54 protein-coding genes (1 of these 54 running past the window's edge) are annotated in these 57671 nt (G+C 37.4%); 41 read left to right on the top strand and 13 right to left on the bottom strand.

The window, feature by feature from the left end; all coding sequences use genetic code 11:
• Positions 1-270: 270 nt before the first annotated feature.
• The 13 genes from EDD61_RS09485 to EDD61_RS09545 all read left to right on the top strand — a co-directional run bounded on the left by EDD61_RS09485 (position 271) and on the right by EDD61_RS09545 (position 13640).
• Positions 271-762 (top strand): hypothetical protein, encoded by a 492-nt coding sequence (locus EDD61_RS09485; RefSeq protein ID WP_008688853.1) that lies wholly within the window; start codon positions 271-273, stop codon positions 760-762.
• A gap of 126 nt (positions 763-888) precedes the next feature.
• On the top strand, positions 889-1956 hold the full coding sequence (locus EDD61_RS09490) for a M15 family metallopeptidase (RefSeq protein WP_008688851.1): 1068 nt from the start codon (positions 889-891) through the stop codon (positions 1954-1956).
• A gap of 305 nt (positions 1957-2261) precedes the next feature.
• Positions 2262-3074 carry a hypothetical protein gene (locus tag EDD61_RS09495; RefSeq protein ID WP_132225152.1) on the top strand — a complete coding sequence of 271 codons (813 nt, stop codon included), beginning with the start codon at positions 2262-2264 and terminating at the stop codon, positions 3072-3074.
• Positions 3075-3355: 281 nt separating this feature from the next.
• The gene (locus EDD61_RS09500; protein ID WP_132225154.1) at positions 3356-4324 is read left to right on the top strand and encodes a GerMN domain-containing protein; all 969 of its coding nucleotides are present in this window, start codon (positions 3356-3358) and stop codon (positions 4322-4324) included.
• Between the two features lie 157 nt (positions 4325-4481).
• On the top strand, positions 4482-4967 hold the full coding sequence (locus tag EDD61_RS09505; RefSeq protein ID WP_008688843.1) for a metallophosphoesterase family protein: 486 nt from the start codon (positions 4482-4484) through the stop codon (positions 4965-4967).
• A gap of 57 nt (positions 4968-5024) precedes the next feature.
• Positions 5025-6215 (top strand): coenzyme F420-0:L-glutamate ligase, encoded by a 1191-nt coding sequence (locus EDD61_RS09510; protein WP_008688842.1) that lies wholly within the window; start codon positions 5025-5027, stop codon positions 6213-6215.
• A gap of 167 nt (positions 6216-6382) precedes the next feature.
• Positions 6383-7120, top strand: a complete 738-nt coding sequence (locus EDD61_RS09515; protein WP_008688839.1) for a sigma-E processing peptidase SpoIIGA — start codon at positions 6383-6385, stop codon at positions 7118-7120.
• Positions 7120-7836: an RNA polymerase sporulation sigma factor SigK gene (gene sigK / locus EDD61_RS09520; protein ID WP_371826368.1), complete on the top strand. Its 717-nt coding sequence runs from the start codon at positions 7120-7122 to the stop codon at positions 7834-7836. The genes EDD61_RS09515 and sigK overlap by 1 nt, the downstream gene beginning before the upstream one ends.
• Before the next feature lie 267 nt (positions 7837-8103).
• Positions 8104-8853, top strand: coding sequence for an N-acetylmannosamine-6-phosphate 2-epimerase (locus tag EDD61_RS09525; RefSeq protein ID WP_008688836.1), 750 nt, complete (start codon positions 8104-8106; stop codon positions 8851-8853).
• 16 nt (positions 8854-8869) lie between these two features.
• Positions 8870-11140 (top strand): pyruvate formate lyase family protein, encoded by a 2271-nt coding sequence (locus EDD61_RS09530; RefSeq protein WP_132225158.1) that lies wholly within the window; start codon positions 8870-8872, stop codon positions 11138-11140.
• Positions 11133-12029, top strand: a complete 897-nt coding sequence (locus tag EDD61_RS09535; protein WP_008688831.1) for a glycyl-radical enzyme activating protein — start codon at positions 11133-11135, stop codon at positions 12027-12029. The genes EDD61_RS09530 and EDD61_RS09535 overlap by 8 nt, the downstream gene beginning before the upstream one ends.
• Before the next feature lie 544 nt (positions 12030-12573).
• The gene (locus tag EDD61_RS09540; protein WP_008688829.1) at positions 12574-13353 is read left to right on the top strand and encodes a SigB/SigF/SigG family RNA polymerase sigma factor; all 780 of its coding nucleotides are present in this window, start codon (positions 12574-12576) and stop codon (positions 13351-13353) included.
• A gap of 44 nt (positions 13354-13397) precedes the next feature.
• A complete protein-coding gene (locus EDD61_RS09545) occupies positions 13398-13640 on the top strand; it encodes a PRC-barrel domain-containing protein (RefSeq protein WP_008688827.1) in 243 nt (80 codons plus the stop codon).
• Positions 13641-13714: 74 nt separating this feature from the next.
• Here the strand turns inward: EDD61_RS09545 and bcp are convergent, their stop codons facing one another.
• Entirely contained in the window at positions 13715-14188 is a 474-nt protein-coding gene (gene bcp, locus EDD61_RS09550; RefSeq protein WP_008688826.1) for a thioredoxin-dependent thiol peroxidase, read from the bottom strand.
• 133 nt (positions 14189-14321) lie between these two features.
• Here bcp and EDD61_RS09555 point away from each other — a divergent pair, with 133 nt between their 5' ends.
• Together EDD61_RS09555 and EDD61_RS09560 are read left to right on the top strand one after the other, a co-directional pair.
• Entirely contained in the window at positions 14322-15194 is an 873-nt protein-coding gene (locus EDD61_RS09555) for a Cof-type HAD-IIB family hydrolase (protein WP_230326884.1), read from the top strand.
• 37 nt (positions 15195-15231) lie between these two features.
• Complete coding sequence (locus EDD61_RS09560; protein WP_008688821.1) at positions 15232-16251, top strand: LacI family DNA-binding transcriptional regulator; 1020 nt, start codon at positions 15232-15234, stop codon at positions 16249-16251.
• 108 nt (positions 16252-16359) lie between these two features.
• Here EDD61_RS09560 and EDD61_RS09565 read toward each other — a convergent pair whose 3' ends face one another.
• Entirely contained in the window at positions 16360-17202 is an 843-nt protein-coding gene (locus EDD61_RS09565; RefSeq protein ID WP_008979029.1) for a choline/ethanolamine kinase family protein, read from the bottom strand.
• A 72-nt stretch (positions 17203-17274) separates the two neighbouring features.
• Here EDD61_RS09565 and rdgB point away from each other — a divergent pair, with 72 nt between their 5' ends.
• From rdgB to EDD61_RS09580, 3 genes are read left to right on the top strand one after another with little or no spacing between them, the layout of a single operon-like run.
• Positions 17275-19533, top strand: coding sequence for an RdgB/HAM1 family non-canonical purine NTP pyrophosphatase (gene rdgB, locus EDD61_RS14110; protein ID WP_132225160.1), 2259 nt, complete (start codon positions 17275-17277; stop codon positions 19531-19533).
• Between the two features lies 1 nt (position 19534).
• Complete coding sequence (locus EDD61_RS09575; protein ID WP_132225162.1) at positions 19535-20044, top strand: tRNA (cytidine(34)-2'-O)-methyltransferase; 510 nt, start codon at positions 19535-19537, stop codon at positions 20042-20044.
• Positions 20045-20064: 20 nt separating this feature from the next.
• The gene (locus tag EDD61_RS09580) at positions 20065-20622 is read left to right on the top strand and encodes a hypothetical protein (RefSeq protein WP_226896921.1); all 558 of its coding nucleotides are present in this window, start codon (positions 20065-20067) and stop codon (positions 20620-20622) included.
• A 25-nt stretch (positions 20623-20647) separates the two neighbouring features.
• Here the strand turns inward: EDD61_RS09580 and EDD61_RS09585 are convergent, their stop codons facing one another.
• Complete coding sequence (locus tag EDD61_RS09585; RefSeq protein WP_008688812.1) at positions 20648-20893, bottom strand: DUF3892 domain-containing protein; 246 nt, start codon at positions 20891-20893, stop codon at positions 20648-20650.
• Between the two features lie 381 nt (positions 20894-21274).
• Between EDD61_RS09585 and EDD61_RS09590 the strand changes: the two genes are divergently transcribed.
• The 4 genes from EDD61_RS09590 (at position 21275) to EDD61_RS09605 (ending at position 24791) form a co-directional block, all read left to right on the top strand.
• The gene (locus EDD61_RS09590; RefSeq protein WP_008688810.1) at positions 21275-22531 is read left to right on the top strand and encodes a hemolysin family protein; all 1257 of its coding nucleotides are present in this window, start codon (positions 21275-21277) and stop codon (positions 22529-22531) included.
• 13 nt (positions 22532-22544) lie between these two features.
• Entirely contained in the window at positions 22545-23015 is a 471-nt protein-coding gene (locus EDD61_RS09595) for a RidA family protein (RefSeq protein WP_008688809.1), read from the top strand.
• Positions 23016-23217: 202 nt separating this feature from the next.
• Positions 23218-23634 (top strand): competence protein ComK, encoded by a 417-nt coding sequence (locus tag EDD61_RS09600; protein ID WP_008688807.1) that lies wholly within the window; start codon positions 23218-23220, stop codon positions 23632-23634.
• 68 nt (positions 23635-23702) lie between these two features.
• Complete coding sequence (locus EDD61_RS09605) at positions 23703-24791, top strand: DNA recombination protein RmuC (protein ID WP_132225164.1); 1089 nt, start codon at positions 23703-23705, stop codon at positions 24789-24791.
• Positions 24792-24919: 128 nt separating this feature from the next.
• Here the strand turns inward: EDD61_RS09605 and EDD61_RS09610 are convergent, their stop codons facing one another.
• Entirely contained in the window at positions 24920-26593 is a 1674-nt protein-coding gene (locus EDD61_RS09610) for an asparagine synthetase B family protein (protein WP_132225166.1), read from the bottom strand.
• Positions 26594-26803: 210 nt separating this feature from the next.
• Between EDD61_RS09610 and EDD61_RS09615 the strand changes: the two genes are divergently transcribed.
• Entirely contained in the window at positions 26804-27667 is an 864-nt protein-coding gene (locus EDD61_RS09615) for a YitT family protein (RefSeq protein ID WP_008688802.1), read from the top strand.
• A gap of 331 nt (positions 27668-27998) precedes the next feature.
• Positions 27999-30488: a transporter substrate-binding domain-containing diguanylate cyclase gene (locus EDD61_RS09620; RefSeq protein WP_132225168.1), complete on the top strand. Its 2490-nt coding sequence runs from the start codon at positions 27999-28001 to the stop codon at positions 30486-30488.
• A gap of 277 nt (positions 30489-30765) precedes the next feature.
• Here EDD61_RS09620 and EDD61_RS09625 read toward each other — a convergent pair whose 3' ends face one another.
• The gene (locus tag EDD61_RS09625) at positions 30766-31431 is read right to left on the bottom strand and encodes a phosphatase PAP2 family protein (RefSeq protein WP_132225170.1); all 666 of its coding nucleotides are present in this window, start codon (positions 31429-31431) and stop codon (positions 30766-30768) included.
• Between the two features lie 159 nt (positions 31432-31590).
• Between EDD61_RS09625 and EDD61_RS09630 the strand changes: the two genes are divergently transcribed.
• Positions 31591-32511, top strand: coding sequence for an alpha/beta hydrolase (locus tag EDD61_RS09630; protein ID WP_132225172.1), 921 nt, complete (start codon positions 31591-31593; stop codon positions 32509-32511).
• A 68-nt stretch (positions 32512-32579) separates the two neighbouring features.
• On the opposite strand, the gene EDD61_RS09635 is transcribed toward EDD61_RS09630, so the two are convergent.
• Positions 32580-33467 carry a LysR family transcriptional regulator gene (locus tag EDD61_RS09635; protein ID WP_132225174.1) on the bottom strand — a complete coding sequence of 296 codons (888 nt, stop codon included), beginning with the start codon at positions 33465-33467 and terminating at the stop codon, positions 32580-32582.
• A gap of 108 nt (positions 33468-33575) precedes the next feature.
• Here EDD61_RS09635 and EDD61_RS09640 point away from each other — a divergent pair, with 108 nt between their 5' ends.
• Positions 33576-34847: an L-cysteine desulfidase family protein gene (locus EDD61_RS09640; protein WP_132225176.1), complete on the top strand. Its 1272-nt coding sequence runs from the start codon at positions 33576-33578 to the stop codon at positions 34845-34847.
• A 168-nt stretch (positions 34848-35015) separates the two neighbouring features.
• Here EDD61_RS09640 and EDD61_RS09645 read toward each other — a convergent pair whose 3' ends face one another.
• The 4 genes from EDD61_RS09645 to EDD61_RS09660 all read right to left on the bottom strand — a co-directional run bounded on the left by EDD61_RS09645 (position 35016) and on the right by EDD61_RS09660 (position 39318).
• Entirely contained in the window at positions 35016-36074 is a 1059-nt protein-coding gene (locus EDD61_RS09645; RefSeq protein WP_132225178.1) for a lysylphosphatidylglycerol synthase transmembrane domain-containing protein, read from the bottom strand.
• An 88-nt stretch (positions 36075-36162) separates the two neighbouring features.
• On the bottom strand, positions 36163-37428 hold the full coding sequence (locus tag EDD61_RS09650; RefSeq protein WP_132225180.1) for a DUF6179 domain-containing protein: 1266 nt from the start codon (positions 37426-37428) through the stop codon (positions 36163-36165).
• Positions 37425-37814 (bottom strand): DUF6323 family protein, encoded by a 390-nt coding sequence (locus tag EDD61_RS09655; protein WP_008688793.1) that lies wholly within the window; start codon positions 37812-37814, stop codon positions 37425-37427. The genes EDD61_RS09650 and EDD61_RS09655 overlap by 4 nt, the downstream gene beginning before the upstream one ends.
• Positions 37815-38112: 298 nt before the next feature.
• Positions 38113-39318, bottom strand: coding sequence for an acetyl-CoA C-acetyltransferase (locus EDD61_RS09660; protein ID WP_026006713.1), 1206 nt, complete (start codon positions 39316-39318; stop codon positions 38113-38115).
• Positions 39319-39893: 575 nt separating this feature from the next.
• On the opposite strand from EDD61_RS09660, the gene EDD61_RS09665 reads away from it, so the two are divergent.
• The 7 genes from EDD61_RS09665 (at position 39894) to EDD61_RS09695 (ending at position 47752) form a co-directional block, all read left to right on the top strand.
• Complete coding sequence (locus EDD61_RS09665) at positions 39894-41033, top strand: acyl-CoA dehydrogenase (RefSeq protein ID WP_008688791.1); 1140 nt, start codon at positions 39894-39896, stop codon at positions 41031-41033.
• Between the two features lie 21 nt (positions 41034-41054).
• The gene (locus EDD61_RS09670; protein WP_008688790.1) at positions 41055-41843 is read left to right on the top strand and encodes an electron transfer flavoprotein subunit beta/FixA family protein; all 789 of its coding nucleotides are present in this window, start codon (positions 41055-41057) and stop codon (positions 41841-41843) included.
• A 12-nt stretch (positions 41844-41855) separates the two neighbouring features.
• A complete protein-coding gene (locus tag EDD61_RS09675) occupies positions 41856-42884 on the top strand; it encodes an electron transfer flavoprotein subunit alpha/FixB family protein (protein ID WP_132225182.1) in 1029 nt (342 codons plus the stop codon).
• Between the two features lie 87 nt (positions 42885-42971).
• A complete protein-coding gene (locus EDD61_RS09680) occupies positions 42972-43811 on the top strand; it encodes a 3-hydroxyacyl-CoA dehydrogenase family protein (RefSeq protein ID WP_008688788.1) in 840 nt (279 codons plus the stop codon).
• 91 nt (positions 43812-43902) lie between these two features.
• The gene (locus EDD61_RS09685) at positions 43903-44682 is read left to right on the top strand and encodes an enoyl-CoA hydratase-related protein (RefSeq protein ID WP_008688787.1); all 780 of its coding nucleotides are present in this window, start codon (positions 43903-43905) and stop codon (positions 44680-44682) included.
• Positions 44683-44764: 82 nt separating this feature from the next.
• The gene (locus EDD61_RS09690) at positions 44765-46321 is read left to right on the top strand and encodes an acyl CoA:acetate/3-ketoacid CoA transferase (protein WP_008688786.1); all 1557 of its coding nucleotides are present in this window, start codon (positions 44765-44767) and stop codon (positions 46319-46321) included.
• Between the two features lie 408 nt (positions 46322-46729).
• The gene (locus EDD61_RS09695) at positions 46730-47752 is read left to right on the top strand and encodes a threonine aldolase family protein (RefSeq protein ID WP_008688784.1); all 1023 of its coding nucleotides are present in this window, start codon (positions 46730-46732) and stop codon (positions 47750-47752) included.
• Between the two features lie 211 nt (positions 47753-47963).
• Here EDD61_RS09695 and EDD61_RS09700 read toward each other — a convergent pair whose 3' ends face one another.
• Positions 47964-49055, bottom strand: coding sequence for a metallophosphoesterase (locus tag EDD61_RS09700; RefSeq protein WP_132225184.1), 1092 nt, complete (start codon positions 49053-49055; stop codon positions 47964-47966).
• A gap of 442 nt (positions 49056-49497) precedes the next feature.
• On the opposite strand from EDD61_RS09700, the gene EDD61_RS09705 reads away from it, so the two are divergent.
• The 3 genes from EDD61_RS09705 to EDD61_RS09715 all read left to right on the top strand — a co-directional run bounded on the left by EDD61_RS09705 (position 49498) and on the right by EDD61_RS09715 (position 52705).
• A complete protein-coding gene (locus tag EDD61_RS09705) occupies positions 49498-50736 on the top strand; it encodes a helix-turn-helix domain-containing protein (RefSeq protein ID WP_008979044.1) in 1239 nt (412 codons plus the stop codon).
• A gap of 95 nt (positions 50737-50831) precedes the next feature.
• A complete protein-coding gene (locus EDD61_RS09710; protein ID WP_132225186.1) occupies positions 50832-52055 on the top strand; it encodes an MFS transporter in 1224 nt (407 codons plus the stop codon).
• 23 nt (positions 52056-52078) lie between these two features.
• Entirely contained in the window at positions 52079-52705 is a 627-nt protein-coding gene (locus EDD61_RS09715) for a class I SAM-dependent methyltransferase (protein ID WP_117547365.1), read from the top strand.
• Positions 52706-52748: 43 nt separating this feature from the next.
• Here EDD61_RS09715 and EDD61_RS09720 read toward each other — a convergent pair whose 3' ends face one another.
• A complete protein-coding gene (locus EDD61_RS09720; protein ID WP_008688778.1) occupies positions 52749-53501 on the bottom strand; it encodes an alpha/beta hydrolase in 753 nt (250 codons plus the stop codon).
• Positions 53502-53590: 89 nt separating this feature from the next.
• Between EDD61_RS09720 and EDD61_RS09725 the strand changes: the two genes are divergently transcribed.
• The 4 genes from EDD61_RS09725 to EDD61_RS09740 all read left to right on the top strand — a co-directional run bounded on the left by EDD61_RS09725 (position 53591) and on the right by EDD61_RS09740 (position 55410).
• Positions 53591-54253: a lysoplasmalogenase family protein gene (locus tag EDD61_RS09725; protein WP_132225188.1), complete on the top strand. Its 663-nt coding sequence runs from the start codon at positions 53591-53593 to the stop codon at positions 54251-54253.
• Between the two features lie 55 nt (positions 54254-54308).
• Positions 54309-54569, top strand: coding sequence for a thioredoxin family protein (locus tag EDD61_RS09730; protein WP_008688776.1), 261 nt, complete (start codon positions 54309-54311; stop codon positions 54567-54569).
• A gap of 82 nt (positions 54570-54651) precedes the next feature.
• Positions 54652-55083 carry a hypothetical protein gene (locus EDD61_RS09735; protein ID WP_008688774.1) on the top strand — a complete coding sequence of 144 codons (432 nt, stop codon included), beginning with the start codon at positions 54652-54654 and terminating at the stop codon, positions 55081-55083.
• 15 nt (positions 55084-55098) lie between these two features.
• Positions 55099-55410 carry a hypothetical protein gene (locus EDD61_RS09740; protein WP_132225190.1) on the top strand — a complete coding sequence of 104 codons (312 nt, stop codon included), beginning with the start codon at positions 55099-55101 and terminating at the stop codon, positions 55408-55410.
• Between the two features lie 49 nt (positions 55411-55459).
• Here EDD61_RS09740 and EDD61_RS09745 read toward each other — a convergent pair whose 3' ends face one another.
• Positions 55460-56650, bottom strand: coding sequence for an ATP-grasp domain-containing protein (locus EDD61_RS09745; protein ID WP_132225192.1), 1191 nt, complete (start codon positions 56648-56650; stop codon positions 55460-55462).
• 541 nt (positions 56651-57191) lie between these two features.
• On the opposite strand from EDD61_RS09745, the gene EDD61_RS09755 reads away from it, so the two are divergent.
• A protein-coding gene (locus EDD61_RS09755; RefSeq protein WP_008688767.1) for an argininosuccinate synthase crosses the window boundary here: on the top strand, positions 57192-57671 show its 5' portion. It continues 747 nt past the right edge of the window; 480 of the gene's 1227 nt are visible here — the first part of the coding sequence; it begins with the start codon at positions 57192-57194; the stop codon falls past the right edge of the window.

A 57671-nucleotide genomic window follows, 5' to 3' on the forward strand; every position in this document is an offset into this window, starting at 1 on the left:
GAGAGACACGCTTTGAAATTAAAACGAACCGCCGTATACGGAACCGTACGTACGGTGGTGTGAGAGGGTGATTTATTTCACCCTACTCGATTGCCAATAAGGTAACAGGCATGGTATAAGAGCAAGTTACATAAAAAGACGCTGCACATGTTTGCTAGAATAATAAAAATGTAAAATGGTTTAATTTTTTATAATGGACTATGAAATATCTTTCGCTTTTCATGATTTACCCTTGTCATATCGTATACATTGGTGAAGGGAAGTGATGTTATGGCTGAAAGAATTATCACATACCCATTGCATGTCAATGCGATGCAATACCGTTATATATGTCATGAGGTACAACGAACACGACAGGTTTATTTGTATTTTCGCAACATGATCTTAAAAAATTATGAAAAAGTCAAACAGCATCAATGCCAGCAGCTGTTAACAAAGGATGAAATAGCTATACAACTACATACGTATTTACAGAAATATGCTCCTATGATCACATGGTTAGAAGAACAATCCATGGTAAAAGACTTATGGCAGTTTCGACTTGCATATACTACTGCTGAAAAGACTCCATCTACGTATTATCGCTGTGAAAATATCACGAATACTTTATATTGGCGTCATCTAAATTTGCGTGCGCTCATTTATGATGTAGCCTACTGGCAATTAGAACCTATTCTTTTCCATTGGGAAATCATTGGCAGCTGTTTGTGGTATCATAATGGACGTGTTTTCTTAAAACTTCATTTCCAAACATTGTTGTAAATGATTATAATATGGAAACGTCTACTATGGGGAATGATGAAAAGCTATTTGCAGACATGATTTCGTAAGGAATTTACATGTGTTTCATTGCAAAGTCATGGTATAATAGAAAACGAGGTGTAGCCTATGAAAGTAAAAAGAACTATATTTGTCCTTTCTCTTATCGTTTTATTTGTTTTTTGTCTGTGGAAGATGAATGAACATTATGATGAATTGGCAAGATATCCATATGAATTAACAGATGAGCAACGTAACTTAGTGTTGGAACATTTTGATACAGAGGAAATTAATTACTTAGTAACGCAAAAAATTGAACCAAAAGAATTTCTTCCTTACATAACAACAGAAGGCTTTGAATTAACAAATACGTTATGGTATGATACAGCTTACCATACACGGAAAGAAAGTAAGTCATACGTCGTTTCTTTTATTAACAAATATCGCCAGCAAATGGAATATGGAACGTTAAAGGATATGTTAAGCAATTATTCTTATAATGTGCTGACTCGTTTCTTTGATGAAGGGGATGGTTTTGAGGATGATGCAAAATTGATTGCGGATCCTAAAGATATCTTAACAACAATAGGCGATAAAGAAACATTATATATCTATGAACCTAATGATTTGGTTTCGATTAATGATTTACCTCATGATTCTATCACGAATAGCAATGATGTTACAATTCGCAAAGAAGTTGTAAAACCACTTCATGAATTAGCCAAAGCCGCTAAAGAAATTAATCAAAAAACCTTTGGGGATATGGAAATCGTTGCCGGATATTTATCGTATGAAGATCAATTTCCTTTATATGATAAGGCTTTGACAAAATACAAGGACGAGGTGTTTTCTTATTGGGATTATCCAGGTCGTAATGAATACCAATTAGGATATACGATTCAATTAAAGCCAAAAGAAAAAGCGAAGACGAATAAAAAAGATAAAGACAAAAATACTTCTTCAAAAGATACAAAGACAACGAAAGCACCGAGTGAAGAAGAACAAGAACAGGCGATTTGGTTAAAGGATAATGCTTATAAATATGGTTTTATCGTTCGTTATCCTAAACAGGCTGATGATGTGACCAAGAAGAAATACCAGCCATATACATTACGTTATGTAGGAAAAGATTTAGCAAAGTATATGCATGATAATAATAAGGTGTTAGAAGAAGTAAATGCTGATGATGTTTCTTAAAAGATATCATTACGACATCTTTTAAATTTCTCATAAGTCATCAAGGGCAAAAGGCAAAATTGTATCTATGAAAAAATCAATCATATATAAGAGGCTATAATAGATAAGATTAAGCCTTTAGGATAAGAATACACCAGATGGAAGTGCACCTTCGTTCATTGGATATTGAATGAAGGTGCGCTTTTTATGAGATTTATGTATGCTAAGTACACGAATATGCATAGTTATTCCTTAGCTGGCCTTTCTTCAATTGAATGTTGGATAAGAATTTGATATAGTAAAGTTGTAAAAGGTAGGTAAATATCATGATGAAAAAAAAGGGGAATTTAATCAAGCTGTTTCCTATGATAGGTATGGTGATTATTGTTGCAGGTATGATTGTTAGTTTTCTAAAGATTGATAAGATACAATTGGAAATTAAAAGCGGAGATTTCGTTATTGTTTCTTATGAACTTGATAATGAGAAAAAGGAAATGAAAGCTATCGAAAATAAAAAAGAGGAACTTGCGGAAATTTTAAAAACACATAATATACAAGCAGAAATTTTCACAATAGCTATACCTGATTTTACTGCTTATAAAACATATGGGAAGAATAATGTTTCACCATATTCAATACAGATAGCGGATGATTCATTTTTTAATTATTATGGTATTAATAATCCTAAGGAATCTGTTTTATATCGTTATGATGATGAGGAATCTGGAAATCTCAATTTGGAATTTCTTAAAGACAAAGATAAGGCTGAATTTGAATCATTTCCAATAGAAGGTAAAGCCATTTTAGATAGAAACAAACTTCCTAAATTTGTTCCACAAAAATCTACGATACCGAGTGGTGATTATATAACGATGCGTACGTTTGACATGCTAAAAAAGAAAGTAAACGTCATTCAAGACACACATATCAAAGATTATTATGTTTATATTAAATCTGCCAATACTGATCAAATAGCACAGTTACTAGATAAAGAGGAAAGGGTAGTTGTCAGTGATCAAATGTCGGAGTCTTCCATATTCAGTAATTGGTATAAATTTATGATTCTGGGAACCGTGTGTTTACTTGTACTGGCTGTTCTTGAAATTGTTATAATTGTCAAAAGAAAGAAAGTATCCTAAGTAGTATGATTTCATGATAAAGAAGAATTAGACTTTAATTATATTACAAATATTGGGAGAATTTCGCAATGCGTAGTTCATGTTGCTGCTCAATAAACTTTTATATTATACGTTGTTTTCAAATTAGGGAATAAGTTCATTAAAAGAGCAAGAAACTATGGGTGATCGATCTATCTTTAGACGATTTACTACATAGTTTCTTATTGGATTCTTTTTATGAAAGTTCTATAAGCAGTTCTTATATAAAAAGGCAATACATAGAATATAGCAGAGGTGATCAAATGCCGAAGTATAAGAAACCGCTGGCTTTTTTATTTGGAGCAATAGCGATGATCAGTTACCTGTCAATCCGCTATTTTCCAAGAACGGAAGATGCACAAACGGTGTTATCTGTACAAGATGAAAGTACACATATGCAAGTGTATCTAAAAGATCATGATCATAGTCTGGTACCTTTAAGCATTCCTGTAAGTGAAGAGATGAATGAAGAAGACAAATTACAGCTGATGGTATCCTATATGAGCGGTAAGCAAAATATCAAAGGTTTTTTACCTTTATTTACTAAAGAGTGTACGGTGAAAAAGGTGATGATTGCTAATGGCAAGGCCGTTATGGATTTTGATGATAGTTTAAAAAACTATCAGAAAGAAGATGAACTACGTGTACTGGAATCGCTAACGTGGGGAGCCACCCAGTTTCATGATGTAGAACAACTGGAAATACGATTGAATGGCGTAAAATTATCTAGTATGCCAAATGCGCAGACACCGATTCCCAATGTATTGAATCGCGGTATCGGTATTAATCATTTTGAAACAGCCACCAGTGCGTTGCATACTTCGGATAGTGTTACGGTATATTGCGCAAAGAAAATTGAAGGCCAGCAATTTTTGATACCGCGCAGTAAACGTGTGATGCATGCAAGTGACAGCATTAAAGAAGGGGTTTTACAAGTTATCAGCGATGTGAGTGCAAGCAGCGAATTATCACAACCACTATATCAGGACGATATTAAAATAAATAATTTTCAATTTTCTAATGGTACTTTGATCGTGGATATCAATAAAAATTTACTTTCTTCAGATAAAAGTGTAAAGGAAGATTTGTATGATTCTTTGATTTTATCATTAAGCGCTTTAAGTGGAGTCGATAAAGTACAGGTAAAAGTAGATGGTGTCAGTGTGATGCCACAACAGCAGGAAAGTGCTGTTTCGGTATATGATCTATCTTATAATGAAATAGCTTTTTAATAAATATTAGGATAATCGCTAAAAGCCAGTCTTTTCCCATCAGGACTGGTTTTCATTTGGATATAGGTAAGGAATCAATTGTTATGTATTGACAACAAACATAAGAAAATATAGCATGAATATCATGTTTATGCTATACTAATAACAGGTGGTTAAGATGAAAATTATCGTAGTAAGCGACAGTCATGGAAAACAGGGAATTCTGGAACAGATCGTTGAAAAACATCCGGATGCGGATGCCTACCTACATTGTGGTGATATTGAGGATTATGCGGAAAACTATCCGTCTTATATCGTCGTACAGGGGAATAACGATATTTATTATGATTATCCAGATGAACGTGTAATAACGGCTGGCAGTCATCGTATCTATATGACACATGGTCATCATTTTTCTTATATCAAACGATTGGAACAAATGGCAGATACGGCAAAAGCAAAAGACTGTGATATCGTTTGCTACGGACACACGCATGTTGCTGCAGATGATGTCGTTCATGGGATACGTCTGATCAATCCCGGTTCTTTATGGAGAAGCCGTGATGGCAGAGGGCCATCCTATGCAATATTGACACTGCAAGAGGAACAGGTTGATGTGGAATTCATTTTTCTCCCACAGAAGAAAAGCAAGTTTTTCTGGTAAGGACCGTACATAGATACGGTTTTTGTGCGGAATGCAAAGGAAAGGTATTAGGGTATTATGGAAAGAAAAGTTGGAACTATTTCAAGAGGTGTCCGCTGTCCTATCATCCGTGAGGGTGACGATCTTGCAGGCATCGTAGTAAACAGTGTGGTTGAGGCTGCACAGGCAGAAGGCTTCGCCCTTCGTGATCGTGATGTTGTGGCAATTACAGAATCAATCGTTGCCAGAGCACAAGGAAACTATGCATCAGTAGATGCCATTGCACAGGATGTCAAACAAAAACTGGGCGGTGAAACCATTGGGGTAATCTTCCCGATTCTTTCACGTAACCGTTTTGCTATTTGTTTGAAAGGTATTGCAAAAGGCGCTAAAAAAGTTGTCCTGATGTTAAGCTATCCAAGTGATGAGGTAGGTAATGAATTAGTAAGCCTGGATCAGCTGGATGAAGCTGGTATTAACCCTTATAGTGATGTATTGTCACTTGAGAAATATCGTTCACTGTTTGGAGAAAATCCACATCCTTTTACAGGCATTGATTATGTGGAATATTATGGTAATCTAATTCGTGAATGTGGTGCAGAGGTTGAAATCATCTTCTCTAATAACGCGAAAACAATTCTAAAGTATACCAAAAACGTATTAACATGTGATATCCATACGCGCGCTCGTACGAAACGCATCTTAAAGGCAAATGGTGCTGAACGTGTATGTGGGTTGGATGATATTATGACTTCCTCTATAGATGGTAGTGGATATAATACTTCCTATGGTCTTTTAGGCTCTAATAAATCAACAGAGGATATGGTTAAATTATTTCCACGTGAATGCCAGGATCTAGTAGAAGATATCCAAAGTCAGCTGTTAAAGTTAACAGATAAACATATCGAAGTTATGGTTTATGGTGATGGAGCATTTAAAGATCCTGTTGGTAAGATCTGGGAATTGGCTGATCCATGTGTTTCACCTGCATACACGGCAGGTCTTGAAGGAACACCAAATGAGTTGAAGCTGAAATATCTGGCGGATAATGATTTTGCGAACTTGAAAGGTGAAGCTTTACAGAAGGCAATCGAGGCGAAAATTAAAGAAAAAGATGATGACTTAAAAGGCGATATGGCATCACAGGGTACAACGCCTAGAAGATTGACCGATTTGATTGGCTCTTTATGTGATTTGACGAGTGGATCTGGTGATAAAGGAACGCCAATCGTATTAGTACAAGGATATTTTGATAATTTTACAAACTAAAAACGATGTTCTAATACTGTATATCAGGCATCTCTATTGTTAAAACAAGAGAGATGCTTTTTTTAATGAGACATGTGTCACATTAAAGAAAACGGTTTTTACAGATAAAGCATTTCTCGACAACATGTGTACGCATGGATGACTATAATATGCATGAGGTGAGGATGATGGAAAGCTATGTTGAGGTATCTTGGCTGAACGGTGTTTTGTTATTGTATCTATCGGCGCTTTTTGCTAGTTATGCTATGTTTCAGCCATTAAAAGATCTGCATCTTCTTTTTTATGCGGCTGTAATATCTATGCTGAGTGTCAGCTTGTGGCAAGATGGTAGTCTTTTCATCGTCATACTTGTTGAGCTTCTTTTTTTTCTAACCCTTTTTCGGTATGCTAGAAAAACATATATAGTTGCTTTCTGTTTCCGTGTGCTTTGTATGCTGACAAGTTATGTCATTTATCAAGGCAGCTTTCATAATGGTTTTTGGTTTGTGCCCATTCAGGCATCAATCATACCCTGCTGGCTATTGTATTTGTTATTTCTATTTTTCTGTAAAAGTCGTTGGCGGATACGCTTTAGTGAAAAAAATTGCTTATATCCCTTGACGCTTTATGTAGGTAACAAACATTTTAAGGTTATTGGGTATTTGGATAGTGGAAATCTGCTTAGTCATGAGGGGATACCGGTTGTCTTTCTACAACGTCGTTATCTGTCATATTTTGTGGATGAACGCATACAATTAGTAGTAATGAAGACAGTTCAGGAAGAAAGCAGTTTACCGTGCTATACATGTGAATTGAAGTTGCACGGTTGTCATAAAAGAAAGGTACTCGTACATCTGCAAGAAGATTTGAAACTGCCTATGCACAGTGAGTTGCTGTTAAATATGAAAGTGATGACGATGGGGTGATGAGAATGAAGAAATTTTGGACATTTTTAAAGTGGCTGTTTGGCAGTCGCGATGATTTACAAGTTTGGTATATCCAAGGCAGTGATGTTTTACCAAAGCCATTAGAGAAAGATGAAGAATTAGCAGCGCTGATTGCTTTGGAAAATGGTGATGAAGAAGCACGCAATAAGTTAATTGAACATAATTTACGCTTGGTCGTCTATATTGCGAAACGTTATGAAACCAATCCGATTTTTATGGAAGATCTCATCAGTATCGGCTCTATTGGTTTGATTAAGGCGGTCAATACATTTAAACGTGATAAAAATATTAAGCTGGTAACATATGCTTCCCGTTGTATTGAGAATGAAATTCTGATGTTTTTACGTAAGAAAAGTCGTCGTAAAGTGGAAGTAAGTTTTGATGAACCTTTAAATATTGATTATGATGGAAATGAATTGTTATTGTCTGATATATTAGGAACAGATGATGATATCGTTACGAAAGAGTTTGAGAAGCAAGAAAATAAGCGTGAATTATTGGCGGCCATGGCAACCTTAAAAGACAGAGAACGTCAAATCTTGCAAATGCGGTATGGTATTGAGCACGAAGAGTTAACACAGAAAGATATCGCGAAACGCTTGGGAATCTCTCAGTCTTATATCTCACGCTTGGAAAAACGGATCATTCAAAAATTAAAGGTACAGATGAAAAAGAATCATAGTATGCAAGAATAGGGTAAGTAAAAGTAATCTGTAACCATACATGATCTAAATGGTTGCTATTTCCTTAATACTGTCAAAATTTATCATATTATGTTAGGGCTTTCCGCATAGGAAGCTCTTTTTTAACTTAATCGAAGAATCATATCAGGTCACTAGTAAAATAAGAAAGTTTGAATGATTCAAAATGATTCAAAAAGAATAAATATGAATAAATATGATTGACAAGCTACAACGTGAAGAATATAATGAAAGCAAAGAAAAGGATGCAGGAGGATTGTTATGAAAACTACAGATGAAAGAAAAAAAGCGTTGCTGGAAAGCTTTAAAAACGGATTAATCGTATCTTGTCAGGTACAAAAGGATGATCCTATTTATACTGAGGATATCGTTGTAAAGATGGCAGAAGCTGCCAAATGGGCCGGTGCGGTCGGAATACGTGCAAATTCACCGGAACAAATCAAGGCCATCAAGGAAAAAGTTGATTTGCCAATGATTGGTTTATGGAAGATTTGGCATGAGGATACAGATGTTTTTATAACGCCAACTTTGGAAGCAGCAAAAGCGGTTTGGGAAGCTGGTGCTGAAATTATTGCTTTGGATTGTACAAAACAAATCACCCATGAAAAAACGATTGCTTGGGATTTGCTGGATATCGTGAAAAAGGAAATTCCCGAAGCTATTATCTTTGCGGATGTATCAAGTTATGAAGAGGCAGCACATGCGATTGCGCATGGTGCGGATATTGTTGCACCGACGTTATATGGCTATACCAAAGAAACTGCTCATATTGAAGGTGCTGATTACCGATTGTTTGCGAAGATGTGTCGTGATTTTAAGGATGATGTTTATATGATGATGGAAGGTCATCTGTATACACCGGAAGATGCGATGAAGTGCATATATTTAGGAGCGCATGCCGTTGTTGTAGGAAGTGCAATCACACGTCCGCATTTGACTGCTAAGCGTTTCGTAGATTTGTTAGGTGGCTATCAGGATAATTGGAGAGAGGCTGAAAAAGCAAAACATTAAGATAGGAAGTGTGAACATGAAACACAAGATCAATATAGATGGGGCACAGAATGTGGAAGTATCCAAACCGATTCCCTGTGAAAAGAGTATCGAAGAACAACTGAATATCATGGAAGCCTATACCAAAGCACATAAGGATAGCGTAGGACTTGATAAGGCAGAAAGAGAAATTCGTTGTCTGTCTACCATTTTTCCGGTGTTGTTTCGCTCTCTTGAAGATGATGATTTAATTGCCGGCCGCTTAGATTTTCTGCCTATTGGGTTTGGCAGTGTAACAAGTATAGGCGGTGTTGGTCATTATTGCGTATTTCATAAGCTAAGAGCATTTAAAGAACAATTAACGAATACGGAAGATAAGAAACGCGTAGATGCTTTATACGACTATTGGCAAGAGCATGATGTCAAAGCTATTTATTGTCAGGATGTGTTGACAGATGATACAACAGGACGTTTTATTGACTGCCATTATCCTTTTATGGCAACGGCTCGTTTAAGCGGCATGATGTTGAATTATAAACGCTTAATGCGTGAGGGGATCGAAGGATTAAAGAAAGATATTCGCCAACAAGGAGATAATACGTTTTTGCGTGCCAGTTATGAAGCGATGGAATTATTGCAGAAAGTAATCGACAAACAAATTGCATTGGTACAGGATGCCAAACAAAACGCAAGCAAACAACGCTTGCTGGATTTGCAACTAATGGAAGCCGATTTACGTTTTATTCGTGAGCAACCACCAACAACGTTTCATCAAAGTCTCCAGCTGTTTTGGATCTATGCATTATGTGCCGGTGTTATAAATTATGGACGTATGGATGATGTGCTGGGTCCTTATTTACAAAACGATCTGGATGCAGGAAGACTTGATGAGGATGAGGCATATCGCTATCTGAAATCTTTATGGAAGATGATTGAAAATCGTCGTACGACGGTAAATGGACGTATCATCGTCGGTGGTGTAGGACGTGAGCATCCTAAAGAAGCAGATACCCTTGCCCGTATTGCATTACGCGTTTGCCGTGATACACGATATGTAGAACCACAGTTTACATTACGCTTTTCTAAAGATACGCCAGTGGATATCATGGATATGGCATACGATTGTATCGGCAGTGGAGCTACGTATCCTACTTTGTATAATGATGATGTGAATGTGCCGGCTGTCATGCATGCCATGCGCGTGGAAGAAGCAATTGCCCAGCAGTATGTACCTTTTGGCTGTGGTGAATATGTCATTCAAGGGAAAAGTGTGGGAACACCGAATACCTTGCTGAATCTGTTAAAACTATTGAATATAACTTTGAATAAAGGCATTGATCCTAACGATCAAAAATATAAAGCCGGACCTGTACACGTACCGCCTTGTGAAGAATTTAAAAGCTTTGATGATTTATACAATACCTATAAAGAAGTGTTGGATTATTATTTTGATTTAAGTGTCGATGCCCAACTGCACTCCTATGAAGTCATGAATCAAGAAGTGTCCTTCCTCTTTACATCAATTTTAATGGATGATTGTATTCATCGTAAGAAAGCGTTATTGGATGGTGGTGTAGAAATTTTAGGTGGTACAAATGAAACCTATGGCAATATCAATACCAGTGATGCCTTATATGCCATTAAAAAGTTGGTGTATGAGGAAGGAAAGTATACACTTGCTCAATTCCATGAGGCGCAGATGGCAGATTTTGATGGTTATGAGCATATTCGTAAGGAACTATTGCGGCAAGATAAATACGGCAATGATGCAAAAGAATGTGATGCATTAGCAAATGATTTATATGAATATGTTGCAAAAGGCATTCGACAAAGAGGCATCCAAAAGGGACTGGGCTATTATTTAATCGTTATATCCAATAATCAAACGAATACCGATTGGGGACATCAAACATGGGCAAGTTTAGATGGACGTAAAGCCGGAGTGTTTATGAATCCGGCAAATAATCCGCAAGGTGGGGCTGCCAAGAATGGACCAACGGCTTGTTTAAATTCGTTAGCAAAATTTCAGGCAAAGTATCATGGAGGCAGTGTGCAGAATATCAAATTTACCCCACGGATGTTTCGAGAAGATCGTGAAAAGATCAAAATGTTGTTTCAGACATATTTTGATAAAGGTGGCTGTCAGCTGATGGTAACGGTTGTGGATCATGGTATCTTAGAGGATGCCCAAAAACATCCTGAGAAATACCCTGATTTGATCGTCCGTGTAGCAGGCTATAGTGCCGTATTTGTGAATTTGACGAAAGATATTCAGGATGAATTATTAAGCAGGTGCTTATATGATTAGCGTTACCCATATTGAACGATTCGCTATTCATGATGGCCCTGGTATTCGTACAACGGTATTTTTAAAAGGCTGTACACTTTGTTGCCCATGGTGTGCAAATCCGGAAACACAAAGCAGTCAACCGGTACTTTTGCATGATATGCGTAAATGTGTAAGCTGCCATACATGTGAACAAAGCTGTCCACAAAAAGCTATTCATTTCCAAAAAGGAAGGTTTCACCACGATGCCCAAAGATGTAATGGTTGTCAAAGCTGTGTAGAAATGTGTTTACAAGATGCTTTGCAGCTGCGTGGAGAAGATATGGAAAGCGAGGCAATTCTTCATGAAGTCATGAAGGATAAGGATTATTATGATATGAGTCATGGCGGTGTGACGTTTAGTGGTGGTGAACCATTTGTACAAGTAACATCATTATGCGAAATATTACAAGAAGCGAAAGCATTAGGTCTGCATACAGCTGTGGAAACAACAGGAAATTATCCGTTGGCTGATTTGCAACGAGCAGAGCCATTTATTGACTTATTCCTGTATGACTTTAAACATCTGGACGACGCAAAACTTCTGCAGTTCACGCATGGTAATGGACAACTGATAAAAACCAATTTGGCCTATCTGTTACATCAAGATGTTCATAAGGTCATCGTTCGTATGCCGATCATCACCGGCTTTAATGATGAGGCATCTTTGGTTTATCAGGAACTTGACTATTTACATGCATTGGGTGTGCAGAGCGTGCATTTATTGCCCTATCATTCACTGGGAAAAAGCAAAGCTGAACAAATGGGAAAGCCATATGTTTTTCCTACCGAAATCATGGCGAATGAAGTATTAGAGCCTTATCGTGCCTATGCATTGGCAAAAGGTATGTATGCCCAAATAGGTGGATAAAAAAGTGCTACTTAGCATGATGAAATGAGCTTCAATATTCAGTAAAAGTAAAGAAACGAAAGCAAAGATTAATTTCTGTATTGTACAGAGGTTAATCTTTTTTATTATTCTATACGTATACTACTCAATATCTTCTTTTACGGTTTGCTTGAATTCATTTACTATCTTACATTCATCTTTATGACTATAAAATATCTCATTTTTTTATGATAAATTTCCATATTAGCGTGAAGTAGTACAGGATCTTTGGCTGATGAAAAGCACATAAAGCAACGACTACTTCACCCCAAACCCCTTTTTCATAAGCGATGCTGCTTTGTTACTAGCTGGTTATGATGACATACGTAGTGCTGTTGCATTTCTAACAATCTGTGCAGCATGTATAACGCATTTTTGCATAAACCTCACGGACCTCATGTTATCCCTTTTTTTGATTGTCAAGTCTTTTCTGTTTCCAATTACTTACAGTAGGATTCTGGCATAAGCAAATCTTGGCAAGGGAACACTTCTTGTATAGTCATTTAAGCAGGAAGGTGGAAGTTACATGAGTCGTTATAAAGTAGTAATCAGTGGTATTCATACGGCTGATTTAAAAGTATTAAGCAACGAGGAGATGAAAGAATTATTTAAAAAGTATCAAAGTGGGGATGAACAGGCAAAAGAGGATTTGATACAGGGGAATTTAAAGTTGGTGTTGTCCATCGTTCAGCGTTTTTCAAATCGTTGCGAGAATATGGATGACTTATTTCAGGTTGGCTGTATTGGACTGGTGAAATCCATTGATAACTTTGATTTAAAACATGAAGTACGTTTTTCCACTTATGCAGTCCCTATGATCATGGGAGAGATCAAACGCTATCTGCGTGACAATCAAGTAATTCGGGTATCACGGCATTTAAAGGATTTGGCCTATAAAGTTTTTCGCTTAAAAGAAGAGTATATCCATGAACATCAAAAAGAGCCAACGATTCATTGGCTGGCTGAACAACTACAGGTCAAAGAAAAGGATGTTGTTGACGCATTAGATTCTACGCAAAGTGTCGTATCGATATTTGAACCTGTTTATAATTCGGATGGTGATGAGCTGTATCTATTGGATCAGATTAAGGATGACAAGGACGAAATTGAGCGTTTATCGAATTATATGACATTAAAAAAAAGCATGCGAAACTTGAAGGGTAAAGAAAAGGATATTATTCAGAAACGCTATTATCAGGATAAGACACAAACAGAAATCGCCAATGAATTGGGTATTTCGCAGGCACAGGTATCGCGTCTAGAAAAAAATGCGATTGCCTTACTTAAAAAAGAATTTGAAATCTAGGCACCAAAATCGTTATTTCTCATATACTGATGGTAGGTGAGAAAATGCGCTTTAGTGATATATGCAATAAACAGGTCATTAACATAGCAGATGGTTCTTTAGTTGGACTTGTTGTAGATCTTGGCTTTGACCCTTGTACCTATGAGATTCATTCGTTGTTTGTTCAGCCTTTGCAGCCATTTGTTAAAAAGATGCTGCCGTGGTTTTTTAAATGTGAACAGATTCAGATCATGGTGAAAGAAATAGAAAACATAGAAGGTGATGTGATTCTTGTTCGCTTTTCATAAAAAAGAGGATATAACCATAAATCGAAGATGTGGTTATGACCTCTTTTTTTGTTTGTTAGTCTTATTTTTGTTGGTTATTGCTCATTTGATAATTGCGCTAGATACTCTAGGATATCCTGTGCATTTGTTGCAGGATTTGCTTTTTCAAAGGTTTTGATGATCGTGCCTTCTTCATCAATTACATAGGTACTGCGCGTAATGCCCATATAGGTTTTACCATATAGTTTTTTCTCTTTCCAGACATCATATGCTTCAATGACTTTATGTTCCTCATCGGATAATAAAATGAAAGGCAAATCGTATTTCTCTTTAAAACGTAAATGCGAGCGTGAAGAATCCTTACTGATTCCGATAACAATAATATCGTTTCTTTTATAAACATCATAAGCAGCTTTAAAGGCGCAGGCTTGCTTGCTGCATCCAGGGGTATTATCTTTTGGATAAAAGTATAATACAATTTTTTTTCCTTTAAAGGAATGAAGACTGATCAAATTGCCTTGTTCATCCGGCAGGGTAAAATCAATGGCCGTAGTTCCAATTTCTAACATCATCATACATCCTTTCTCATCTCATAGTTTTATTATACGCGATAAATAAGAAGTGGAGCAATTAATTTGCATGAAAGATTGGCGAAACCAGGATATTAATGATACACTATATCCAGTAAGAAAGTAGGTAGAAATGATGAAATTAATTGCCTGTGATTTAGATGGCACCTTATTAGATGGCAACCATGGCTTATCGGATAAAAGTAAAGCAGTATTGCCCAAATTAGCAGAACAAGGCATTCAATTTATGGTGGCAACCGGAAGAATGGCACAAAGTGTTATTCCTATGTTTGAACACGTATTGCCAGATTGTGAGTATTTGCTGCTGAATGGGGCTTTGATTACGGATGCAAAGGGGAAAGCACTCTATGAAGTAACGATGAAAAAGGAGCATATCCGCTTGGTAGATGCCATTTTTCAAAAGTATGATATTTGCTATCATATGTTTACCGGTATAGGAACGATCACCTCTGATGAAAAACGTTGTGTAAAAGCTTTTTTAGAGCATTTACAACAGCAGGGATTGGATGAGGGGATTGCTATGAAAATGAAGGATGAATCAGGGTTTTGTCGCTATGCCAGAGAAGTAAAGGATATTTCTGCATTTTTGAGCGAAGAGATACCTGTATATAAGATGGAAGCTTTTGGCGGTTTATTGCAGAATTTAGAAAAAGCACGCAGTGAATTACAGGCATGTGAGGCGTTGCATGTGACCAATTCGATAGAAGATAATATTGAAGTGACGCAAAAAACAGCCCAAAAAGGCATTGCACTTGCGGCTTTTTGTAAGGAAAAAGGCATTGCGAAAGAGGATGTTTTGGTCATTGGGGATTCCTTGAATGATCTTAGTATGATTGAAGAATTTCCCAACAGTATTGCGATGAAGAACGGACATAGCTACATCCAAAAGGCAGCTGCTTATATCAGCCGTTATACAAATGAGGAAGATGGCGTTGCTGATATTTTGGAGCAGCTGTTGGAAACCTTGTCAATTCAAGAAAAGTAAGGTAAAATACCAATAGAAATGAAGTGAGGAAAAGATGATGAAAAAAGCTACTCTTGCGGATGTGGCAGCTCTTGCTGAAGTATCAAAAGCTACTGTATCCCGTTATTTAAAAGATGAAAACGTCAAAGAGGATATTGCGCTTCGCATTGCTAAAGCCATCGAAGAAACGGGCTATGTCGCAAAAGCTATGAAGAAAGCAGTCGAAGAAGAAGTAAAAATAGAAAAGAAAAAACGCGTCCTAAAAAAACAGAGCACTGTTAACAGAGGCTATCGTATCGCCTTATTGTGTGATCAGGTGATGTTGCCTAGAACACGTGAGATACTTGATGCGATCTGTAAGGAGCTATATACACAGGGATGTCTGCTGCAGGTATATTTCACACAGAATCGGGAAGATCTGGAAGAAACGTATTTAACTTCCTGTATCGTCAATAATATGGATGCGATTCTTGTAATGAGCTGTTCCAGTGTTGAATTTATTCAAAAACAGATGCGAACAACGGCGATTCCAATCATTTATTTGTGTGCGAAAGGGGAAGGAATTACTAGTGTTACTATCCCTGAAACACAGGCTGCTGAAGTGTTAGGCAAGTATCTGATGCAGAAGCAGCATTTGATGATTCGCTACCTGGGTAGTAATGTACAGTTGGCCAACTTACATATGGAAGGTATAAAAGAGGCTTATCGTGAAGTGAAGCAACCACACGATTTTGCGGTTAAGATCAGTGATGGCAGCTATTTGGATACTTATGCCAGAATTAAGGAATTATTTGCCGAACAACTCGATTTATTGATTTTGCAGGATGATGCTTTGGCGATTCCTTTTGCTAAGTATGTGCAAGAATATCATATTAGCGTTCCTCAGAATGTTTCTGTGGTTAGCTTTGGCGGTCAGGACCTTACGCGTATCATGAGTCCAGTCATGACCAGTGTGGTATATGATTATCACGTATTTGCACAGGATGTTTTTGCGGCAGTACAAGCGCTGATTGAAAAAAAAGCGATACCTCAACAAAAGAATATGTTTTACCTTCAAGAAGGAGACAGTGTGCGATAACTTTTTATAAACAGCATGAATGCTTATCGTAAGACTAAATGTTCTATAGCAATAGAAAAAGCCATCTATATACGTTTACAGTAAAGTAAACAGTAGAATGGCTTTTTTTTATTGATAAGCTTTCCATTTGTTAATAACGTTATTATAGCCTTGTGCTTTAGCTTTTGCTATGTGCATATAAACAGGATCTTGACGACTTTCAAACATCATTAAGGCCCAATGACACCATAACACATCTTCAAATGCTTCAAAGCATAACAAATCCTTACGCAGCTGATCGTCCATGGTATCAAAATAAACAGCATAAAAGCGTTCGCGCAACGTTTCATCTTGGATGTTATTTTCACTTAAAAAGGACATGACATCAAATAAAGGGTCGTTATCAGCGGCATATTCATAATCGATGAGATAAGTTTTAGCGGGCGTAAAAAGAATGTTGCCACTTACCCAATCATTATGACATAACACCTGCGTACGTTTCATGTGCTGCAGCTCTTTAATGAGATCATTTAACATAGGAAATGCAAAGGGCTGGTGTTTAACGTGACGAGCATATTGTACATAACGTCCAATGGGGTCAAAGGAAACACCAATGGTGGTGTGCAATCCATGAAATCGTTTCATTAGGGCGGCCACACGTTCTATCTTATCCTCATATATGCATTCTTCATAGGTTACCACATCTTTTAAATAACGGGTAACTTTATAGCCACTGACTTCATCATAATATATGGTATCTACATCAATGTCACTATCTTTTAATGCTTGTAAAGCAAGTGTTTCATGATGGCGGTCAACAATGTTTGCGGCATCGGCAAAAGGGATACGTAAAACATATTCTTCACCATCCAATGTTAACAGGTAGTTTTTATTTGTTAAGCCTTTCTGCATGTCTTTGAGTTGTAAATCAGGGTCAAAAAACAATGCGTCGAGGAAATTATTATCTTTCACAGGAATCACCTGTATAATCATAGCATATTTACGTGAAATTTGTTAAAATAAGTAGACGAAGAAGGTGGATATGTGAAAAAAACATTGCTTACAACCTGTAATGCAAAATATATACATAAAAATTTGGCATTGCGATGGCTGTATGTGGCATGTGAACATCGCGAGGATGTGCTTTTAAAAGAATATGTCATCAAGGATGATCCGTTACACATTGTACAAGATATTTTATCTATGCAGGTGGAAGTCGTCTGTTTCAGCTGTTATATTTGGAATATCGAAATCATCAAAGCTGTCATACGATTATTAAAGGAAACAAAGCCTGACTTGCATATTCTTGTTGGCGGTCCAGAAGTGAGTTATGAGTCTTATGATTTGCTTGAGCAAGGCGTAGATGCCATCAGCATCGGAGAAGGTGAAAAAAGCGTCTGGGAATATATAGCAATGCTGGAAGAAGAAAGTCCTCATGAGGTAGAGGGAATTTATACAAAGGCATTTCCCAATAAAAACTATCAACGCGTTGCATTGTCGTGGTTGGAAACATTAGCGAATCCATATTTTTTAGCTATGGATAGCCAGCAGATGGCAAATCGTTATTTCTATTTGGAAACGAGTCGTGGTTGCCCCTATGGCTGTAGCTATTGTTTAAGCTCTGCGGATCGTTGTGTCCGTATGTTTTCAATCGACTATGTTATGGAGATTCTTAAACAAATCGCCAATAGTGATGTCAAGCAGGTTAAGCTTTTAGATCGTACCTTTAATGCCGATCCTAAACGAGCTTTGCGTATTGCACGTTATATCAATCAAAATTGTAAGAATCAGATTTTTCAATTTGAAGTGGTTGCAGAAACATTAAGTGAAGAGTTATTGGAATTTTTCACCAAAGAAGCAGATGTAACAAGATTTCGCTTTGAAATCGGTGTCCAATCGTTTCATGCGAAAACTTTACAGAGCGTAGGACGTATCCAAAACAATGAACGTTTGCATCAAGTCATTAAACGAATGCGTGAAGCCGGCTGTATTCTGCATGTGGACTTGATTGCCGGCTTGCCTTATGAAGATTTGCCAACCTTTCGACAAAGTTTTAATATGTTGTTTGCCTTACAGGCAAGCGAGGTACAGTTGGGCATCTTAAAGTTGTTAAAGGGTACCAAGTTAAAAAAGGAAAGTTCTTCTTATGGATTACAGGCCCAAACAACAGCACCTTATGATGTTGTGGCTACTTCATGGCTGAGTACAAAAGAATTGAAACAGTTGCATGCCTGTGGCGAAGCTGTAGAAAAGTTTTGGAATAGCGGCATCGCCAAAGATAGTATACAAGCAATCTTAGAGCTAGGCTGGTATCAAAATCCTTTTGATTTATTCATGGCATTAGGTGAACAATATCAAAAACTATCGCATCCTTATCAGCCACATGAACTGTTTTCCTGTTTTTATCCAATTTTACAACAGTCCAAACAAGCGGTTGATGCTGTCTTGCTACGATCTTATTATAAACGCTTTAAACAGAAACCACATCGCTTTACAGATTGTTGGATCACGCAAGAAGAAAAGAAAAACCTCTTATCCTTTGCCTTTTGTAAAGGTATCGCAAATCAAAAGGAATTATTTTGTTATGGCTTAGTTGATGTTGGTTATGATCATGGACAGTTTGGCTATCAACTGATCTTGTACAATGCGCGACAAACCTTGCCAAGACGTTGGTTTATGAATAAAGAACTTACTTATATAAAGGAGCTGAAAGATATGAAAGAAATGATGATTGCGACAAGCAACGCTCATAAAGTCGAAGAATTTAAGGCGATGTTAGAGCCATTGGGGTATCACATCAAAAGTTTGTTGGATCTTAACGAGCCTATTGATATTGAAGAAACCGGGACGACCTTTCAGGAAAATGCTTTGATAAAAGCAAAAGCCATCTATGAGCAATACCACATTGCTGTAATTGCCGATGACAGTGGTCTGGCTGTGAATGCCATGCATGGAGAACCAGGTGTTTACAGTGCCCGTTTCATGGGAAGGGATACTTCTTATGATGTTAAGAATCAATATATTATTGATCAATGTAAACATGTTGCAGATAAAGGCTGTCAATTTGTCTGTGCGATTGCCTATGTTGATGAAGATGGGAAAGAGCAAGTATTTACCGGGATCGTTGAAGGTTTGGTGGCTGATCATATGGAAGGGGCAAAAGGTTTTGGCTACGATCCGATTTTTTATTATCCACCATATCAGACAACATTGGCGAATGTATCTGAAGAAAAAAAGAATGCCGTTTCTCATCGCGGCCGTGCTTTAGCACAATTGCTTGCTTATCTGGAAGGAGATAATTAATATGCTGCACTTAGTTTTATATGAACCGGAAATTCCGCAGAACACTGGGAATATGATGCGCACCTGTATGGCTACCAATACCAAACTTCACCTGATACAGCCCCTTGGCTTTTCTTTGGATGAAGCCCATTTACGCAGAGCAGGCATGGATTATATGAAGGAATTGGATTATCGCTTATATGAAAATTGGGACGACTTCACGAAACAGAATCCTAGTAATAACTATTATTATATGACCCGTTATGGCAAACAGGCGCCTAGCCAGATTGATTTTACACAATGTGAAGGCGATATTTATTTAGTATTAGGTAAGGAGAGTACAGGAATTCCAAAAGCGATTTTAGCCAAACAATTGGATCATTGTATGCGACTGCCTATGGTGGCCAATGCGCGAAGCCTTAATTTAAGCAACTGTGCCGCCATTATCATATATGAAGTGTTGCGTCAGCTGGATTATCCAGGATTAAGCCCGGTGGAGGTTATTAAGGGAGAGGACTGGCTGAGTCAGTAATGGAATGGCTGGATCATTTTGTGGATACAAGAAAAAAACGATATCATCTGTTTTTTCTTATACTCCTTTGTTTGCTGTTGCTTTTAGTATTACCTTATGTGTATATCAGTGTGCGGTTGTTATCTTTGCAATCGTATGATGCACTTTATGCTATGTTGGATGATCCCATGCTATCTTATACGTATCTTTCCAGGCTAGTCCTAGAATTAATATCGCTTGCCAATATGTCCATTCTGCGCATTCTAGGATGCATGTTATCCTGTGTGCAACCGTTAGAAATACTAGTACTTCTCATGCTGATAATAGGTTTTCCCATTTTAGAACGAAAAAAAATAACCGGCATCACTTTGTTGGTACTAATCATGGAAATCTGCGTCATGTTTGGGTGTGTCATGTTGGGACTTCGGGCATCTTCACTTGCGCAAGCTATTCTTTATATACGAATGTTGGGAGCTTTTCTCCTTGTAGGTAGTATTTTGATAACAGGGGTTTTGTTTTATCATTTATATCGACGCATCCTTTATTATCGTCATGCGTTAAGTTATCTTTGCATTGAAGAAAAAGAACATACGGCATAAATCGTTAGCCATATGTTCTTTTTGCTTAGAATTCTTTTAGATTACGTAGGTTGGTCGATTTGTCTCCATCGTTGACGCCACGGATATGACGTGCACCATCACGGCCGGTAAAAGGCAGGGCATTTTCAATCATACCTTGTTCAACAGCCTCTAATGCCTGTTCGTAATCGTAAACATTGCCATTTTCGTCTTTAAACTCACTTAAGGTTCCATCAGAGTTACGACGGGCAGCTACGAAACGTGTTCTTTCACTGTTTTTTGATTTTTTCATTTTTACTTACCTCCTGTCATTATTGTGAGCCTCACATGTCGAATTATACTGGAAATAACCTTGAGAAAAACTGGAAACGATAGCGTTTTGACTATGGTTTTCCCTATATAAGTTCTTCACCTTTCAAAAAGGCAAACATGTTTCTAGATTAGCGGTACCATAAAAAGATAAAATGTGGTTATCGCAAAGAAAATAAAAGAGAAAGATAGGCGAATTCCTAAGGAAAACAGGCATTGTGATTGAATTTTTTTAAATTTACGCTATAATAGTTACCATAGTAAGAGGATGTTCCATGCCTCTTACCTCTTATACTTAAGAGCAAATGCGAATCGACATTACAATAGGGAGTGGTTATACTTGGACGGATCGCGAATATGCCTCATGATTGCATTAGTGGCTTTGATTGCTTTATCAGCTATTTTCTCATCTACGGAAACTGCATATTCCAGTGTGAATATGATACGTTTGAAACAGATGGCGAAAAGCGGCAATAAAAAAGCCAAAACAGCTTATACTATTTCTAAGAACTTTACAGCGGTGATCACTACAATCTTAATTGGAAACAATGTAGTGAACATTTTAGCTACTTCATTGGCTACAGCATTATTGACCGATATCTTTGGCACCAGCGGTGTTGCTTTGGCAACGGCTGTGATGACTATTCTGATTTTAGTGTTTGGCGAAATTGCCCCTAAAATCGTAGCAAAGGCAAAGGCAGAATCCTTTGTGCTCTTGGTTGCGAAACCATTATCGGTAATGGTGACGATCTTTCGCCCGATTTCTTTTGTGGTTGAATCTTTGGAAGGACATTGGGAAAAGAAGATGGACATTGAGAATGTTACAGCTACGGAAGATGAACTGCTGGAAATCGTTTCAACGATTGAGCAGGAAGGAGTTCTGGAACAGGAAGAGCGTGAATTGATCGAAAGTGTCATCGAATTTGATGATAAAAATGTTCGTGATATCATGGTGCCGAAAGATCAGGTTGTCTTCTTGTATGATAATGCAACTTATGAGCAGTTAAAAGCGGTGCTGAAGGATCATAAATTATCACGATTACCGGTGATTTCTTATGAGACCTTAGAGGTCGTGGGAATCTTACGCGTTCGTGATGTTTTAGATGCCTTATTAGAAGAGCGGGAAATCGTCATAAAAGATATGATGCAGGAACCAATCTTTGTCACTCAACGTAAAAAACTGCCGGATGTATTAGAAAATATTCAAAAGTCACGAGAGCATATGGCAATCGTTGAAGAATCACAAACATCCCATGTATATGTTGGTATTGTAACGTTGGAAGATGTCTTGGAAGAATTGGTTGGAGAAATCTACGATGAATATGACCCTTTGCCAAATCATGTAGTGGAAATTGGACATCACACATTCGTGATTGATGGGAAAGTAAATTTGATCGATTTCTTCGATAAATATGTCGATGATCAGGATGCCCCAATCACCAAGGCCAGAAGTTTTGCGGCTTGGATATATGAATTAAATGCGCATCGCAAGGTACGCAAAGGTCGTGAACTTGAATTTGAAAATCTTGAGATCAAGGTACTGGATACCAAGGATGGCATGGCTGCCAGACTTGAGTTACAGATAAAGTCATTAAATGATGACGATGAATTGCTAGACTAGGAGGTTACATAGCATGAATATCTTTTTAAAAGCATTTAAGCCAGAAACGGCTCCAAAAGCATTAGGACCTTATTCTCCAGCGGTAAAGTTGGGTGATTTCGTTTATTTATCAGGACAAATTCCTTTGAATCCAGAAACCGGTGAAGTCGAAGGTACTACTATTGAAGAACAGACACATCAGGTTATGAAGAATATTAAGGCTGTTTTAAATGATATGGGACTTGATTATAAACATATCGTGAAAACAACGATTTTTGTCAGTGATCTAAATGATTTTGATAAGCTGAATGAAGTGTATGGTTCATACTTAGAAGAACCATATCCAGCAAGAAGCTGTGTACAAGTAGCACGTCTGCCTAAGGATGTAAAATTAGAAATTGAATGTATCGTAATTGATACTTTGGTTTATGAACAGCAGTTGGCAGCGCAGCAAAGCGGATGCTCAAGCTGTGGCGGTGGCTGTGATGGAGGCTGCTGCGACTAGTTGCTAGATGTCGTATCATATAGGTATTGTAAACATTAGGAAATCTTGATTTTTGAAGGATCAAGATTTCTTTTTTTACATATCAAAATTTAACCATATTCGATAATTTTTAAAGATGTTTTTGATAAACTATCAAAGAATTTATAATTTCCCAATTCCTTTTGAAAGCTATGTTATGTTATAAGTTAAAAGGAGGGAAAACATGCTGTTAGCAATGTATCAAAAGAAAGAAATGACAGTGTTATTAAAGGAACATGGGAAGTACTGTATTGTGAAAAAACCTGTGTTATCTTTGCTAGAGGAAGCTTGTCTGTTTTATGGCAGTACGCTGCAAGGACGTACAATAGCCGCGAAAAAAATTTTACAGATTCACCAAAAGGTTCCCATTTTAGTGTCAGAGAAAAAGGAAACCCTCTGGTTTCCGACTGTTTCCGCTACGCGGGATGACTGTATCTGGATTCATGCCAATGAGGTAGTATCTTATCATGCAAAAGGGAAAAGGACACAGGTGATTTTTCGCAGTAAGGATGAAATAGAACTAGCGATTGCCTATCGGACAATACAAAGACAAATGCGACGATGTGAGCAATTGCGAATGTATCTTCGTGCTCATGAGTGAACACATCTTCCATGCGCAAATACGAAGATATCTGTTATAATAATAGACGTAAAAAAAGGATGATGAATATGGAAATCTTATTTGGTATCTTATTAGGTGCTTTTTTGATCTTATGTATCGCTTTTTTTCTCTTTCGCCAATCACCGAAAGAAACTTTGCGTGTTAAAGAAGTGCTAATGGAAAATGAAAAGCATCAGCAAGAAGCACTGTTTCAGATGCAACAATCGATGCAGCAACAAATGCAACGTCTTCAGTTATCCATGCAAAGAGAGCTTGCCCAATGGAAGGAGGCAACTAGCGAACATTTGTATGTTATGGAAAAGCATGTGAATACGACGGTGCAACATGGCTATGAGAATACAAGTAAAGTATTTTCGCAGGTGATGGAACAGATGGGGAAGCTGGATGAAGGGCAGCGAAATTTAAAAGAGCTATCGTTATCAATCAACGATATTCAACGTGTTTTAACGGATAAAAAGACACGTGGTATTTTTGGTGAAATAGAACTATATTCATTGCTTGAAACAGCAATGGGAGTGAATACATCACGCTATGCAAAACAGTATAAATTAAGCAATGGAGCAATTGCAGATGCTGTTTTGTTTGGCAAAGAACCACTGCACATGATTTGTATTGATTCAAAATTTCCTTTAGAAAACTACAATCGTATCATGTCAGCACAGACGAAGGAAGAACAGCAGAAGTATCATACTATATTTGTCAATGATGTGAAAAAACACATTAAAGCAATTGCACAAAAATATATTTTGCCACAAGAAACGGCGGATTTTGCGTATTTGTTTCTTCCTGCTGAAGCTGTTTTTGCGTATTTATATGCACAATGTGATGAGGTTGTGAACTATTCTTATCAGGAAAAGGTGTATATGGTATCTCCTACCACACTGATGGCATACATCACGGCAATCAAAGCAATTTATTTAGGTGTCGAACGCAATGAGAATCTGGCACAAATGCAAAAAGAACTACAGAAATTAGAGATGGAGTTTGAACGTTTTGCAAAGCGTTATCAGAATGTGCAAAGTGATTTTGATAAGTGTTATCAGGATATGCGCTTGTTGTCTATCACAGCAAATAAGTTGCATATGCGTTTTCAAGAAATACAGGCAGTAGAGTTAACAAAAAAGGATACAGCGTAAATACACTTTTATCTATATCATGATAAAGAAGATTGAAAGCTATTTATGAAGCATAGCATTTCAATCTCCTTTTTTTCTGCGTTATGATGAAGCACAACTCATAATATCACAATTACAATCATGCATGTTTACTTTTCAATCTTAATGTTGTAATCACGGATCCAGCAATCAATCTGATAAAGATAGGCAAGTAATTGTGGACCACTCATTAATTGTCCATACCATGGCAGTTGAAAAGAAGCCCCTTTCGTAGCTATCAATTCTTTTAGATGCGCATCGTCTAAAAGCTCATGTAAAGCAGAAGTAGAGTCTTTATAACGTTCCATCAGCATCTTTGCGACAATATCAGCATATTGCGGATTATGTGTTTTCGGGAAAGGATTCTTTTTGCGCCAACATACTTCTTCAGGTAATTCATTTGCAAAGGCTTTTCGCAAGATGCCTTTTTCCTGCCCATGATAGAATTTCATCTGCCAAGGGATATTATATACGTATTCAAGCAAGGCGACATTTGCAAAAGGAGCACGAATCGTTAAGTTGGCACGATCACCTTCGCATACTTGACGTGTGACAAGAGTCTGCATGAACCATTTTAAACAAAGTTGTGTGTGGCGACGAGCACGTCGATCATCTTCACTGTCAGTATCCAGGTATCGGATATCACGAATACTATCTTCATATTGTTGTTGTATATAAGCCTCATAACCCAATTGTTTTATATCATCCTTTAACAGTTCTATGCGCTGTGGGGTAGAACGTAACCAAGGAAAGGTTGGCAAATCTTTTAATTCATCACGATAAAACCAAGGATAACCGCCAAAAATTTCATCACTGCATTCTCCGCTTAGAATGACAGCTTCCTTTTGGGCAACCTGCTGACACAGCCAAAGCAATGAAGCATCCACATCCGCCATGCCGGGATGATTTCTGGCTAACATACTTTCTTCTAGGGTATCTGCTAATGTTTGTTGTTTGAGCATCAGCCAATGATGTGTACAAGGATAGCGTTCTAGCATTTGATTGATAAAGGCGTTGTCCATGGAAACCTGATACATGTTGCTTTTAAAATTTTTTGCATTTCCTTCATAATCCAAAGAATACGTATGCCATTCTTTCTCTTTTGCACAAACAGCTGTAATAATACTACTATCTAAACCACCAGATAAAAAAGATGCCTTACAATGATGCATTTGTTGTTGTATAGAATGACATAAGAGATCATGCACTTTTAACGTAGTCGTTTCCATATCATCATGATGCTCGATGGTGGGTAGCTTATAGTATGTCTTAACTTTGATATCCCCATTATGGATGCGTAAAAATGAACCCATGGGCAATGAAGCAACATTGGCAAATAATGTTTTATCCATTGATAAGCTCGGACCAAAGGAAAATAGCTCTAAAATACCGTGACTATTCAAGATACGCGGTTGTTGACTGGCTTCTAGCAAAGCATCTATACGATTGGATAGCCAGATGGTATCGTTTGTCTTACTATAAAATAACGGAGATAATCCTAAGGGGTCTTTTGCGGCAAAAACATCTTTGCCACTACTGATAACAAAGGAATAGGCTCCTTCTAATTCCAACATGGCATCTTCGCCCCAACGTTGATAAGCAAAAAAGACAATATCTTCCAGACGCTCCTGCAGAGGATAGGCTTCCTTTAATAATTGATAGATACTTTGCGCATTATATATTTCTCCTTGAACGATTACTTCATAAGCTTTATTTTGATATAAGATGAGTTTAGCCGCATCACTATGCGTATGTTGCTGTATCTTCATGACATAAGATTTCATGATATCCTTCCTTTCATCTTAGTGTATGTCATTTTCTCAAAAAGTAGTATGAAATGTTTGTAATTGCATGAAAGCATAACAAAAAAGATAACGCAAATGTAAGAATTTTCGATGATGGGAAGAGTAAAAATTATCATTTCGACAAAGTCTTGCATCCATGTAAAAAGATAGTATAATAAGCGTGGTAAAGAGTAGGGAGCAGGAGTTTATATGAGTATACAAACAAAATATAAAGATTTGGTCACGATTGGCTGTGTGATCATCGGTTCATTACTTTGTGCTGTTAATATTAATACATTCATCAGCGCAGGAGGATTATTTCCAGGTGGCTTTACCGGCTTGACTGTTTTGATACAGCGAAGTTTTGAAAAATATGCAGGCATCAGCGTATCATATTCCCTTGTCAATTTCACCTTGAATGCTATACCCGCCTATATTGGCTATAAAACCGTTGGGAAAAAGTTCACGTTTTATTCATGTGTCATGATCATCCTTACCGGTGTATTCGTTGAAATTTTACCAACGACGAATATCACGGAGGATATTTTGCTTATTACGATATTTGGTGGAATTTTACAGGGAGTAGCATTAGGAATTGCGCTTCGTGGTAATGCCAGCAGTGGGGGAACGGATTTTATTGCAATGTGGATATCACAAAAGACGCATCAGCCAGCATGGAATTATATCCTGGGTATGAATGCTGTGATGCTGATTGTTGCAGGGTATTTATTTGGATGGGATAAAGCATTATATTCCATCATATTCCAATTCTGCTCAACGCAGATTATAAATACGGTACACAAGCGTTATAAAAAAATGACCGTTTTTATCGTAACCAGTGATCCGGATATCGTTATTGAGGAAATTCAGAACACCACGCATCATGGCGTGACACGTTTTGAAGGAATCGGTACATACTATGGACAACCGCGTACGATGTTATATACTGTCGTTGATAGTATGGAGGTAAAGGGTTTGGTAAATCGTATCCGTGAAATTGATCGTACCAGTTTTGTCAATGTAACAAAAACGGAATACGTCGAAGGAAAATTCTATCAGACACCAATTGAATAAAAACAAAGAATTTCAAAATTATGGTCTTTATGCCAACTTGGAATTCTTTTTTCGTTATTTATATAAGCACTTTGTAGTATTTCGATTTCCAAACGCGATATCTTCGCTTCATGTGTTAACTTACTCGTGACATGTAGAAAAGCAGCAGAGGAAATCGTTATCTGTTTCATAGTGTAAAAAGTTCCTTAAAACAAGTAAGAAAGCCTAAAAGAAAGAGCCTATTTCATGAATTGTGATGTAAATGTGATTTAAAATATAAAAAGACTTCTGTTATTAATAAATATGTATTATAATATAAGAACATGAAGACACTAGATAAAGTGAGGTTGCTATGAAGAAAAAACATTACATTGTCAGTATGATGGCTGTTATCTTTTTATACCTTCTGGGAATTGGCAATTTTCATGGTGCCTTACAAGCAAATAATCAAAAAACGCAACATGCGAGTACTAAGATAATTAAAATAGGCTTTCCTATTCAAGAAGGCTTAAGTATGAAAGATGAAAAAGGAAATTATACAGGCTATATGTATGATTACTTAAAAGAACTTTCTCAATATACCGGATGGGAATATGAATTTATTGAAAGTAAAAGCGATGATGTAGACACACAAATATCAGAATTGCTAGATAAATTAAACAAGGGTGAAATTGATATGCTTGGCAGTATGCGTCGTAGTGATGAACTTGCAAAGCTGTATGATTATCCGACCGAAAGTTATGGCTACGCTTATAATGTATTAGCTGTGAATAAAGATAATGACTGGCTAGATTCCTATACGCTAGCAAATGGCAAAGAGATTACCATTGCTTTACAGAAAAAGGCAGAAATTAGAAATGGCCAATTAAAAGAATATGTAAAAACCAATGGCCTAAAAGTGAACTATAAGTATTATAACAACGGTACTGCGCAGATGGAAGCTGTAAAGAAAGGGGAAGCAGATGCTTTATTAAGTGTGGATATCGCCTTAGCCAGTGATTTTCGGGTTATTGCACGTTTTTCACCGGACCCTATGTATTTTGCAGTAGCCAAGGGGAAAACAAAGATTGTCCATGATTTAAATAAAGGAATGGAAGAGCTAAATGAAATAAACCCAACGTTAAAGCAAACACTCTATACGAAATATTTTGAAGAAAAACTGGATCATGTTATTCTGACGCAGCAGGAAAAGGATTACATTAGAAAGGCAAAAACGTTTCATGTGATGATTATGAGCAATCAAGCTCCTGTTCAATATGTTAAAGGTAATAAGGCAACGGGAACGGCGATTGATATACTAGAAGACATCAAGGAAGAAACCGGGTTGCAGTTCTCATATGAGTTTGTAGACAACTATCATGAATATGAAGAACGTATGTTGCATCATGAAATTGATATCTTGGCCTCAATCAATTATGATTATTCCTTAAACTATATAAACACGATGAGCGTGACGAACGCGTATTTAAAGGCACCATTGCAGATTGTTTTACAAAAGAATACAGATTTAAATGCTTTAGACAATAAAAAATTGGCGATACGCAAAGAATTATCTTCAATCTTAAAAAGCCGCATTGATCCACACAATGTTATCTATGCGAACTCTACACAAGACTGTTTAAAAGCTGTTCATGATGGGGAAGCAGATTATATGATTGATTCTTCTTATGCCATCAGCTACTATATGAATCAGCTGGGATATCGATCTATGATCAGTGTTGCCGATGTAAAAGGAGATATGTTAAATTATAGCTTTGGTGTAGTGGATGGAAATGATCATATGCTAGTCGGTATTTTGAATAAATGCATACGCAATTTGAAAGAAGAAGATATTAATACCTATATATATCAGCATTCACTAGATAAAGCGACCTTTACTTTGCGGGATTATATTCAGCAGCATATTATTGAAAGCATGGTGATAACGCTGTTGATCATCATTTGTATTGTTGCTGTTTTCAGTTATTTTTATCATCGCCAATTGAAAATGAAACGCCAGATTGAAGTAGAAAACAATCGCTATCGGATGCTAAGCAAGATCACACAAGAGATAATTTTTGAATATGACTATGAAAAAGATATTTTAAAGCTAGGGGATAAGCATAATTTCTTAGCTGAAACAAATGAAATTGAGAATTACGCAAAAGATATTTCATCAGACAAGAAAAAGGATGAATCTTCTTTATTCCAATGCATTATGGAAATGAAAGACACGGATCGTGAAGTTTTGATACAGTTAGCTAACAAGGAAGTGCGTTGGTTTCATGTCGTAATGAAGGTGGTTTATGACATGGATAGACCGGTGTATGCCATCGGTCGTGCTGTTGATATTCAAGAAGAAAAAACAGAACGTGAAAATCTGGAAAAAAAGAGTATGATGGATGCGCTGACTTCTGTTTATAATACAGCAGCTTTTAAAAAGAAAATACAATTGGAATTAGTGCGTGATAAAGGCATGTATGCGTTTGGTGTTTTAGATATTGATTATTTTAAAGAGGTCAATGATGAATTTGGTCATTTCATAGGAGATCAAGTGTTGATCCATTGCGCAGATGTCATGCAGAAAGCATTTGGGGAAAAGGCATTGATAGGAAGATTAGGTGGCGATGAATTTGCTGTTTTCCTGATGGCACCACAAGATGAAAATGCGGTAGCGAGTGGTTGTGCAAGATTACAAAAAGCTCTGCAGACGACAATCGAAGGACTGCCCAATATCACCTTGAGTATGGGCTTTGTTATGACGAAGGATGTTTGTGATTATAACATTCTGTATCAAAAAGCAGATAAGGTTTTATATGAGGTGAAAGCAGCCGGAAGAAATGCATATTTCATAAAATCATAAATTAGATTGCTGAGTTTATGCTATGGAAGAAGATTAAAAAGAAAAGATTTCATTGATGGTGAAATCTTTTTTATCATGTGACACATGGGATAGAATTAGGTGGTGAAAAGACCACTGTAGGGACGTTAATAAAACCTTGAAGAAAAGAGATCGAGTATCGTTACTAGACCAGTAGCAATGAAAGCATAGTTTTGTATGAATTCAACCGTCGTATACGTTTTTACGTACGATGATGTAAGAGGTCGAAAACTTGATCGTTTTCGATTGTTGTTCTTATCTATGAGAATAGGATGCGTAAGGGGGTTTTCATAAAGTATTTTTGCCAATTTGTATGATAGGTGACATAGTATAATAAACTGCTTAAGGCGAAGCCTAAGATAACATCAATAAAACTATGTTGTTTTAATACCATGGTAGAAATACAAATGAATACGCTTATTATAAGGCAAGCACTTTTCACAAGAAAAGGATGCTGAAACAGATGGCTGCGACAGACGACAAAACAGATTGCTATCGTGCTTGCGACATGGATGGAAGGACAAACATTGGTCGGTGTATCTATTTGTTGTAGTAATCGTGCGATGTCTGCTAACCAATTTGTATGTGTGATATTTACACGTAAATCTAATCCATTGGGTAAAATCATATAAATAAACAGACAAATGCTCATACCGGTAAACATCATAAAACAAAGCTCAAGAAATTCTTTTCGTGAATGAAAAAGAAAATAACCAAGCGATATTGCTAATAAAGGAAACCAGGTAAAATAAGGAATGACGAAGCTTTCATGAAAAGGAATCATATCATCGATAAAACAGTGAATATAATATTTCGGAACGACAAAAGTTTCTAAGAGTTCAAAGATTATCAGATATGGAATAAAATAAAAAAGGGCATAGGAATAAGGATGATCATGTAGCCAACTTTTGATGGATCGCATCATGAAATACCTCCTTCGTAATGTGTTTATTATATAAAAATTTATCTAAGATTACAATACACTAAAATAGATCATAGGTCATTTGTTTTTACGATTTTGTTTTTCAATTTGTCAATTCATGTTAAAATATTTCATAGAGAATATAAGAAAGGAATGTATGAAATGCTTTGGTTGTGGATCGGATGTGGCATAATGATGATATTGTTGGTAGCTGCCTATTGTTTAGGTAGATATTTTTTCCAACGGGCATTTGATGCAAAGAGTGATAAATCTGATATTATCCAAAATGCTTCACATAGGAAAAAGAAACCAGAAGATCTATGGTTTGAGCAAGAAGTTTCACATATTGATGTACAAATCAAAAGTCATGATGATTTAACGTTACAAGGAACAATCATCAGAAATCACAAAACAAAATGGGTCGTTTTGGTGCATGGATATATGGGGTGCAAAAAAGATCTTATACCGGCAGCGAAACGCTTTTATGATATGGGATGTTCCGTGTTATTGATTGATTTGCGTGGGCATGGGAAAAGTGAAGGAACTGTCATTGGTTTTGGAGCATTGGATCATTTAGATATTCACGCATGGTGCAAATACTTAACACAGCAATATCACGCTACCGATATTGCTTTATATGGTGTAAGTATGGGAGCTGCCAGTGTCATGATGTGTGCTGATGAAACCAATGGATGTGTTAAAGTCATCATCGAAGATTGTGGTTTTACTTCTTTACGCGAACAGTTAACCCATCAATTAAGAAAAATGTTGCCTCACGTACCGCCTTGTATACCGCTTTTTTGTTTATCTTTATGTTTAAGAGCAAAAGCCGGTTATACATTAAAACAGGCATGTCCTATGGATCATGTGGCACAGGCAAAGGTTCCTATGCTGTTTCTGCATGGCGAACGTGATAATTTTATTCCCATTACGATGATGGAACAATTAGCAAAAAGTTGTCCTACTTTGCATCATGTTGTACGTTTACCAAAGGGAAGACATGCCAATAGTTCTTTATTAGAACCACATCTTTATTGGGAAGAGGTAGTATCATTTTTAAATAAGATTCAATTTCTTCCATAGCATAAAAGCTTTTTATGAGGGCTTACTTGTCTTTAACTTGCATCATCCAAGTAACTCATAAAAAGCTTTTAATTTTTAATTACTTCTTCTATTGTTTGAATCATTGCCTGCATCTGTGATGTTAGCCACTTATTACGATGATAAAACACCTGTTGCCATACCTGAAGATGATAATCGTGTGGCGTCAGTATTTTTAAAACACCTTTCTGTAATTCCTCTTCTACACTAAAGCGGGGAAGAAAGGAGATTGCGAGGCCTTGTTTTACCATATCTACAAGAAAGGCAGTATTGCCGATTTCTAAAAATGGTTTTACGGTTAGTCCCATTCGGGCAGCCTGTTGCTGCAAAGCATAGCGATAACTGGCATCTTGTTCCGTAAGCATTAATTTTTCTGATAAGATATCAGCTAAGGTTATTGTTTTCTTTTGACATAAGGGATGATCGTAACGGGCAACAAATAAAACATCAGATGGATATTCTAAAACTTTGATCCATGCCCCATCTTGCAGCTGTTGATCCATTAAATATACCAAATCAACCTGATTATGATTCATATAATCCAGTAATTGATCGATCGAAGCTGTTTCAATACGTAAGGAAACACCGGGATAGTGTTCATGAAACAATTTACAGATGACAGGAAATATAGAAGAGCAAATACTCTCTATCATTCCTATACGTAATGTTCCGGTGAGCTGTGTTTGCGTTTTCATGGCGTTGCAGGCAGCATCTTTTGCTTGCAAGATTTCATTGGCATGGAGCAGAAATAATTCTCCTTGGGCTGTTAAAGATACGTGACGAGGAAAACGTTCAAATAAATGGGTTTGCAATTCTTCTTCCAGTTGTTGTATCTGAATTGTTATCGCTGCTTGTGTGTAGCCTAGAGCTTGCGCTGCTTTTGAAAAGCTTTCTAATTGTGCGGCTGTTACAAAGGTCTTAAGATGCTTGAATTCCATATGTCCTCCATAAAAAATATTTAATTGAAGTATAAAATATATAAATTATTACTATATGTAAAGACATGATATACTAAGTATATAGGAAAGTCAACAAGGAGTAGGGATATGCGAAAAGAAGACAGTATGTATCAAAAATATATTAATATTCTAAAAACAGAATTGGTACCGGCCATGGGATGTACAGAGCCAATAGCAATCGCTTATGCGGCAGCACTTGCCCAAAAAACTTTACAGGAAGATGTGAAACATGTTGAAATATATGCAAGTGGCAATATCATCAAAAATGTTAAAAGTGTAACAGTACCAAATACCAATGGACGAAAGGGCATCTTAGCGGCAGCAGCCATCGGTATTTGCGCCGGAGATCCAGATAAAAAATTACAGGTAATTTCTAAGGTCAAAACAGAGGATATTCAAAAAATGGAAAAATTTCTGGATACTGTAGATATGCAGCTTCATCGTATCCAGAGTGGCTGTGCTTTGGAACTTATTGTAAAGGTATTTAGCGAGGAACATCATGCACTTGTACATATACGTAATACACATGCGAATGTTGTTCTCATCAAACATGATGAAGCAATTATTTATCAAAAAGAAGATGAACTGCAACAAGAAACCGGTTATTCTTTACAGATGAAACAAATCTATGATTTCGCAATGTCAGTTGATGTTAAAGATGTAGAAGAAATCTTAGAACGTCAAATTGCGTATAATGAGGCTATTGCCAATGAAGGTTTGCGGGGGAATTATGGGGCAGGTATTGGAAATGTATTATTACATACATATGGAACTGCGGTAGAGGTTAAAGCTAGAGCAATGGCGGCAGCTGGCAGTGATGCGCGTATGAGTGGCTGTGAACTTCCGGTCATCATCAATTCAGGGAGTGGAAATCAGGGAATGACTGCTTCTTTACCTGTTTTGGTTTATGCTAAGGAATTGCATAGCTCACATGAACAATTGATGCGTGCCTTGATCATAAGTAATCTGACAACGCTTTATCAAAAACAATTTATTGGGCGTTTATCGGCTTATTGCGGTGCTGTCAGTGCCGGAGCTGGTGCTGGAGCTGGTATTACATATTTACGTGGTGGTGATTATGAGCATATTTGTCATACGATCGTAAATGCTTTGGCAATTACGAGTGGAATGCTTTGTGATGGAGCTAAACCAAGCTGTGCTGCGAAGATAGCTTCAGCAGTAGATGCCGGAATCCTAGGGTATGCAATGTATAAAGAAGGAAAACAATTTTATCGCGGAGAGGGCATTGTGGGTGACTCTATCGAAAAGACCATGGAAGGCATCGGTCAACTAGCACGCGATGGCATGAAAGAATGCGATGATGAAATTATCCGTTTGATGATTCAATCCATATCATAGGGCATATTACATACTACATTAGACGATCATAAGCACGATGGTATATGGGATACATATATTATTTTCTATGTGCTAAAGATTTCATAAAGGAAAAGTCTTTTAAAAATAAGGAACACGGATTAAAGCCAGCAGGGTACTTATATTATAGAGACTTTTCTTTTCTATAACTTATCTTTTATCTGATTCTTTTGTTATGGCTTTTTGCGCTTTTAGTTCCTGAATATTAATATCGGGAGTGACTATCGTATAAATACCACACAGAATGGTGTTGGTATAAAAGGTGATAACTCGCCATAACAACATCATAGCAGCTGCATTGACTTTACCAACGATAGGAGTAAAGATGAGTGCAAATGTTGTTTCTGCTACACCGTGTTTGCCGTAGATTGGCAAGGAAGATAAAATGAGATCGACAAAGAAAGAGGCACTGAAAAACAAGGGGATATCATATAGACTGACTTCTATATGCAAGGCAATTGCGATTAAGATAGGCAGCGAATGGCGTAGTATTAAACGTAATGTATTTACTAGATGGATGCGCAATAGCAGTTTTCGATCTTGTACATATAAAATATTCACTGCTTGTAAAGATTTGCAAAATCGTTCCAGTTTTATTTCGATTGAAGCAGTCGTAACATGAAGGTTTAGCTTTTTCATAAACCAGAGCAATATCTGTATGAGAAGATGCTGCAAAAAGGGCCAAAAGAAAAGCAGCGATACAGCTATGAGCGGTATAAAACCAATCAGAAAACCGATAAAGGCAAAGGGGATTTCTTTCATAAACTGATTCACCAAAAAATCATAATTGATAGCGATGGCGAATGCAGCAAGTAATAAATAAGATATCTGATAAAGCAGCTGATCCATGACCAAGATAGAGCAAGCAACATCTGCTTTAAGTTTTTTCATCTTGAACATGACCATTTGTGCTGCTTTAGCAAACGCAGAGGCACTGACATTCATCAGAAACAAAGAAACAAGACCATTAGAAATGCCATTGTATAAACGATAATCATCTTGTGCTTTATGTCCTAACATACCAATGATGACACCGCCTAATATGCAAGTAATAAAACTTACCGTGATCAGTAAGAGTGAATGGTAGAAATCGAGGTTTTGCAGTAATTGTAAAATATCTTGCAAATCATCTTTTAAAGTAAGATACAACATGCTGATGACAAATAGAGTCAAGATCAGAATTTTTATAACTTGCTGATGTTTCTTCATAGTACTTCCTCTTTTTTCATTAGGATACACCTTTTTCATAATAAGAGCTAGTAATATAACGATTCTTTAGACAATAACAGGCAATTGTTCAGTATTGTAATTTGATAGAATTCATCCATTGTTCAAGAATATGCTGTTGTTTTTTCGACAATGTTGATAGGACCATATGTAAAGCTTCTTCCCAATCTGCACTTACTGGCAACAGCAAAAGTTCATCAAGTGTTACCGAAGCGGTAAAGACAAATTGCTCAGCATAATGATGGCGCAAGAAGATGGCGAAATCCATAGGAGTATACGATTGAAATAATACCGTTAATTCTTCCAAAGAAAAGATATAACTATCCCAAATCTCGATCATATCTTGGAAATTATGCAAATGCGTTCGAAAATAATGTATTTTTTCAGTAGTCGAAGTCATAGCAGATAAGACTTCTTGATGGTGTGTGAATTCACTATTTAAACAAGCGGTCATTACTTGTAAGGTATATTGTTTTGGCGTGTTATCCTCAAAAATAAAAAGTTCTGCATGGTTTTCCATATCGTTTTGCAGTCGTTGTTTTAGAATAGGAAAATAGGCATACACATACGCATATACATCCTCGTCAAGATATGGCTGTAAGCTTAGATACATTTGTTGCAAAAGCTCCTGTGGTCGCATTATGGATAACCTTTTATTAAAAGCATCAAGAGCAGCAGCATCCAGCTGAACTCCATAAGATTGTTTCAGGTATACATGTAACAATACTTGAGGCAATAAGACTTCCACCAGATTCTGATTTAGTTCAAACAAAGAAACGTGTCGCTGCATTTGATAAAGCTTATAAATCATCGGAAGTTCTTGATAAAAAGGTTTCAGAAAGGCTACTTCATAAGATAGTTGTTCCAGATAATGAGAAATTAAATCAATTCCCTGTAAATGATACATTGCATGCTCCAAAGGCAAACCATCTAGCAATGGATAATCGATATCTTCTTTTTCAAAAGCATACAACAAAGGAGCATAAGGCGATGATAAACGTTTGAGATAGGTTGGAAAAAAATCGGTAAGGAGATAACGCAGACGTTCATTTGGGTACCATTCGGCATAGAGCTGGACTTTTGCTAAGCGGTGTTTGCAAGCATGGCATAAAAGCTCTAACTGTTGTAAACCATGAACATAACGTTTTTTTAAAGATGCATCACCTGTGGCATGATGAGCTATATAAGTAATGCTGATAAGCATATCGTTTGCTACGTGACGAGGAACACAGCTACTGTTATGGTGTGTATAAAGCTGAATCAAATGTTTAAGTAACTCCAGACGCTCTTGTTGCTGGTCGCTGCTCTTTTTTTGTGTTTGTATGTTAGAGCTCATTTTCGTATTTTTAGCTGTTTGCAGCACCGTTTTATAAGGACTTTATCAAATGTTCCATATTGCATATGAAAGGTAAGCAGGGTATGCAGTATGGTGGCATCATTCACTTGCCAGGAAAACAAAGAGCGTAATTGATAATAGGAAAATATGGCATCATGAAGCATGGGTAAATATCGTGTTGCATCTGCATAAGGGGAGGCAGCCAGCGCTTTTATCAGCTCATATAAGATGTGATAGTCACTCTCTACCAAGTCAAAAGCGCTACAAGCATGCTGCACACTTTGTTTTAAGGCTGTCATATCTTCTGCACGCAGATGGTATCCATAAGATTGAAGTTGTTGATTGAGCGTTTGATTGACGGATAAAGCTTGAGATGTCGTATGCATCGATGATCACTTCCTTTCATGTAAAGAGTTTTATCACAAATAGGAAGCGAGGTATAGTCTTGAAAAAATGATGAATTTATGGTATTATATGAATACAAATAAGAGAAAAAAATCTTTAAACTATATGTCGATGGTGTTGAAACATCATTTTTTTATTTTATCGGGATGAAAAGAGCAGATACAGGGATTGAAGAAAGGGCATAAACAAGTCTCAATACAGTATTTAATCATACGAACGTATGATAGAAGTACATACAAAAAAAACATCGGTAAATACACCGATGTTTTGCGTTATTTCTTAAGGACGTTTTACGATAACAGCAGTACCCTGTCCGCCACCGATACACAGAGATGCTAAACCAACTTTTGCATCACGTTTGATCATTTCGTGGATCAATGTTACTAAGATACGGTTACCAGATGCACCTACTGGATGACCCAGTGCAATGGCACCACCATTTACGTTTGTCTTGTTCATGAATTCTTCGCGATCGATACCGTGTTCTTCCACTAATTCATGGATAACACCTAAACTCTGTGCTGCGAATGCTTCATTCAGTTCGACTAATTCAATATCCTGCAGTTTCAGACCTGCATAGTTCAATGCATGACGAATTGCTGGAGTAGGACCTAAGCCCATAGTCAATGGATCTACACCACCTTGGCCGATACCGATAACTTCACAAATTGGTGTTAAGTTATATTTTGCTACAGCATCTTCACTAGCTAATAATACAAAGCTTGCACCATCATTGATACCAGATGCATTAGCAGCTGTTACAGTACCATCTTTAATGAAAGCTGGGCGAAGTTTTGCCATTTTTTCAGGAGTAGATTTACGGTTAGGATGTTCGTCAGTATCAAAGATCACAGTTTCTTTTCTCAGTTTTACTTCTACTGGAACGATTTCATCTTTGAAACGTCCGCTATCAACAGCAGCTATTGCTTTCTGTTGAGATGCATAACCGAATTCATCTTGCATTTCACGAGTGATGTTATATTTTTTCGCAATATTTTCTGCGGTAACACCCATGTGAATACCATTCATAGCATCAGTTAATGCGTCGTAGATCATATGGTCCGTACATTTGAAATCTCCCATTTTGTTTCCTGTACGAGTGTTTGCAGGAATTAGGTAAGGAGCACCTGACATGCTTTCTACACCACCAGCAACAACGATATCATTGAAGCCAGTCTGGATAGACATAACACCTTCCATTACGGTACGTAAACCGGAACCACATACCATGTTAACGGAATGTGAACAAACAGATTCAGGAATACCAGCAGCCAATGCAACCTGACGGCCGATGTTCTGCCCCAATCCTGCACTTAATACGTTACCACACAGCAGTTCATCAACATTTTCAGGGGCAACGTGTGCGTCTTCCAGTAATGCTTTGACAACAGTAGCACCTAAATCAACTGGTTTAACTGTTGTTAAAGAACCCAGAAAACTACCGATTGCACTACGTTTAGCGCTAACAACATAAGTTTTTTTCATTTTCTCTACCTGTCTTTCTTTTTCGAAACCTTTCTTGATATGAATACTAACTTCATACATGAATATGATACCGAAAAAGGATACAGATGTCAACAGCTTGTGAAAAAATTAATAAGTTCTGTATGCATACTTTTGGGTGTTGTAAGTTTAGGATGTTGTCCCTTTATAAGTAGGAGGAAACGTTATCATTTTGATGCATCTTGACTACAATACTAAGAATTCCCAAAAAAGATTAGATTCAAAGCATAAGCATTTAACTAAAGTGTACATCAAGAGCCAAGGATATGACCTACTTATACAAGATTTTTTCTTTTCATGAATAGAAAGGGATGGTAAGCAGGAAAGGTAAGGATAATACAGGAAGAAAGGGTGCTAATGAAACGGGTTTTTTGTTTCTGTTAAAACTTGTTAAAATTTTAACAATTGTGTTGACGAAAGGAAAAAAGAGGGATAAAATTATATATGGATTATGGCTCCCGAAACGCCGGGATACCGCCTGTTATATACATTATTTATATATAGGCGCATGTAAGAATCCTATTAGTTCAAGAACATTCAAGGAGAGGAGAACACTTATGGACTTCATGTTAACAGAACAACACAAAATGATGAAGAAACTATTCGCTGAGTTTGCTGAAAAAGATGTCAAACCTCTTGCAGCAGAAGTCGACGAAGACGAACGTTTCCCACGTGAAAACGTTGAAAAAATGAGAGAGTGCAAAATGCTCGGTATTCCATTCCCAAGAGAATACGGCGGAGCAGGTGCAGATTACCTGAGCTACATTCTGGCAGTTGAAGAACTGAGCAAGAAATGTGGTACTACAGGTGTTGTATTATCTGCCCATACTTCTCTGGGAACTTGGCCAATTTTTGCATTTGGTACAGAAGAACAGAAAAACCGTTATCTGCCTGATTTATGTACAGGTAAGAAACTGGCTGCTTTCGGTTTAACAGAACCAAATGCCGGTACGGATGCTGCTGGTCAGCAGACAACTGCTGTAAAAGATGGCGATGATTATATCTTAAATGGTACAAAGATCTTTATTACAAACGCTGGTGAAGCTGATGTATATGTAATCTTTGCGATGACTGACAAGTCTAAGGGAACACATGGTATTTCTGCCTTTATCGTAGAAAAAGGTATGCCAGGATTTACAGTAGGACAGCACGAAAAGAAATTAGGTATTCGTGGTAGTGCTACTAGTGAATTGATCTTTAACAATGTGCGTTTAAGCAAAGATCAGCTGTTAGGTCAAGAAGGTAAAGGCTTCAAGATTGCCATGATGACACTGGATGGCGGACGTATCGGTATCGCTGCACAGGCATTAGGTATTGCTCAGGGTGCAATTGATGAAGTTGTTCCTTATGTGAAATCACGTAAACAGTTCGGTCGCCCTATTTCTAAATTCCAGAACACACAGTTCCAGTTGGCTGATATGCAGGTAAAAACAGATGCAGCTCGTCTGTTAGTTTATCAGGCTGCGATGGCTAAAGAAAACGGACAGCCTTACACATACTTAGCTGCTGAAGCAAAATTATTTGCTGCTGAAGTTGCCATGGAAGTTACGACAAAAGCAATCCAGCTGATGGGTGGATATGGTTATACACGTGATTATCCAGTAGAAAGAATGTTCCGTGATGCAAAAATTACGGAAATCTACGAAGGTACTTCTGAAGTACAGCGTATGGTTATTTCTGGACAGATGTTGAAATAATAAAAGGAAAGGAAGAAGATCATGAAAATTATCGTTCTTGTAAAACAGGTACCGGATTCAACTGAAATCCGTGTCGATAAGGTAACAGGTACTCTGATTCGTGCTGGTGTACCAAGTATCATCAACCCAGATGATTTAGCTGGTGTTGAAGAAGCATTGAAAATTAAAGAGGCAACAGGTGCTCATGTAACGGTTATCTCTATGGGACCTCCTCAGGCAAGCGGCATGCTGAAAGAACTGTATGGCCGTGGTGTTGATGAATGTATTTTGATTACTGACCGTGCTTTTGCCGGTGCGGATACATGTGCTACTTCTAGTACATTGGCTGCTGCCATTGAAAAAGTTGGTTATGACTTGATCATCGGCGGACGTCAGGCAATTGATGGTGATACTGCACAGGTTGGTCCTCAGACAGCAGAACGTCTGGATATTCCTCAGGTTACTTACGTGGATAAGATCATGGAAGTAAATGATAAGAGTGTTACAGTTCGTAAGTCATTAGAAGATACTGAAGAAATTATTGAAGCTAAGCTTCCATGTCTGTTAACAACATTAAGTGGAATGAACACTCCTCGTTACATGAACTGTAATGATATCGTTGATTCCTTCAGCAAAGAAGTGAAGATCATGACCTTTGCTGATTTGGATATCCCTGCTGAAAAAGTAGGTTTGGCAGGTTCTCCTACTAAGGTTCACCATACATTTACAAAAGATGTTACGGCTGAAACGGAAACTTACGATATGCCAGCAGCTGATGCAGCAAAACTGATTGCTAAAACACTGAAAGAAAAGCAGATCATTACGAAATAGGAGGAGAAAACAATGGCTAAATTTGAAGGATACAAAGATATTTACGTATTCGTTGAACAGAGAAATGGTGAAATTGCCAACGTCGGATACGAATTAATTTCTGAAGCTAGAAAATTGGTAGCATCAATTCCTCAGATGGGATTCCAGGTTGTTGGTGTTCTGTTAGGACACAACGTAACGGATAAAGCAAACGATGTTATCGCACATGGTGCTGATAAAGTAATCGTTGCAGATCATGAATTACTGGAAGGCTACTCTACACAATTCTATGCTGATACATTAACACAGATTATCGAAACATATAAACCAGACAGTTTCTTAACTGGTGCTACGGTATTAGGCCGTGACTTAGCTCCAAGAGTTGCTGCTCGTTTGAATGCAGGTTTGACTGCTGATGCTACAAAGATTGAAATCGATCAAGAAAAAGTTGCGGATGGTGAAGCATTGCTGTTAGTTACACGTCCTACTTTCGGTGGTAACCTGTTTGGTACAATCGTTTGCCCAGACACTCGTCCACAGATGGCAACGATTCGTCCAAACGTATTCAGCATGGATCCAGTAGATACTACAAGAACTGGTGAAGTTGTTGCCTTTACACCTGACTTCAAAGACACTGACGCAAAAGTTGTTGTTAAAGAAGTGATTGCTAAGGTTGTGGAAGGTATCGATATTACAAAATGCGATATCTTAGTAGGTGCCGGTCGTGGTGCTGAAGATTGCTTAGACATGGTAGAAGCAGTTGCAGAAGAATTAGGCGGTGCAATGTGTGCTAGCCGTGCCGTTGTTGATGATGGTTTTGCATCAAAAGACATTCAGGTAGGCCAGACGGGTAAGACCGTACGTCCTTCTCTGTACATCGCATGTGGTATTTCTGGTGCTTGTCAGCATGTTGCCGGTATGGAAAAATCAGATATGATCATCGCTATCAACCGTGATCCACAGGCTGAAATCTTCTCTATCGCAAACATGGGCTTCATCGGTGATGTAAAAGAAATCTTACCTCTTCTGAAAGAAGAAATCATCGCTGCGAAAAAAGCATAATTAAAATCATACGCAGAAGGTGGATAGGAAAATATTTCTATCCCCTCTGTTATATGAGATAAAAAAGGTAAAAAGGAGATAATGAACATGAAAAAAGTTGGTGTAATCGGCGCTGGAACAATGGGCCAGGGCATTGCAAACGCATTTGCTACAAATGGTTATGATGTAACTGTATGTGACATTAAGCTTGAATGGGCACAGGGCGGAATCGACAAGATCGGTAAAAAGTTAGACAAATTGGTAACCAGAGAAAAAATGACAGCTGATAAAGCTGCTGAAATCAAAGGTAACCTGAAGGCTGGCGAATACAAAGATTTAGCTGATTGCGACTTAGTAGTAGAAGCTGTTCTGGAAATCATGGAAACAAAGAAAGAACTGTTCTCTACATTGGATGAAATCTGTAAAGAATCTTGTATCTTTGGTACAAACACATCTTCTTTATCAGTAACAGAAATTGCAAAAGGTATCAAACACCCAGTAATCGGTATGCATTTCTTCAACCCAGCAGATCGTATGAAACTGGTTGAAGTTATCTCTGGTATCAATACTCCAGTAGAAACAAAAGAGGCTATCATCGAAATTTCTAAATCTTTAGGAAAGACTCCTGTTGAAGTTGCAGAAGGTCCTGGATTCGTTGTTAACCGTATCTTGATTCCTATGATCAATGAAGCAGCTACGATCCTGCAGGAAGGCATTGCTTCTGTAGAAGATATCGATACTGCTATGAAACTGGGAGCTAATCATCCTATGGGACCTTTAGCTTTAGGTGACTTGATCGGTTTGGATATCGTAGTAGCTATCATGGACGTATTGTTCAATGAAACTCACGATTCTAAATATCGTTGCTGTACACTGTTGAGAAAAATGGTACGTGGAGGCAAATTGGGTCAGAAGACTGGTGTAGGATTCTACGACTATACAAAATAAGTTCGAAACGTATGATAAAGCGAGTGAATCTATAATTTCTATATCCATTGAAATTGTGGATTCACTTTTTTAAGAAAGCGAGGATATAAACATGGAAACTATTTTAGTAAACTATGAAGGACATGTGGCTACCATTACCATTAATCGTCCAAAAGCATTGAATGCATTAAGTACACAGGTATTAACTGAATTGAATGAAGCTTTAAATGAAGTTGAAGCTAACAAAGATGTTTATGCGTTAATCATCACAGGTGCTGGTGAAAAATCTTTCGTTGCAGGTGCTGATATCGCGGAAATGAAAGAAAAGAACGTTGAAGAAGCTGCTGCTTACGGTAAATTCGGTAATGAAGTATTCCGTCGCATCGAAGCTTTCCGTTGTCCAGTTATTGCGGCAGTGAATGGCTTTGCTCTTGGTGGTGGCTGTGAATTGGCTATGAGCTGTGACATTCGTTTAGCAAGCGAAAATGCTGTTTTCGGTCAGCCAGAAGTTGGTTTGGGTATTACTCCAGGCTTTGGTGGTACACAGCGTTTAGCACGTATCGTTGGCGTTGGCATTGCCAAAGAAATGATTTATACAGCAAGAAATATCAAAGCTCCTCGTGCTGCTGAAATCGGTTTGGTAAACAAAATTGTTCCTGCTGAAGAATTGATGGCTACAGCAATGAAGATGGCGAAAGGTATTGCCGCAAATGCACCAATCGCTGTTGCAAATTCTAAGAAAGCTATCAATAATGGTTTACAGACGGATATCGATGGTGGTATCGCTATTGAAGTGGAAGAATTCTCTAACTGCTTCGCTACTGAAGATCAGACATATGGTATGACTTGTTTCTTGGAAAAAGTAAAAGAAAAAACATTCTCTAACAAATAATAATGCATCTTCAAAAAGCGTATCTCTTGGTATACGCTTTTCCTTGTGGTAAAGTAAAACCATGAGAGATACAAAGGAGGTTATGAAGTTGAGTAAAGTTATTAGTCTTGAACAGGCAGTTTCCATGATTCCAGATGGTGCCAATATCGGTATCGGTGGTTTTATCGGCTGCGGTCATCCTCAGGAATTTTCTGTAGGAATTGAAGAAGCTTTTCTAAAAAGTGGTCATCCACGTGATCTTACCATCATGTTCTCCGCCGGTATCGGTGATGGAACAGATAAGCTTGGCTTGAATAAGTTGGGACATGAAGGTTTGTTAAAACGTATCATTGGTGGTCATTGGGGATTGATTCCTAAGCTACAGAAGTTGGTATTTGAAAATAAGGTAGAAGGGTATAACTTACCTTTAGGTACGATTTCTTTGATGTTCCGTGATATTGCTGGACATCGTCCTGGTACCTTCACAAAGATTGGTTTAAAGACATTCGTTGACCCTCGTATCGAAGGGGCTAAGATGAATGAACGCTCAAAAGATGACTTAGTAGAATTGGTAAATCTGCATGGAGAAGAATGGCTGCTTTATAAGTCTTTCCCATTGAATGTTGCCTTGATTCGTGCGACATATTGTGATGAAGATGGAAATGCAACGATGGAGAAAGAAGCGGCAACCTTGGATTCCCTTTCAATTGCACAGGCTGCGAAAAATTCCGGTGGTATTGTTTTACTACAGGTAGAAAAAGTTGTGCAAAATGGAACCTTAGATCCACGTAAGGTAAAGATTCCTGGTATTTATGTTGATGGCATCGTAGTTTCTCGTCCTGAGAATCATATGCAGACGTATGCAGAACAATATAATCCTGCATTAAGCGGTGAAATTAAAGTGCCGGTGGATTCTATTCCTCCTATGGCTTTAAATGAACGTAAAGTCATCTGCCGTCGTGCAGCAATGGAGTTAGATCCTGAATGTGTTATTAATTTAGGTATTGGTATGCCGGAAGGAATCGCCAATGTCGCAAATGAAGAAGGATTACCAGGATTGAAACTAACAGTAGAAGCCGGTGGTATTGGCGGTGTACCAAATGCTGGTACGGCGTTTGGTACTTGTACGAATCCAGATGCAATCATCGATCAGCCATATCAGTTTGACTTCTATGATGGCGGTGGCTTAGGACAGGCATTCTTAGGTCTTGCGGAATGTGATAAAGATGGCAATATCAACGTATCTCGCTTTGGACCAAAGATTGCCGGATGCGGTGGTTTCATCAATATTACGCAGACATCTCCGGTAGTTGTATACTGTGGTACTTTTACAGCCGGTGGATTAAAGGTAGCTGTGGAAAATGGTGAATTAAAGATTCTGCAGGAAGGACGCATTAAGAAATTTAAAGAAAATGTGGAACAGATTACTTTCTCTGCAGAGTATGCAAAAGATACTGGACAAAAGGTTGTGTACATTACAGAACGTGCTGTCTTTGAATTGCTAGACGGTGTTTTAACCTTAACGGAAATCGCTCCTGGAGTTGATTTGGAAAAAGATGTATTGGCGCATATGGAATTCAAACCTACGATTGCTAAAGATCTGAAACTTATGGATGCACGTCTATTCAAAGATGAAATCATGGGTCTGAAAAAAGATTAAAGAAATTCAGAAAGGTGCTCTTGTTGCACCTTTTTCCATTTTTCTACCGATTTTTCCATATTACTATTCATAATTTATTATTTTGTTATACTGAATATGCAATATAAAGCATATCACATGAAAGAATCATGTTGATATAGAGAATCTTATCATACGGTGAGTGTAGACCATTGGTCATAGAGATTGATCGTAAGATGAGATTCAGGCTGATTACAGGGCTATCAAATGCATTCATGTTGGTGGTTATCGTTGGTAAGTAGCAGGTGAAGTTGTATGGTAGTAGTATATAATGCGCGAAATACCTGTAAATCAGCACAAGAGAAATGCAGTGATGAAAAGAAAACATCAGCTGCATTTCTTTTTTATGTAATTTGTATTATAATGATTCCATGATGAGGAGTGAAATATATGTATAGTTTTTGTAATGATTATAGCGAAGGCGCAATCCCTATGATTATGGAGCGTCTGCAGGAATTTAATAAGAAACAAAATCCAGGTTATGGAATGGATGAAATTTGTGATAAAGCAAGAGAAAAAATTCAAGAAGTACTGCAATGTCCTACGTGTGACATCCATTTTTTAGTTGGAGGAACACAAGCAAATTTAACTGTTATTGCCAGTGCATTACGTCCTTATGAAGCAGTTATGGCAGCCGATAGTGGTCATATCAATGTGCATGAAACAGGGGCTATTGAAGCAAGCGGACATAAGGTAGTCATTGTTGACAGTGCGGATGGCAAAGTCAGTGTGGAAGGAATTTATGAGGAAGTCAGACGCCATTGTGATGAGCATATGGTCAAGCCCAAAATGGTTTATATTTCAGATGCAACGGAGCTAGGCAGTGTGTATCGAAAAGCAGAACTACAGGCTTTGCGCAAGACATGTGATGCGTTGGGATTATATCTGTTTATGGATGGTGCTCGTTTAGGGTGTGCTCTGACAGCAAGTGATAACGATGTAAGCTTTGCTGATTTATGCAAATATATTGATGTCTTTTCCATTGGTGGTACTAAAAATGGTGCGTTATTCGGAGAAGCTGTCGTTATTGTGAATGAACAGTTGAAAAAAGATTTTCGCTATATGATAAAACAACGTGGCGGTATGCTTGCGAAAGGTTGGTTATTGGGGCTACAGTTTTTATCCTTATTTGAAGACGATCAGTATAGAAAGATTGCGGCTCATGCGAATGCGATGGCACAAAAATTACAAACAGCATTTGTTGATTGTGGGTATTCATTATTTGCCAAATCATCCACGAATCAGATATTTGTCATTTTACCGAACGAGGTTATCAAAAAATTAGAAAAAGAATATGCGTTTCAGTTTTGGGAAAAGGTAGATGCTACACATACAGCAATGCGTTTTGTCACGAGTTGGGCGACACCTGAAGCAGTAATCGATGAATTTATCACATATCTAAAGCAAATTTAAGAAACAAAATCTGAGATGTTAGGGCGCCTTAGCAAGCAATATAATATGAGGTGCTCTTTTTATTGCTGACAGTACCTAACAAATGACAGAACTATGTCATTTCGTATGTGCATACTGTTTGCTGAGGTATATCAAGGACATCTTGCTCTTGGCTTTTTGATTCGCTTTAACAGTGCAATATTCACGTGATTAGGGCTTAAGGAAGATGCCGTTATTGTTTTAGAATACTTCTTGGAATCCAGCCCATTATTCCATGACTTTTAACTAACGCATAATGCTCATACAAAGAAATAATTTTAACTGTTTCACCTTGGCGTACGGGCAGTAAATAATTGGTATAATTTTCAGCACTAAAGTTGCCGTTTTCTTCATATAAAAAGGCTTTTGGTATCCACAATCGACGTCCTGTGGCTATTTGTTGACAATATGCTTGGTTTTTCTCTTCTTTCAAAACATGTACGGCACGTTCATGCCAGGTAATATAAATACTGTCTTTTTGCTTCGGTGTATAATTGGACAAAATTATTCCTTCTGGTAAATCATCACAATGGGCAAAGCTAAATTGTCCATGATGCAGAATGAGCGCATTTAATTGCCCTGCGCGTTTTACTGCATTGCCTCCATCTATAGCAATGATATGTTTTCTTTGATCAATTTGAGGATTAAAATCACAAATGGTAGAGCAATATTCACTTACCGGTATATGTCCGACGATGACGTATTTATGAAATGCTATGTTTTTTAAGAAAAAACGATCATGCCTCATTATGTCACGCATCTCATTTCCATAGGTTTGCTCATTTAGAATAGCTGCATGGGCAAAGATATAGTCTTGTGTTTCAATAACATGAGGTAAATCGGCGATGAAGGTTAATTCTTTACGAAAAGTGGACTTTAGTTTTCGTGCCAATCGTACCATATCTGTATCTTTTGTGATTTTTTCGTGCATACAAGCAGCCATTTCATGTATAAGACTGTTTTGGCGTTGGCATAAAACTTCATGTAAAAAATCCAATCGATATTCATATAAGATATTTTTACAAACAAAATCACAATTGCCAAGCATTAAGTGAACATGTGAATCTTGTGATAATTTCATTAAATAGGATAAAGTTTCCATGTTCTGTTGCCCTTTTTCTAATAAATCACCAACTAAAAATAATTCATCAAGAGTACTATCAAATTGTATTTGCTTAAGCAATTTTTGAAAGATATGTAAATTAGCATGTATATCACTGATTGCAATAATACGTCTGTTTGATGGGATGGATATGGATTTGGCACAGATGGAACGATCAATCATAAACAGTCTCCTTTTTGTTACTCATTATAGAAAAGATCTTTACCTTTTGCAAGCAAGCGCTTGCCAAGCAGCATGAAAAGTTGTACTCTTAAATTCAGAAGGAGTTTGGGAACCTGTTAGCAGTATTATGCACCATTCTGTGTTTCTTATAAGAATTCTGTAAAACGTTTGACATATTATGAACATTTTCTAGTGACTATGATTAGTTTTACATGGATTGGTGATTTAGAAACAGATACAACATTTGATTATCGTAAACTTCTAAATATCGAATGAATTTTCTTTGCAAGCAATGATGTGAAGATGTTACAACAAGCACCTTATGGTTGCGAAGGGTAAATGTCTTACTAAGATAAAGATTTGACAGATTTAATAACAAAAAGCAATGATGAAGATGGTATTGCAATTGCTTTACGCCATTTTGGCTAGATAGGATGAAATTATGGAAAAGATAAGCGGAGCTTTGTTGCGATATTATCGCATGCAGCAAAATCTATCACAGGAAGGCTTGTGCAAAGGCATCTGTGTAGTGAGCTATTTATCAAAGATTGAACAAGGGAAAGTAGATGCCAGTGAAGATATTTTGCAGGCGCTTTTTGCACGTTTACAAATCCACTATCATGGTGATGCGCGATTTCTATCAGAAATGAAACAGTTGTTTGCCTCCTTTTGGGAAGCTTTGGATTTTAATGAACCCCTTGAAGAGCATGCGCTAAAAATAAGGGCTCATGAAAAGGAACTTCTTTATAGCCCACTTGTCATAGAATATCGTTTGTTTCAAATTTATGATAAGATCATGAGGATAGAAGAAACAGAAAGTAGCGAGGTTTTACTGCATTCTTTACAAGAAATAAAAGTATATGAAAATTATATGGATGAGCTGCAGTTATATCGCTATCACCTATTATATGATCATTATCCAGATGCGCAGATACGGTTGCATCATGTTCGTCTTGCAGGGTACTATCGAAAAACGGCCGAACAGGAAATAGCATTGGGGATGGCATATATAAATATGGGAGATTACATTGAAGCATGTGAGTATTTGCAAAAAGCCTATGCGATGGCGAGTGAAGATGGAGATGCCAAACGGATGATCACCGCAGCCATCTTAATCGGTAATTGTTATTCCTGTCAGAATGTGGAAGGTCTGATGTTAAAATATTATCAAAAGGCAGAACATCTGGCTCGCCAGTTGAAAGATACGAATACGTTAAAAGAACTTGCTTATAATATTGGTTCCACATATCTGGAATGGAAACAGTACGATTTGGCAAAAGAAAAATTATTGTTTTCAAAAGATTTAGAAGAAGATCGCTTAGGAAAGGTATTGATTGCTCATAAATTGGCATTGTTATATATTGAGATAGATGAGGCACAAGAAGGGAAACACTATATAGAAATGATGGAAGAAGCACTTGATGAAAAGATGCCGCTTATCTACCATAAGATGTTAACTTTTATTAAACTACGTTATCGAGAAAATTATTTAGATGATCCTAACTACTATCAGGTGCTCATGGATATTTATGAACAAGACACACATACCTATTTTGGGTATCGTTTATTTCATTCTCGATACTTGCTTGAAGTATATACGCATCAGCGACGCTATAAAGAGGCGTATCTTCTTCTACAGGAAATACAAAATCACAATTTTCCTAAAAAATATGGAATTTGACGCTTAAAGTCTTTGATATAATGCAAATTTTCACAAAACAAGGGGATAGAAAATCTTCTTGTTTTTTAATATACTTAATGCAAGGGAGGTGTAACATGAAAAAAACATTATGGAGCCGTGATTTTACAATTATAACCATAGGAACCTTAATCAGTGCCATTGGTGGTACTGCTATGAGTTTTGCTTTTTCACTGGTTGTATTTGATAATACGGATAGTACGATGCTGACAGGTATATTTACCGGTTTATCTATGATACCGGCAATCTTAATACCTATCATTGCAGCACCTTTTGTTGATACATGTGAACGGAAAAAGGTAATTGTTCGATTAGATGCTTTCAATGGCATTTGCTATCTGTTATTTGCCTGGTATCTGTCAAATTATGACTTTTCTTACACGATCTATTTGTTATATGCATTATTGATAACATCTACTGGAAGTATTTATCAGTTGGCATATGCATCGCTATATCCTGATTTGATACCAAAGGGATTTATGCAGAAAGGTTACTCTATTTCCAGTATGATATATCCTAGTGTCACCGCATTGATCACACCGATTGCCAGTATGATTTATGTGCATTATGGGGTAGCGATGATCTGCTTAGGAGAGGGTATCTTGTTGTTAATGGCAAGTTATGCAGAGCATCATATTGCTTTTCAAGAGAAAGAATTGAAGAAAATGAGCTTTTCTTTTTCAGGATATCGAGAAGAGATGATGGAAGGATTTCATTATTTAAAGAAAGAAAAGGGGATACGCAGTATCTATGCGTATATGTCTGTTACAAATGCGAATGCCGAGGCAGTGAACATGATGTCTATGGCATTGTTCCAATCTTCTTCTGTGCTGACAACAACAATGTATGCATTCTTAACTACAGCAGAAACGGCCGGTCGTATGTTGGGAAGTATCTTTCATTATTTTGTTCGTATTCCTGATCATGTGCGTTATAAAATAGCCGTCAGCGTTTATGCAAGCTATGAGGCCATGGATATGATCTTATTGTTTATTGCATATCCCTTAATGATCCTTAATCGCTTTATCTGTGGCTTTCTGGGTGTGAATAGTATGAATATTCGAGAAGCTAGCACCCAAAATTATATCCCATCGCATATGCGTGCAAGAGTAAATGGCTTATTTAATGTATTGGTTTCCCTCCTTTGCATGTGTTCACGTTTTCTTGCCGGTGCGATGGGGGAATTCATTGAGTACCCATATGTAGCTGCTTGCTTTTCCATGATTGGCTTATTAGCTGTTGAGCTGGTAATCGTACGTAATAAGAAACATGTACAGCCAATTTATAATCAACATTTATAATTAATAGAAAGAAGGTATGTTGGATGTTAGATGAGAAAGGTTTTGACACATGGTCTAAGAGCTATGATGCCTCCGTAAAGCAAAGCGATGAAAATCACCAGTATCCCTTTGCCGGTTATGAAAAGGTGCTGGATGCAATCAAGCAAGAAGTGTTAAGAAAACCAAAACCGACTATTTTGGATATTGGATTTGGTACGGCAGTTTTGACAAAACAATTGTACGATCATGGCTGCCTTGTGTATGGCGTGGATTTTTCAAAGCGCATGCTTGCGTTTGCACAGGAAAAAATGCCTGAGGCAAAATTGTTACAAGCGGATTTTACAGAAGGCTTGCCCGCTATGCTCAAAGAGCAAAAATATGACATTATTTTATCGACCTATGCGATACATCATTTAGAGGATGCTAAGAAAGTGAGTTTCCTAAACGATTTATTGCAATTATTAAAGCCTGAAGGTAAGATCTTACTTGGTGATGTGATGTTTGCACATGAAGATCAGTTATTAGATTGTAAACGGCATGCGAAAGATGCTTGGGATGAGGATGAATGCTATCTTGTTGTAGATAAGCTGCCTGCGTTTCCTAAAACAAATATGAATTTTTATCCTATTTCATTTTGTGCAGGTATATTAGAAATATCGAAAACCAAATAAAAAAGTAATTGTTCCTATAAGAAGGGGAGCAATTACTTTTACTTTAAGGGAATAAAAAATTGATAAAAACCGGTAATTCTTTTTCCCAGCTAGCTTCATTATGTTTGCCTTTGACGACTAAATTGGGAAAAACTTCTACATTTTGTGCAAGCAGTTGCCGAATGATTTCTAAATTGGCAGCTGACAGTTTCGCTAGTTGCATTTTAGAGCGAACTTCTTCACTGCCCCAGGAAAGATATACATGGGTATCAGCATGCAAATGATCTTTCAGCTCTTGTCGAATGTCTGCCATGACACCATATAAAAAGCAAGATAAGCAAGCTGCTTTTGAAAAAATATCATTGTGATGCAGGATAGTATATAGAGCCATCAAGCCTCCCATGGAACTTCCGCCGATTGCCGTATAACGACGACCTGTTTTAGTTCGATATCTTAGATCAATCCAAGGCTTTAAATCCGACACGACCCATTCCATAAGTGCTTTGCCACGGCCATGGATATGACCGACATAGCGATCATCAAAATCATAAGGAGAAAATTCCTCTAAACGCTGATTACCTTCATGATTGCATTCAATTCCTACAACGATCACCGGTATTTCATGCGTATCAAAATAGGTTTCCATGCCCCAGCTTTTGCCAAATGTGGCATCTTCATCATGAAACAAGTTATGACCATCATACATATAGAAAACGGGATATTTTTGTTTGTTGTTCTCATATCCTACAGGCAGATAAACATGAAGGGTGCGCATTGTCTGAAAGCAGGGAATATAAATATCTTCCTTTCTAACCATCCCAAATCACCTCACGAGTGTTATTATATCATATCCGTCAAGTAAATAAGTTAATCTTCTGTTATAATTAAAGAAAGGAGATGGTGTTTATGTTTCTCTTTCTTTATGTAAGTGTTATTATGTTCATCCTATATTATATTTATATGCCGCATATGAACAGTTTTACAACACTTGGTTGGAAAAGTGTCTCATCCCTTGGTTTTGTTATTTTAGGAGCTTATCTTTTTTCTTTAGCTCCAGCAGTTTCATATCGCCAATATCTTTTGCTTGGCTTACTATTAGGTGCTATCGGTGATGTATTTCTTGCGCTTCCTTATTGCTATCCAAAATTCGAAAAGCAATATTTTCTAGGTGGCTTAACAGCATTTTTATTCGGTCATCTCGCATATATTGCTGCTTTGTATCATACTACCTTGCCTATTACTATCCTTTTGGCCGTAATAGCAATTACGGTTGACTGCATAATGATTGGGTGGTTGCAACAACGTGTTGATTTTCAAGGTATGACTGGTGCCGTTATGCTATATGCATCCATTATTATGTTTATGGAATTACAGGCATTGACATGGCTTTTTTCTGGCTCCTTTGGCTTGGTGTTAAATTTAGGTTCTCTTTGTTTTGTCCTTTCTGATTTGATTCTGGTTTTCATTATATTTGGTAATGCCGATCGTCCGGCCGTGGTAAAAGCTAATTTATCTTTTTATTATTTCGCACAAATGGCTATTTTGACAACGATGATGTTGAGCAAATGAATAGCAAGGTGAAAAGTTGTTATGCTATAGTACTAATAGAAAAGGAGCAATCTATATGAAACATGTAAAGATGATGTATTTGAAAAGCTGTCCTTATTGTAAGCAAGCGTTTGCTATGGTGGATGAGCTAAAACAATTGCATAAAGAATATCAAGATATTGAAATAGAAACCATTGAAGAAAATGATGAACCTGAAAAAACGAAAGGATTGGATTATTGGTATGTTCCTACCTATTTTGTCGAAGGTGAAAAATTACTTGAAGGAATACCAACCAAAGCAAAGATTGAGGCGGTTTTAAAAGCTGCCTTAGCATAAAACTTAAGAAGGTCACGGAATGTGTCCTTTTTTGTTGCTGAGGCAATAACACTATGATATCATATAAAAAATGAGGTAGCTTATGGAAGATGATGTAACAACAAAACGTATCATACACGGTGTATTCGGTGGTATTATTGTGCTTTGTATAAGTGTGATAGCCTTACTTTTGATATATGGGAAGCAGGCAAACTATCAGATTTATTTGCAAGCCAAAGCAATCAGCCTGCATGGCAGTATTGGTGATACAATTCCATATCAGGATATCATCAATGTTGTGTATTATGATAAAACACCCACACAGGTGCATAAACAAGGTGCTGGTATGGAAACGCAAAAGCTTGTTTGTGCAGATGCGAAACTGGAGAATCGAAAAGTAAGAGCCTATGTATATAAAGAAACACAAGGCTATATTGTTATAAAAACTAAGAATAGGCAATATATTGTGAATGATGAAACGAATGCTTTAACTAAGCAGTTGTATCAGAATTTACAAACTCGTATCCCAAAATAGAAAGAAGGGAATATGATGGCATTTATGATTTGGATGTTCATCGCAGTTTGTTTTCTTTTGCTTGGCGTTTATTGCTTTCATGCGAAGAAGGCTGTGCGATTTTGGGCCAATGATGAGGAAGCAATCGTTGTAAAGAATATACGAGCGTATAATAAGGCGATGGGCAAGTTATGGACATGGGCAGGTATTTTCTTTGGTTTGTTGGAATTGCCTTTCGTATTGAAACAAAATTCGCCCTTAAGCATTGTATCAATACTTGGCTGTTTACCATGGGTGATCGTCGTTATGTTGTGGGGAATGCGAATTGAAGATAAATATCGCCAATAGGTACTAAGAGCGGCAAAAAAGGCATATCCTATGATGGACATGCCCTTTTTTAGATATTGATTTCAGAGCAGTAGGCAAAGAATTGACGTATTTCTTCTTCTGATGGAAAGCGAGCAACGATAACTTCATCGCCCATACCTTCTGCAAGAGCTTTTGGCAACCGCTTGATCATAAGGATATTATCGCCATATTTATGCTGAATTTCCTGTGTTGAATGGGCATATTCCAAATTATCTCTACGGCCGATGAACCCACTGGAATATTTACGATGTTGCACATGCTCAATCTTATCATGCACAATCATATCTGCCCATAATTGATAGACGTTACTGTCATTCGCATAATTGATCATATCTGGTAAAAAGCCCCCAGGAGGTCGCATATTTACTTCTAATCCTAAGATATCACCTTTTTTACCGACACCTTCTTTATCTTCATTTAAACGGAAGAATTCAAAATGAAAGAAACGGCTACGTGTATTAAAGGCTTTCACAGTTCGTAAGCCGGCATCTAAGATATCTTCAGGGATATTCATATAAGAATAGCAGCCTATGGTTTTTTGTTCATTCACAGAATCCATGATGCTGTCAGTATATTGATGACTGGTCATAAACAAGACCTTTTTATGACTATCGGTGATCCCATCAAATGAGAAACTTTCACCATTGATGTATTCCTCCATGATCATCTTAACCATTCGCGGATGTTTGAAATAAGTTTCTAGTTCTTCTTGATTGCGGATCTTGCGAGTATCACTGCTGCCTACTCCTATATCCGGCTTGATGACGATTGGATAGCCCACTTCTTGAATGAATTCTAAGGCGTTTTCCAAAGTCGATACGATGCAATAGCGTGCGGTAGGTAACTGGGCTTTTTGATAGAACGTTTTCATGCGCGATTTGCTTTGGAAATCATCCATATGTGAAAAAGTTAGGCCATTGGCGATATTAAAGTCCATACGCAGACGGGCATCTTGGCGTAACCAGTATTCATTGTTCGATTCGATCCAGTCGATTTTTCCATATTTAAACGTATAAAAGGCAACGGCACGCAACATTTCGTCATAGTTTTCCATCGAATCCACTTTATAATATTCATTAATGGAATTCTTTAGATTGGTGGATAAAGATTCATAAGGAGCATCTGCAATTGCCAGTACATTAACACCATTGTTTTTCAGTCCCTGACAGAACAGCCAATAACTTTCAGGGAAGTGGGGAGATATAAAGATAAAATTCATAATAACGCCTCCAATCAAGAATGGTTTCTTCTTTTTCATTTTACTTTATTTAGGGGGAAAAGTCAAAATGGCCATTGCCATGAAAAAAAGTAAATAATGCGTCATAATAATGAAATAAATTTACAATTAAATGTAAAAAGATTCAAAAAATGATTGACAAGATGTTTTCACAAGCGTAAAATAAAGCCATAAATCGTTGAACAGGAGAAGTAATGATAAGGGAACTGCAAAGCGAGCAGGGATGGTGGAAGCCTGTTAGGGAACTTATGATGAACACGCACCTGGAAGAGTCTGTGGGAAATGGTAGTATCACAGAACGCATATTTCGGCGTTACGAAAGAGGAATCATTGGGGATGTACCGATGATTACCGGAGTGGTACCGTGTGTAAGCGCCTCTGGAGCAATCCAGAGATTTTTTTGTATAGGAAGACTATAAGAGGTGAAAAGATTATGGAAAGAGTGAAACGACGATGCCGGCAGTATAGAGAATAAGGATAAAGAATAAGAAAGAAAAAGAAAGAGAAAAGTGAGGATAAGATTATGAAAAAAGAAGATATTAAGAAAGTCGTATTAGCATATTCCGGAGGTTTAGATACCTCTATCATTATTCCTTGGTTAAAGGAAAACTATAACAACTGTGAGGTTATCGCGGTATCTGCTGATGTAGGACAAGGTACAGAACTTGACGGTCTGGAAGAAAAAGCCATCAAAACAGGTGCCAGCAAGCTGTATATCTTGGATTTAAAGGATGAATTTGTTGAGGATTACATCTATCCATGTTTAAAAGCAAATGCTGTTTATGAAGATGTGTATTTGTTAGGGACAGCCTTTGCCAGACCGTTGATTGGTAAAAAACTGGTAGAAATTGCTCAGCAAGAAGGAGCCGATGCCATCTGTCATGGTTGTACGGGAAAAGGTAATGATCAGGTTCGTTTTGAATTGGCAATTAAAGCTTTTGCCCCAGAGATGCCAATCATTGCCCCATGGAGAACATGGGAGCTGAAATCAAGAGATGATGAA

This window comes from Longicatena caecimuris, assembly GCF_004341945.1.
GTDB lineage: Bacteria > Bacillota_I > Bacilli_A > Erysipelotrichales > Erysipelotrichaceae > Longicatena > Longicatena caecimuris.

Bases quoted from the DNA above. Each gene is read 5' to 3' on its own strand.
- EDD61_RS09485 (WP_008688853.1), top strand. From the start codon at position 271: ATGGCTGAAAGAATTATCACATACCCATTGCATGTCAATGCGATGCAA.
- EDD61_RS09490 (WP_008688851.1), top strand. From the start codon at position 889: ATGAAAGTAAAAAGAACTATATTTGTCCTTTCTCTTATCGTTTTATTT.
- EDD61_RS09495 (WP_132225152.1), top strand. From the start codon at position 2,262: ATGATGAAAAAAAAGGGGAATTTAATCAAGCTGTTTCCTATGATAGGT.
- EDD61_RS09500 (WP_132225154.1), top strand. From the start codon at position 3,356: ATGCCGAAGTATAAGAAACCGCTGGCTTTTTTATTTGGAGCAATAGCG.
- EDD61_RS09505 (WP_008688843.1), top strand. From the start codon at position 4,482: ATGAAAATTATCGTAGTAAGCGACAGTCATGGAAAACAGGGAATTCTG.
- EDD61_RS09510 (WP_008688842.1), top strand. From the start codon at position 5,025: ATGGAAAGAAAAGTTGGAACTATTTCAAGAGGTGTCCGCTGTCCTATC.
- EDD61_RS09515 (WP_008688839.1), top strand. From the start codon at position 6,383: ATGGAAAGCTATGTTGAGGTATCTTGGCTGAACGGTGTTTTGTTATTG.
- sigK (WP_371826368.1), top strand. From the start codon at position 7,120: ATGAGAATGAAGAAATTTTGGACATTTTTAAAGTGGCTGTTTGGCAGT.
- EDD61_RS09525 (WP_008688836.1), top strand. From the start codon at position 8,104: ATGAAAACTACAGATGAAAGAAAAAAAGCGTTGCTGGAAAGCTTTAAA.
- EDD61_RS09530 (WP_132225158.1), top strand. From the start codon at position 8,870: ATGAAACACAAGATCAATATAGATGGGGCACAGAATGTGGAAGTATCC.
- EDD61_RS09535 (WP_008688831.1), top strand. From the start codon at position 11,133: ATGATTAGCGTTACCCATATTGAACGATTCGCTATTCATGATGGCCCT.
- EDD61_RS09540 (WP_008688829.1), top strand. From the start codon at position 12,574: ATGAGTCGTTATAAAGTAGTAATCAGTGGTATTCATACGGCTGATTTA.
- EDD61_RS09545 (WP_008688827.1), top strand. From the start codon at position 13,398: ATGCGCTTTAGTGATATATGCAATAAACAGGTCATTAACATAGCAGAT.
- bcp (WP_008688826.1), bottom strand. From the start codon at position 14,188: ATGTTAGAAATTGGAACTACGGCCATTGATTTTACCCTGCCGGATGAA.
- EDD61_RS09555 (WP_230326884.1), top strand. From the start codon at position 14,322: ATGATGAAATTAATTGCCTGTGATTTAGATGGCACCTTATTAGATGGC.
- EDD61_RS09560 (WP_008688821.1), top strand. From the start codon at position 15,232: ATGAAAAAAGCTACTCTTGCGGATGTGGCAGCTCTTGCTGAAGTATCA.
- EDD61_RS09575 (WP_132225162.1), top strand. From the start codon at position 19,535: ATGCTGCACTTAGTTTTATATGAACCGGAAATTCCGCAGAACACTGGG.
- EDD61_RS09585 (WP_008688812.1), bottom strand. From the start codon at position 20,893: ATGAAAAAATCAAAAAACAGTGAAAGAACACGTTTCGTAGCTGCCCGT.
- EDD61_RS09590 (WP_008688810.1), top strand. From the start codon at position 21,275: ATGATTGCATTAGTGGCTTTGATTGCTTTATCAGCTATTTTCTCATCT.
- EDD61_RS09595 (WP_008688809.1), top strand. From the start codon at position 22,545: ATGAATATCTTTTTAAAAGCATTTAAGCCAGAAACGGCTCCAAAAGCA.
- EDD61_RS09600 (WP_008688807.1), top strand. From the start codon at position 23,218: ATGCTGTTAGCAATGTATCAAAAGAAAGAAATGACAGTGTTATTAAAG.
- EDD61_RS09605 (WP_132225164.1), top strand. From the start codon at position 23,703: ATGGAAATCTTATTTGGTATCTTATTAGGTGCTTTTTTGATCTTATGT.
- EDD61_RS09610 (WP_132225166.1), bottom strand. From the start codon at position 26,593: ATGAAATCTTATGTCATGAAGATACAGCAACATACGCATAGTGATGCG.
- EDD61_RS09615 (WP_008688802.1), top strand. From the start codon at position 26,804: ATGAGTATACAAACAAAATATAAAGATTTGGTCACGATTGGCTGTGTG.
- EDD61_RS09620 (WP_132225168.1), top strand. From the start codon at position 27,999: ATGAAGAAAAAACATTACATTGTCAGTATGATGGCTGTTATCTTTTTA.
- EDD61_RS09625 (WP_132225170.1), bottom strand. From the start codon at position 31,431: ATGATGCGATCCATCAAAAGTTGGCTACATGATCATCCTTATTCCTAT.
- EDD61_RS09630 (WP_132225172.1), top strand. From the start codon at position 31,591: ATGCTTTGGTTGTGGATCGGATGTGGCATAATGATGATATTGTTGGTA.
- EDD61_RS09635 (WP_132225174.1), bottom strand. From the start codon at position 33,467: ATGGAATTCAAGCATCTTAAGACCTTTGTAACAGCCGCACAATTAGAA.
- EDD61_RS09640 (WP_132225176.1), top strand. From the start codon at position 33,576: ATGCGAAAAGAAGACAGTATGTATCAAAAATATATTAATATTCTAAAA.
- EDD61_RS09645 (WP_132225178.1), bottom strand. From the start codon at position 36,074: ATGAAGAAACATCAGCAAGTTATAAAAATTCTGATCTTGACTCTATTT.
- EDD61_RS09650 (WP_132225180.1), bottom strand. From the start codon at position 37,428: ATGAGCTCTAACATACAAACACAAAAAAAGAGCAGCGACCAGCAACAA.
- EDD61_RS09655 (WP_008688793.1), bottom strand. From the start codon at position 37,814: ATGCATACGACATCTCAAGCTTTATCCGTCAATCAAACGCTCAATCAA.
- EDD61_RS09660 (WP_026006713.1), bottom strand. From the start codon at position 39,318: ATGAAAAAAACTTATGTTGTTAGCGCTAAACGTAGTGCAATCGGTAGT.
- EDD61_RS09665 (WP_008688791.1), top strand. From the start codon at position 39,894: ATGGACTTCATGTTAACAGAACAACACAAAATGATGAAGAAACTATTC.
- EDD61_RS09670 (WP_008688790.1), top strand. From the start codon at position 41,055: ATGAAAATTATCGTTCTTGTAAAACAGGTACCGGATTCAACTGAAATC.
- EDD61_RS09675 (WP_132225182.1), top strand. From the start codon at position 41,856: ATGGCTAAATTTGAAGGATACAAAGATATTTACGTATTCGTTGAACAG.
- EDD61_RS09680 (WP_008688788.1), top strand. From the start codon at position 42,972: ATGAAAAAAGTTGGTGTAATCGGCGCTGGAACAATGGGCCAGGGCATT.
- EDD61_RS09685 (WP_008688787.1), top strand. From the start codon at position 43,903: ATGGAAACTATTTTAGTAAACTATGAAGGACATGTGGCTACCATTACC.
- EDD61_RS09690 (WP_008688786.1), top strand. From the start codon at position 44,765: ATGAAGTTGAGTAAAGTTATTAGTCTTGAACAGGCAGTTTCCATGATT.
- EDD61_RS09695 (WP_008688784.1), top strand. From the start codon at position 46,730: ATGTATAGTTTTTGTAATGATTATAGCGAAGGCGCAATCCCTATGATT.
- EDD61_RS09700 (WP_132225184.1), bottom strand. From the start codon at position 49,055: ATGATTGATCGTTCCATCTGTGCCAAATCCATATCCATCCCATCAAAC.
- EDD61_RS09705 (WP_008979044.1), top strand. From the start codon at position 49,498: ATGGAAAAGATAAGCGGAGCTTTGTTGCGATATTATCGCATGCAGCAA.
- EDD61_RS09710 (WP_132225186.1), top strand. From the start codon at position 50,832: ATGAAAAAAACATTATGGAGCCGTGATTTTACAATTATAACCATAGGA.
- EDD61_RS09715 (WP_117547365.1), top strand. From the start codon at position 52,079: ATGTTAGATGAGAAAGGTTTTGACACATGGTCTAAGAGCTATGATGCC.
- EDD61_RS09720 (WP_008688778.1), bottom strand. From the start codon at position 53,501: ATGGTTAGAAAGGAAGATATTTATATTCCCTGCTTTCAGACAATGCGC.
- EDD61_RS09725 (WP_132225188.1), top strand. From the start codon at position 53,591: ATGTTTCTCTTTCTTTATGTAAGTGTTATTATGTTCATCCTATATTAT.
- EDD61_RS09730 (WP_008688776.1), top strand. From the start codon at position 54,309: ATGAAACATGTAAAGATGATGTATTTGAAAAGCTGTCCTTATTGTAAG.
- EDD61_RS09735 (WP_008688774.1), top strand. From the start codon at position 54,652: ATGGAAGATGATGTAACAACAAAACGTATCATACACGGTGTATTCGGT.
- EDD61_RS09740 (WP_132225190.1), top strand. From the start codon at position 55,099: ATGGCATTTATGATTTGGATGTTCATCGCAGTTTGTTTTCTTTTGCTT.
- EDD61_RS09745 (WP_132225192.1), bottom strand. From the start codon at position 56,650: ATGAATTTTATCTTTATATCTCCCCACTTCCCTGAAAGTTATTGGCTG.